General features: G+C 70.9%; 46 protein-coding genes and 1 pseudogene. 13 read left to right on the forward strand and 34 right to left on the reverse strand.

The features are described from left to right. Positions 1-664, reverse strand: a 664-nt coding sequence (locus ACT3T9_RS16140) for a DUF6226 family protein (protein ID WP_444607035.1), incomplete at its 3' end; no start/stop codon positions are given. Between the two features lie 37 nt (positions 665-701). Beyond that, a protein-coding gene (locus tag ACT3T9_RS16145; RefSeq protein WP_270242241.1) for an IS5 family transposase occupies positions 702-1,551 on the reverse strand; the annotation gives its coding sequence in 2 pieces (ribosomal slippage) (positions 702-1,256 and positions 1,258-1,551; 849 coding nt in all). A 147-nt stretch (positions 1,552-1,698) separates the two neighbouring features. Here ACT3T9_RS16145 and ACT3T9_RS16150 point away from each other — a divergent pair. The 5 genes from ACT3T9_RS16150 (at position 1,699) to ACT3T9_RS16170 (ending at position 9,161) form a co-directional block, all read left to right on the forward strand. Continuing rightward, positions 1,699-3,714 (forward strand): beta-galactosidase, encoded by a 2,016-nt coding sequence (locus tag ACT3T9_RS16150; RefSeq protein ID WP_444607036.1) that lies wholly within the window; start codon positions 1,699-1,701, stop codon positions 3,712-3,714. A gap of 89 nt (positions 3,715-3,803) precedes the next feature. Further along, positions 3,804-5,759, forward strand: a complete 1,956-nt coding sequence (locus ACT3T9_RS16155) for a glycoside hydrolase family 35 protein (RefSeq protein ID WP_441445349.1) — start codon at positions 3,804-3,806, stop codon at positions 5,757-5,759. A 181-nt stretch (positions 5,760-5,940) separates the two neighbouring features. Further along, positions 5,941-7,113 (forward strand): Gfo/Idh/MocA family protein, encoded by a 1,173-nt coding sequence (locus ACT3T9_RS16160; protein WP_441445350.1) that lies wholly within the window; start codon positions 5,941-5,943, stop codon positions 7,111-7,113. A gap of 145 nt (positions 7,114-7,258) precedes the next feature. Beyond that, on the forward strand, positions 7,259-8,275 hold the full coding sequence (locus ACT3T9_RS16165) for a GDSL-type esterase/lipase family protein (protein WP_444607037.1): 1,017 nt from the start codon (positions 7,259-7,261) through the stop codon (positions 8,273-8,275). Positions 8,276-8,378: 103 nt separating this feature from the next. Beyond that, on the forward strand, positions 8,379-9,161 hold the full coding sequence (locus tag ACT3T9_RS16170; protein ID WP_444607038.1) for an NAD-dependent epimerase/dehydratase family protein: 783 nt from the start codon (positions 8,379-8,381) through the stop codon (positions 9,159-9,161). A 25-nt stretch (positions 9,162-9,186) separates the two neighbouring features. Here ACT3T9_RS16170 and ACT3T9_RS16175 read toward each other — a convergent pair whose 3' ends face one another. Both ACT3T9_RS16175 and ACT3T9_RS16180 read right to left on the reverse strand, forming a co-directional pair. Further along, positions 9,187-9,459 (reverse strand): type B 50S ribosomal protein L31, encoded by a 273-nt coding sequence (locus ACT3T9_RS16175; RefSeq protein WP_441445353.1) that lies wholly within the window; start codon positions 9,457-9,459, stop codon positions 9,187-9,189. 190 nt (positions 9,460-9,649) lie between these two features. Then, positions 9,650-11,158, reverse strand: a complete 1,509-nt coding sequence (locus tag ACT3T9_RS16180) for an FAD-dependent monooxygenase (protein WP_444607059.1) — start codon at positions 11,156-11,158, stop codon at positions 9,650-9,652. A gap of 240 nt (positions 11,159-11,398) precedes the next feature. Here ACT3T9_RS16180 and ACT3T9_RS16185 point away from each other — a divergent pair, with 240 nt between their 5' ends. Further along, complete coding sequence (locus ACT3T9_RS16185; RefSeq protein WP_441445355.1) at positions 11,399-11,680, forward strand: hypothetical protein; 282 nt, start codon at positions 11,399-11,401, stop codon at positions 11,678-11,680. Between the two features lie 273 nt (positions 11,681-11,953). On the opposite strand, the gene ACT3T9_RS16190 is transcribed toward ACT3T9_RS16185, so the two are convergent. The 3 genes from ACT3T9_RS16190 to ACT3T9_RS16200 form a co-directional block, all read right to left on the reverse strand. Next, positions 11,954-12,199: a hypothetical protein gene (locus tag ACT3T9_RS16190; RefSeq protein ID WP_441445356.1), complete on the reverse strand. Its 246-nt coding sequence runs from the start codon at positions 12,197-12,199 to the stop codon at positions 11,954-11,956. A gap of 459 nt (positions 12,200-12,658) precedes the next feature. Beyond that, positions 12,659-13,525, reverse strand: a complete 867-nt coding sequence (locus ACT3T9_RS16195) for a PrsW family intramembrane metalloprotease (protein ID WP_441445357.1) — start codon at positions 13,523-13,525, stop codon at positions 12,659-12,661. A 165-nt stretch (positions 13,526-13,690) separates the two neighbouring features. Continuing rightward, entirely contained in the window at positions 13,691-14,257 is a 567-nt protein-coding gene (locus tag ACT3T9_RS16200; RefSeq protein WP_441445358.1) for a helix-turn-helix domain-containing protein, read from the reverse strand. A 48-nt stretch (positions 14,258-14,305) separates the two neighbouring features. On the opposite strand from ACT3T9_RS16200, the gene ACT3T9_RS16205 reads away from it, so the two are divergent. Beyond that, on the forward strand, positions 14,306-15,331 hold the full coding sequence (locus ACT3T9_RS16205; RefSeq protein WP_444607039.1) for an NAD(P)/FAD-dependent oxidoreductase: 1,026 nt from the start codon (positions 14,306-14,308) through the stop codon (positions 15,329-15,331). 218 nt (positions 15,332-15,549) lie between these two features. On the opposite strand, the gene ACT3T9_RS16210 is transcribed toward ACT3T9_RS16205, so the two are convergent. Then, on the reverse strand, positions 15,550-16,758 hold the full coding sequence (locus tag ACT3T9_RS16210; RefSeq protein WP_444607040.1) for an MFS transporter: 1,209 nt from the start codon (positions 16,756-16,758) through the stop codon (positions 15,550-15,552). A gap of 61 nt (positions 16,759-16,819) precedes the next feature. Continuing rightward, positions 16,820-17,566 (reverse strand): annotated as a pseudogene (locus ACT3T9_RS16215) (zinc-binding dehydrogenase); the annotation flags it as partial. A 9-nt stretch (positions 17,567-17,575) separates the two neighbouring features. Between ACT3T9_RS16215 and ACT3T9_RS16220 the strand changes: the two are divergent. Then, complete coding sequence (locus ACT3T9_RS16220) at positions 17,576-18,526, forward strand: helix-turn-helix domain-containing protein (RefSeq protein WP_444607041.1); 951 nt, start codon at positions 17,576-17,578, stop codon at positions 18,524-18,526. Positions 18,527-18,632: 106 nt separating this feature from the next. Next, positions 18,633-19,544: a TolB family protein gene (locus ACT3T9_RS16225; protein WP_444607042.1), complete on the forward strand. Its 912-nt coding sequence runs from the start codon at positions 18,633-18,635 to the stop codon at positions 19,542-19,544. A gap of 19 nt (positions 19,545-19,563) precedes the next feature. Here the strand turns inward: ACT3T9_RS16225 and ACT3T9_RS16230 are convergent, their stop codons facing one another. The 3 genes from ACT3T9_RS16230 to sbnA are packed head-to-tail and all read right to left on the reverse strand — an operon-like array spanning position 19,564 to position 24,040. Continuing rightward, positions 19,564-21,045 (reverse strand): Y4yA family PLP-dependent enzyme, encoded by a 1,482-nt coding sequence (locus tag ACT3T9_RS16230; protein WP_444607043.1) that lies wholly within the window; start codon positions 21,043-21,045, stop codon positions 19,564-19,566. Beyond that, positions 21,042-22,934, reverse strand: a complete 1,893-nt coding sequence (locus tag ACT3T9_RS16235; RefSeq protein ID WP_444591951.1) for an FAD/NAD(P)-binding protein — start codon at positions 22,932-22,934, stop codon at positions 21,042-21,044. The genes ACT3T9_RS16230 and ACT3T9_RS16235 overlap by 4 nt, the downstream gene beginning before the upstream one ends. Further along, complete coding sequence (gene sbnA / locus ACT3T9_RS16240; protein ID WP_444607044.1) at positions 22,931-24,040, reverse strand: 2,3-diaminopropionate biosynthesis protein SbnA; 1,110 nt, start codon at positions 24,038-24,040, stop codon at positions 22,931-22,933. Before sbnA ends, ACT3T9_RS16235 begins: the two co-directional genes overlap by 4 nt. A gap of 132 nt (positions 24,041-24,172) precedes the next feature. Between sbnA and ACT3T9_RS16245 the strand changes: the two genes are divergently transcribed. Together ACT3T9_RS16245 and ACT3T9_RS16250 are read left to right on the forward strand one after the other, a co-directional pair. Further along, positions 24,173-24,655 carry a pyridoxamine 5'-phosphate oxidase family protein gene (locus ACT3T9_RS16245; RefSeq protein WP_444601031.1) on the forward strand — a complete coding sequence of 161 codons (483 nt, stop codon included), beginning with the start codon at positions 24,173-24,175 and terminating at the stop codon, positions 24,653-24,655. 11 nt (positions 24,656-24,666) lie between these two features. Beyond that, positions 24,667-25,005, forward strand: a complete 339-nt coding sequence (locus tag ACT3T9_RS16250) for a biopolymer transporter Tol (protein WP_444601030.1) — start codon at positions 24,667-24,669, stop codon at positions 25,003-25,005. Between the two features lie 18 nt (positions 25,006-25,023). Here ACT3T9_RS16250 and ACT3T9_RS16255 read toward each other — a convergent pair whose 3' ends face one another. From ACT3T9_RS16255 to idi, 22 genes are all read right to left on the reverse strand, one after another. Further along, on the reverse strand, positions 25,024-26,016 hold the full coding sequence (locus ACT3T9_RS16255) for a permease prefix domain 1-containing protein (protein WP_444607045.1): 993 nt from the start codon (positions 26,014-26,016) through the stop codon (positions 25,024-25,026). A gap of 1 nt (position 26,017) precedes the next feature. After that, entirely contained in the window at positions 26,018-26,365 is a 348-nt protein-coding gene (locus tag ACT3T9_RS16260; protein ID WP_444607046.1) for a PadR family transcriptional regulator, read from the reverse strand. Positions 26,366-26,416: 51 nt separating this feature from the next. Then, complete coding sequence (locus ACT3T9_RS16265) at positions 26,417-27,223, reverse strand: ABC transporter ATP-binding protein (protein ID WP_444607047.1); 807 nt, start codon at positions 27,221-27,223, stop codon at positions 26,417-26,419. Then, positions 27,199-28,227, reverse strand: a complete 1,029-nt coding sequence (locus ACT3T9_RS16270; RefSeq protein WP_444607048.1) for an ABC transporter substrate-binding protein — start codon at positions 28,225-28,227, stop codon at positions 27,199-27,201. Before ACT3T9_RS16270 ends, ACT3T9_RS16265 begins: the two co-directional genes overlap by 25 nt. Before the next feature lie 44 nt (positions 28,228-28,271). Then, positions 28,272-29,390 (reverse strand): FecCD family ABC transporter permease, encoded by a 1,119-nt coding sequence (locus ACT3T9_RS16275; protein ID WP_444607049.1) that lies wholly within the window; start codon positions 29,388-29,390, stop codon positions 28,272-28,274. Between the two features lie 65 nt (positions 29,391-29,455). Beyond that, positions 29,456-29,887 carry an ArsR/SmtB family transcription factor gene (locus ACT3T9_RS16280; protein ID WP_444607050.1) on the reverse strand — a complete coding sequence of 144 codons (432 nt, stop codon included), beginning with the start codon at positions 29,885-29,887 and terminating at the stop codon, positions 29,456-29,458. A gap of 181 nt (positions 29,888-30,068) precedes the next feature. Further along, entirely contained in the window at positions 30,069-31,184 is a 1,116-nt protein-coding gene (locus ACT3T9_RS16285) for a Gfo/Idh/MocA family protein (RefSeq protein ID WP_444607051.1), read from the reverse strand. Between the two features lie 42 nt (positions 31,185-31,226). Then, a complete protein-coding gene (locus tag ACT3T9_RS16290) occupies positions 31,227-31,964 on the reverse strand; it encodes a sugar phosphate isomerase/epimerase family protein (RefSeq protein ID WP_444607052.1) in 738 nt (245 codons plus the stop codon). 110 nt (positions 31,965-32,074) lie between these two features. Beyond that, a complete protein-coding gene (locus ACT3T9_RS16295; RefSeq protein WP_444501821.1) occupies positions 32,075-32,914 on the reverse strand; it encodes a carbohydrate ABC transporter permease in 840 nt (279 codons plus the stop codon). Then, positions 32,907-33,884 carry a carbohydrate ABC transporter permease gene (locus ACT3T9_RS16300; protein ID WP_444501820.1) on the reverse strand — a complete coding sequence of 326 codons (978 nt, stop codon included), beginning with the start codon at positions 33,882-33,884 and terminating at the stop codon, positions 32,907-32,909. Before ACT3T9_RS16300 ends, ACT3T9_RS16295 begins: the two co-directional genes overlap by 8 nt. A 71-nt stretch (positions 33,885-33,955) precedes the next feature. Beyond that, a complete protein-coding gene (locus tag ACT3T9_RS16305; protein WP_444607053.1) occupies positions 33,956-35,263 on the reverse strand; it encodes an ABC transporter substrate-binding protein in 1,308 nt (435 codons plus the stop codon). 114 nt (positions 35,264-35,377) lie between these two features. Next, positions 35,378-36,418 carry a LacI family DNA-binding transcriptional regulator gene (locus ACT3T9_RS16310; RefSeq protein WP_444607054.1) on the reverse strand — a complete coding sequence of 347 codons (1,041 nt, stop codon included), beginning with the start codon at positions 36,416-36,418 and terminating at the stop codon, positions 35,378-35,380. A gap of 221 nt (positions 36,419-36,639) precedes the next feature. Continuing rightward, a complete protein-coding gene (locus ACT3T9_RS16315) occupies positions 36,640-37,401 on the reverse strand; it encodes an SDR family NAD(P)-dependent oxidoreductase (protein WP_441446224.1) in 762 nt (253 codons plus the stop codon). Between the two features lie 80 nt (positions 37,402-37,481). Beyond that, on the reverse strand, positions 37,482-38,366 hold the full coding sequence (locus tag ACT3T9_RS16320) for a prenyltransferase (protein ID WP_299304083.1): 885 nt from the start codon (positions 38,364-38,366) through the stop codon (positions 37,482-37,484). After that, the gene (locus ACT3T9_RS16325) at positions 38,363-38,671 is read right to left on the reverse strand and encodes a lycopene cyclase domain-containing protein (RefSeq protein WP_441446223.1); all 309 of its coding nucleotides are present in this window, start codon (positions 38,669-38,671) and stop codon (positions 38,363-38,365) included. Before ACT3T9_RS16325 ends, ACT3T9_RS16320 begins: the two co-directional genes overlap by 4 nt. Then, complete coding sequence (locus tag ACT3T9_RS16330; RefSeq protein ID WP_441446222.1) at positions 38,668-39,066, reverse strand: lycopene cyclase domain-containing protein; 399 nt, start codon at positions 39,064-39,066, stop codon at positions 38,668-38,670. The genes ACT3T9_RS16325 and ACT3T9_RS16330 overlap by 4 nt, the downstream gene beginning before the upstream one ends. After that, positions 39,063-40,703 carry a phytoene desaturase family protein gene (gene crtI / locus ACT3T9_RS16335; protein WP_444607055.1) on the reverse strand — a complete coding sequence of 547 codons (1,641 nt, stop codon included), beginning with the start codon at positions 40,701-40,703 and terminating at the stop codon, positions 39,063-39,065. The genes ACT3T9_RS16330 and crtI overlap by 4 nt, the downstream gene beginning before the upstream one ends. Then, complete coding sequence (locus ACT3T9_RS16340; protein WP_444607056.1) at positions 40,700-41,566, reverse strand: phytoene/squalene synthase family protein; 867 nt, start codon at positions 41,564-41,566, stop codon at positions 40,700-40,702. Before ACT3T9_RS16340 ends, crtI begins: the two co-directional genes overlap by 4 nt. Further along, positions 41,563-42,375, reverse strand: coding sequence for a TspO/MBR family protein (locus ACT3T9_RS16345; protein WP_441446219.1), 813 nt, complete (start codon positions 42,373-42,375; stop codon positions 41,563-41,565). Before ACT3T9_RS16345 ends, ACT3T9_RS16340 begins: the two co-directional genes overlap by 4 nt. Next, positions 42,372-43,979, reverse strand: coding sequence for an SDR family oxidoreductase (locus ACT3T9_RS16350; protein ID WP_444607057.1), 1,608 nt, complete (start codon positions 43,977-43,979; stop codon positions 42,372-42,374). Before ACT3T9_RS16350 ends, ACT3T9_RS16345 begins: the two co-directional genes overlap by 4 nt. Further along, positions 43,976-45,112, reverse strand: coding sequence for a polyprenyl synthetase family protein (locus tag ACT3T9_RS16355; protein WP_444607058.1), 1,137 nt, complete (start codon positions 45,110-45,112; stop codon positions 43,976-43,978). The genes ACT3T9_RS16350 and ACT3T9_RS16355 overlap by 4 nt, the downstream gene beginning before the upstream one ends. Continuing rightward, a complete protein-coding gene (idi, locus tag ACT3T9_RS16360; protein WP_441446336.1) occupies positions 45,109-45,708 on the reverse strand; it encodes an isopentenyl-diphosphate Delta-isomerase in 600 nt (199 codons plus the stop codon). The genes ACT3T9_RS16355 and idi overlap by 4 nt, the downstream gene beginning before the upstream one ends. A 52-nt stretch (positions 45,709-45,760) precedes the next feature. Here idi and ACT3T9_RS16365 point away from each other — a divergent pair, with 52 nt between their 5' ends. Together ACT3T9_RS16365 and ACT3T9_RS16370 are read left to right on the forward strand one after the other, a co-directional pair. Continuing rightward, positions 45,761-46,291: a MarR family winged helix-turn-helix transcriptional regulator gene (locus tag ACT3T9_RS16365; RefSeq protein ID WP_441446335.1), complete on the forward strand. Its 531-nt coding sequence runs from the start codon at positions 45,761-45,763 to the stop codon at positions 46,289-46,291. 155 nt (positions 46,292-46,446) lie between these two features. Continuing rightward, positions 46,447-47,592, forward strand: coding sequence for a 50S ribosomal protein L11 methyltransferase (locus ACT3T9_RS16370; protein ID WP_441446334.1), 1,146 nt, complete (start codon positions 46,447-46,449; stop codon positions 47,590-47,592). Positions 47,593-47,730: the final 138 nt, after the last annotated feature.

Consider the following 47,730-nt stretch of genomic DNA (forward strand, 5'->3'; position numbering starts at 1 on the left):
CTAGGCCGTGTTGATCAAGAGGCGGGGCCGGGCGCGGCCAGTGATTCCATCCGACGGGAAGGTCGCGGAGGACGGGCTTGGCGTCTTTGAGGCGCTGGGCAGGAAGATCTTGGGAGCGGGATTTCCCGGAGCTCGCGCCGTCGGGATAGGTGAAGGCGTAATCGACCCAGGGGCGAAGTCCGCGTTCGATCGTCTCTCGGTAGTTGCCGCTGACGGTCGCGAACACTTGCTGCTCGAGTTCATCGGCTTCGGCCTCCCAGTTCGAGTCGCAAGCGTCGCAACCGCAGACTGGGTAGTGGAAGTCGTGCAATAGTCCCGCGTGCATGTAGATCCCCGGATAAGCGGTGAAGACCAACGTCAAGGACGCGCACTTCGGATCATTAGGACGTATCCGCACCGCGCGCACCACATCATGAAACGCGGGACGCAGCAGATTCGCTGCCACCTCAACACCCTCATCGACCTCGACGTCATACGTCTCTCGGAGGTGGGCGATAAGGGCGTCAGCGACAACGTGCAGCGGTGCGAACCGCTCGGGATGCGTGTCGACCGAGTAGGTGTCTTCCGGAGGTGACCCGTGCCACCGACTCCCGTAGTTGATCACCGCGCCGTCAGCATCGCGGAACACCGGCGCTTCGATCAAAGGGCGAACGTAGGAACTCATCCCGTCATCCTGCCGCATCGGCGCGGCGCCGGCCGGCCTATGGCCAGGCCGGACGGGACAGGTCCGTCTTGATCCAGATCAGCGTCGCAGCGAGGCTGATCGCGGCACGATAGTTGCGAGCGAGCTTGTCCGAACGCATCGCGATGCCGCGCCACTGCTTGAGCTTGTTGAAGCAGCGTTCGACGACGTTGCGGCCCTTGTAGCGTTCCTGCTGCTGATCGCCGAAGTCGATCGGTCGGCCTGGCTTCTTGCGGCGGTGCGCGATCTGATCGTCCCTCTCGGGGATCGTGGCCGCGATCCCTCTCGTGCGCAGCCATGCACGGTTCGCCTTCGACGGGTAGCCCTTGTCGGCGAGCACCCGGTCGGGGCGGGTGCGCGGCCGGCCCTTCCCGTCGCGGGGCACGCGGATGTCCTCAAGCACGGCGGGCATCATCGTGGTGTCGTTGACATTCCCACCGGTGATGACCATGCCCAGCGGCCTTCCGCGGCCGTCGCAGACCAGGTGCAGCTTGGTCGTCAGGCCGCCACGGGAGCGTCCGATCCCGTGATCAGGCGGCTCGAACCACGGATTCTTGTGATTCGGCAGGGCCCCCTGTGTCACGCTTCAGTGTCGCGCCGTGCTGATGCACACGCGCAATCGTGGAGTCGATCGAGACGACCCAGTCGATCTTCCCGGCGGCGTCGGCCTGCTTCTGCACCTCGGCCAGCAGCTTCTCCCAGGTGCCGTCCTCGGCCCACCGGTTGAACCGCTTGTAGATCGAGTTCCACTTACCGAACCGCTCCGGCACGTCCCGCCACGGCGCCCCGGTGCGGTACTTCCACGCCATACCCTCGACCGCGAGGCGATGATCCGTCCACGGCCTCGACCTCCCGGTCACCGTCGGCATCAACGGCTCCAGCACGGCCCACACCTCGTCCGAGATCTCCTGCCGCGTCACCGTTCAAGACTCGCCCAGCGGAGAGTGAACCCTCTTGATCAACACGGCCTAGCCTGGTCGCACGCACTTCTGGATCGTTCTCGCAATGGAGGAGACATGACCGCTGCACGCCCCTGGCCGCTCGGAGTCGACGGCATCGCCTACGGCGGGGACTACAACCCCGAGCAGTGGCCCCGGGAGGTCCGGCTCGAGGACATCGAGCTGATGCGCGAGGCCGGCGTGAGTCTGCTCAGCGTCGCGATCTTCTCCTGGGCCATGCTCGAGCCGCGCGAGGGCGAGTACGACTTCGGCTGGCTCGACGAGGTGATGGACGACCTCGCCGACGCCGGGATCAAGGTCGCGCTCGCCACCGCGACCGCCTCCCCGCCGCCGTGGCTCACCCGGAACCACCCCGAGATCCTCCCGGTCACCGAGGACGGCACCGTGCTCGGCCAGGGCGGCCGACAGGCCTACGCCGTCTCCTCGCCTCTGTTCCGCGAGTACGCGCTGCGGATGACCCGCGTGATGGCCGAGCGGTACCGGGAGCATCCCGCGCTCGCGATGTGGCACGTCGACAACGAGCTGGGCTGTCACGTGCCCCATGACTTCTCCGACCACGCCGCCGCAGCCTTCCGTCGCTGGCTGGAGGTGCGCTACGAGAGCATCGAGGCGCTGAACCACGCCTGGGGCACCGCCTTCTGGTCCCAGCGCTACGATTCCTTCGAGGAGATCCTGCCGCCGCGCGCCGCCCCCACCTACGCCAACCCCACCCAGCAGCTGGACTTCGCCCGCTTCTCGAGCGATGAGCTGCTCACCCACTACCGGGCGCTGCGCGAGGTACTGGCCGAGGTCACCCCGCACGTCCCGGCGACCACGAACTTCATGCTCTCCTCCGCCACCAAATGGATGGACTATTTCTCCTGGGCCGGAGACGTGGACGTGGTCGCCAACGACCACTACCTGATCGCGGCCGATCCGCGCGGCCAGATCGAGCTGGCCTTCGCCGCGGACCTCTCCCGTGGCGTCGCCGGCGGTGACCCGTGGATCCTCATGGAGCACTCCACCTCCGCGGTGAACTGGCAGCCCCGCAACCGCACCAAGGGTCGCGGGGAGATGCTGCGCAACTCCCTCTCGCACGTCGCTCGCGGGGCCGACGGGGTGATGTTCTTCCAGTGGCGCCAGTCCCAGGCCGGCGCCGAGAAGTTCCACTCGGCGATGGTCCCGCACGGCGGGCGCGACACCGACGTGTGGCGCGGCACCGTGGCTCTGGGCCGCGCCCTGGAGTCCCTCGCCCCGGTCCATGGCAGCCGTGTGCTGAACCGGGTGGCGCTGGTCATGGACTATCCCTCCTGGTGGGCCAGCGAGCTGGACTCCCACCCCACCCAGGCCCTGCGCTACAGCGAGGAGATGCTGCGCTGGTACACCGCGCTGTGGGACCTCGGCATCGGGGTGGACATCGTCCCCACCAGCGCTGATCTGACGGGCTACGAGCTGGTGATCGCTCCGACCCTCTACACGGTCAGCGCCCAGGAGGCGGAGCGCCTGGACGAGGCCGCCCGTGCCGGAGCGCAGGTCGTGATCACCTTCTTCTCCGGGATCGTGGACGAGAACGAGCACATCTACCTCGGGGGCTACCCGGGCGCATTCCGAGACCTGCTGGGCGTGCGCACCGAGGAGTTCTACGCCCTGCAGGAGGGCGAGATCCTGCACCTGGATGACGGCACCGCCGCGGACATGTGGAGCGAGAAGACGCACCTCGAGGGTGCCGAAGCGATGCGCTCCTGGGCCGATGGTCCGCTGCACGGCTGGCCCGCGATCACCCGCAATGCCGTGGGGGAGGAGGGAGGCGCCGCCTGGTACGTGGCCGCCCATCCGGTGGCGGAGGGGCTCGAGACGCTGGTGGCGGAGGTCGTCGGCGCCGCGGGCGTGGAACCGACTGTGCCCGGCCTGCACCGCGATGTCGAGGCGGTGCGCCGCTTCGCCGAGGACGGCACCACCTATCTCTTCGTGCTCAACCACTCCGATCGCGATCAGGTGGTGCAGGTCAGTGGTCGGGAGCTGCTGCGCGACACCGAGGCGGACGGCGCCCACACCGTGCCCGTCGGCGCTGTCGCGGTGATCCGCGAGAGCTGAGCGACTGCGGGGCGTCGGGGCGTTGCCTGCCCTGCCGCCCGCTCCTGAGACACTGATGGAAGACGTGTGACCCGAGAGGACCTTCGACGATGACTGCCCTGCTCCAGCCCACCCCGGACGGGTTCCTCCGTGACGGGGAGCCGCATGTGGTGGTCTCCGGCGCGATCCACTACTTCCGCGTCCATCCTCAGCAGTGGCGCGACCGGCTGCGCCGCCTGGTCGCGATGGGCTGCAACACAGTGGAGACCTACGTGGCCTGGAACGTGCACCAGCCGGCCCGCGACGTCACCACCTTCGAGGGCTTCGCGGATCTGGGAGGCTTCCTCGACATCGCCGCGGAGGAGGGGCTCGACGCGATCGTGCGCCCCGGCCCGTACATCTGCGCCGAATGGGAGAACGGAGGCTTCCCCGGCTGGATCCTCGCGGACCGCAACCTCCGCCTGCGCAACCGCAACGCCCCCTATCTGGAGCTGGTCGACGCCTGGTTCGATCAGCTGATTCCGGTGATCGCCCACCGACAGGCGGCTCGCGGCGGCAACGTGGTGATGGTGCAGGTGGAGAACGAGTACGGCAGCTTCGGTGACGACACGGTGTACCTCGCGCACCTGCGCGACGGTCTGATCGCGCGCGGCATCGAGGAGCTGCTGGTGACCTCCGACGGGCCGGCACGGATGTGGCTGACCGGTGGCGCGGTCGACGGCGCGCTCGCGACCGTGAACTTCGGCTCCCGTGCTCTGGAGGTGCTGGCGATGGCCGAGGAGGAGCTGCCCGCCCAGCCGCAGATGTGCATGGAGTTCTGGAACGGCTGGTTCGACCACTGGGGCGAGGGGCACCACGAACGGACCGGCGGGGACGCCGCCGGGGAGCTCGCCGACATGCTCGATCACGGCATGAGCGTGAACTTCTACATGGCCCATGGCGGCACCAACTTCGGCCTGCAGGCCGGTGCCAACCACTTCGGCTTCCTCCAGCCCACCACCACCAGCTATGACTACGACGCCCCGATCGCGGAGAACGGTGCGCTGACCGAGAAGTTCCGCGCCTTCCGGGAGGTGATCGCGGAGCATCGTGAGCTGCCCCCGCTCGAGGAGCACCTCGAGCAGCTGGAGCTCGTCGCGCAGCCGGCGACTCTGCCTGCCGGAGACGTGAGGGTCGAGAAGCTCGCCTCGTTGCGCGGCACCGAGCGGTTCACCCGCGCCGCCGAGGTGCATCCCACGCCGCCCGCCTTCGAGGATGTCGGGCTGGAGCGGGGCCTTCTGCGACTCTCCCGGGAGATCGAGATCGCGGCGGTCGAGCGTGAAGGACGCCCCGAGATCTCCCCGCTGAAGCTCTACGACCTGCATGATCGTGCCTGGGTCTATGTGGATGGGGTCTACCTCGGGGCGACCGGCGTGGTCGGCAACGAGGAGAGCGAGATCGACCCGGCCACGATCGAGCTGACCCCGTTCCTCGGGCGGCTGCTGCCCGACGGCGGGCGCCGCACCGTGCGCGTCGAGATCCTGGTGGAGAACCTGGGACGCGTGAACTTCGGACCGAAGCTCGGGGAGCGCAAGGGCATCCTCGGCGGTGTCTGGCAGACCATCCGCTTCCTCAACGGCTGGGAGGCCGATTCCTGGCCGCTTGAGGAGATGGGGGCGGAGCTCGCCGCGCTGCTCGAGGCCGCTCCCTCGCTCACGGCCGGGCCCCACTCGGCGCTCACCGCCGGGGCCGACACTGCAGCATCCGACGCCGCACCACGCGCCACTGCAGCCAACGACGCTGCAGCATCCGATGCCGACGCGCTCCCGGTGCTGGTGGGCGCGTCCTTCGAGGCGGAGAGTCCCGCCGACACCTTCCTCGACGTCTCCGGCGCTGGCCACGGGGTGGCTTACGTGAACGGCTTCTGCGTGGGCCGCTATTGGAACATCGGTCCCCAGCTGACCCTCTACGTCCCCGCACCGCTGGTGCGCGAGGGCCGCAACGAGGTGCTGCTGCTGGATCTCGAGAAGCAGCCCACGCGGCTCGCGCTCGCCGCGGAGCACCGATTCGGGCGCACCGACGACTGAGAGCACGCGCTCCTGCAGAACACTGCAGGCCCGACCGGCTCTGCTTGACAGGGTGCCCCAGATCGGAAATGCTCCCACAATACCTGTAAATCGGTTAACAACAGTTGGGCACTGCGCTCCTCACACGAAGCTGTGACGATGAAGCGGTGCTGTCCCGGCTCCTCTCGAAAGCGGTCCCCTCATGAAAGACCTCCGGATCGGCGTCATCGGCTTCGGATCCCGCCATTACCTGGCCCTGCGTGCCCACCAGCCGGGGGAGGGCTCGGCGATCACCGTCGTCGCCGACCCGAGCGAGCTCGGCAAGGCGAACGCTCGCAAAGCGCTCGGCGAGGAGATCCCGACCGTGGATACCGTCGAGCAGCTGCTGGCCGACCATGAGGTCGACGCGGTCATGATCCTCACCCCTGACTTCGCGCATGCCTCGGTCGCGCTGACCACCCTCGAGGCGGGGATCCCCACCTTCTGCGAGAAGCCCATGGCGATCAGCGTCGAGGACACCGACGCGATGCTCGCGCTCGCGAAGGAGAAGCGGGCTCGGCTGTACATCGGCCACAACATGCGCCACATGCCGGTGGTGCGCCAGATGAAGGCGATCGTCGACTCGGGCCGCATCGGCCGGGTGCGCGCGATCTGGTGCCGGCACTTCGTGGGTGCCGGCGGCGACTTCTACTTCAAGGACTGGCACGCCGAGCGTGCGAAGTCGATGAGCCTGCTGCTGCAGAAGGGCGCCCACGACATCGACGTGATCCACTGGCTCGCCGGCGGCTACACCCGCCGGGTCTCCGGCATCGGTGACCTCGCCGTCTATGGCGACATCACCGATCGGCGCGACAACTCCGACCGCCTGATGCGCGACTGGTACGACGCCGACATCTGGCCACCCACGGCTCAGAAGGAGCTGAACCCCGTCATCGATGTCGAGGACATCTCGATGCTCAACATGACGCTGGACAACGGCGTGCTCGCCTCCTACCAGCAGTGTCACTTCACGCCCGACTACTTCCGCAATTACACGGTGATCGGGGACGCGGGCAGGATCGAGAACATGGGGGACGGCAGCGGGGACCAGATCCATATCTGGGAATCGCGCCGTTCGGGCCCCGGCCGGCCCGACGCCGTCGAGGTCATCGCCCGGGCCGACGGCGGCCACGGCGGCGCCGATCCCAGCCTGGTCGCCGAGTTCCTGCGCTTCGCCCGCTCCGGCGGGACCACCGAGGTCTCCGCCATTGCCGCACGTGAGGCCGTGGCCACCGGGGTGTACGGCGCGGAGTCGATCCGCAGCGGCGGGGTGCCGCTGGACGTGCCGCCGGTCCCGCAGGAACTGCGCGACTACTTCGACGACGGGCAGGTCTGAGCCCGGTCAGGTCCTCCGCGCAGGCGGTCCCGCTCGCTGTTGCTCCGGTCGTCGCGCAGGCGGTCGTGACGGCACCGTGGCTTGTAGCATCGCTGTCGAATCTCAGCCCGCCGCCCACGGCATCGCTGCCGTGCAAGGAGCCCCGATGACCAGTGCCGTCCCCACCACTCGTCGCGTGATGCCGACCGACCTTCCCGAAGCGTGGTCCGGTGCCGCGACCTGGACTCAGACGGCCGCCGGCGCCCAGCCCTGGCGGGTGGCCCCGGCGCAGCTCGAGCGGATCATGAACGCCGAGGTCGAGGAGCTGGCACGGATCCCCAACGGGGTGCGCCTGGCGGTCGACACCGATGCCAGCGCCCTCGAGGTCGAGCTGACCACCACAGAGGCGCATGCGAATTCGGCGCGGTGCCTGGATGTCGTGGTGGACGGTGAGCTGGTGGCGACCCGGGAGGCCGGTGGGAACGTGACCGCTCGCATCGAGCTGCCGGGAAAGCTCGCCCGGGTGGAGCTCCGGCTGCCTCACGCCGCCCCGACCACTGTCCAACAGGTGCTCCTGCACTCCGTCACCCAGCTGGCCCCGGCCCCGCCCCGCGGCCCCCGCTGGGCTGTCCACGGCAGCTCGATCACCCAGTGCAACCAGGCAGACAGCCCCACCGGGACCTGGCCCGCGCTGGTCGCCGCCCAGAACTCCTATGAGCTCACGGCACTGGGCATGTCCGGGCAGTGCCACCTGGACCCGCCGCTGGCCGAGACCATCGGCCGCTCGCGTCCCGATCTCGTCACCCTGTGCCTCGGTGCGAACGTCTACGGCGCGAACACCTTCTCCGAGCGCAGCCTGCCCCCGGCGATGATCGGCTTCGTCGACTGCGTGCGCCGTCTGACCGAGGCGCCGATCGTGGTGATGAGCTCGATCGCCGCCGGTCCCCACCGCGAGGACCAGCCCAACCCCGTCGGTCTCACCCAGCGTCAGATCCGCGACCTGGTCCATCGCAGCGTCGAGGTGCTGCAGCGCCTCGATCCGCTGATCAGCCTGATCGACGGCACCGAGATCCTCGGCTTCGACGAGATGGAGCTCCTCGGCGACCTGCTGCATCCCACTGCGGAGGGCTATCGGGTGATGGCCGAGCGGCTCGCGCCGCGGCTGGCGGGCCTGCTCGACTGAGGCACGCTCCCCGTCGCAACCGTCGCAACCGTCGCAACCGTCGCAACCGTCGCAACCGTCGCAACCGTCAGAACCGTCGGAACCGTCGTGGCACGATGCCCCCATGCGCATCGCACTCATCGGCGGCAAGGGCGGCGTGGGCAGCTCCCTGGTCGCGGCATGGCGGCACCAGCACGAGCTGACCGTCCTGGACCGCAGCACTGAACCTGTCGACGGGGTCCGCGACATCGTCGCGCCGGCTGACGATCCTGTCGCGCTCGCCGAAACGCTCGAGGGGGTCGAGGCGGTGGTCCATCTGGCCGCTCATCTGCCGCGGGGGACCGAAGCCGAGCAGCTGCCCGGCACGGCGGAGGCGATCTCGACCAACGTCGGAGCGGTGCTGCTCGCTCTGCGCATGGCCCGCCGGTCCGGAGCCCGGTCCTTCGTGCACATCAGCTCTCTGTCCGTCTTCTCCCGCTACTGCATCGACCCGGTCCCGGCCGGTGCGGCACCGGACGAGACTCTGCTGTACGGGCTCACCAAGCGCCTCGCCGAGAGCGCACTGCGGATCTCGGCCGAGGGTGAGGCGCCCACTCCGGAGGGGGGGCCGATCGCGGTGACCTCTCTACGGCTGGCGTTCCCGACCACCGCGCAGGACTGGCCGCGTTGGAAGACCCCGGTCGAGCCGGAGAAGGACGCGCAGCTGATGCGCATGGGCGATGGCACGGTGCACGCAGCGATGCATCCCGAGGACCTGGTCGCCGCCGTATGGGCTGCGCTGCACCGGGACCGCGGTGGCCGTTACGAGGCGATCGCCGTGACCTCAGCGCCCCACGCGATCGATGACGACGCGGCGCAGCAGCTGCTCGACTGGCGGCCCCGGCACGTGCTCGGTGCCGGGGCCTGACCAGGTCGCTCTCTGTGCGCGGGCCTCAGGCCGTGGCGCCGTGGGCGGTGACGACCTTGCCCGCGTAGCGGCGGCGGAAGCGCTCGATGCGGCCTGCGGTGTCTACCACGCCACCGCGTCCGGTCCAGAAGGGATGCGAGGCCGAGGAGACCTCGACGTCGACGACCGGGTACTCGCGGCCATCCTCCCAGGTCATGGTGCGCTCGGAGGTGCGAGTCGAGTTCGTGAGGAAGGCGGTCCCGGCGCTCCGGTCACGGAAGACGACGGGGCGGTAGTCGGGGTGGATGTTCTTCTGCATGAGGATCTCCTCCGTTGATGACTGAAAGTTCAACGGTGGGGCGGGGCTGAGTATTCCCGCTCGGGGGAGCACTTTTCCAGCCGACCGGGCCCGGGGCGGTTCGGACCGGTCGTCATGGGGAGGCTGGGCCGTTCAGCGCAGCGGCGGAGTGAGCGGCTCAGCGGATCTCGCAGTGCGCCGTGAGCGCCGCTCAGCGGATCGCGCAGTATGCCGCGAGCGCCGCGTCGACGTCTGCTGTTGCCACCGCTCCGGCATGGACGGGCCAGGACGCGGCGACGTAACCATCCGGTCGCACCAGGTACAGGTGGTCGTCGTGCAGTCGTCCGAGCGAGTCCGGCGGGAAGGTGAGCGGTCCCTCGATCCAGTCTGGCGCGGAGGTGGGCCGGGCCGCCACGATCCCGTAGGTGTGCAGCTGCCAGGCCATTGCGCCCAGGGCTGCCGCGTTCTCCTGCGTCGGCGGCAGTCGCAGGCCGACGGCCCGGTCGCGCGCCCAGCGCGGCGGCGACTGTCCCTTCGGGACCGCGTGGTACCGGATCCGGTACTGGCCGAGCAGCCCCGCGGCGTACGGACCGAACGGGGTGCGCAGCAGCCGCGGCGCGAGCACGGCGAGCACATCCCGGCCTCGTCGGCGCAGGAAGGCTGAGCGCCGGCCCGTCCGGGCGATCGCCCCGAAGGCACGGTCGGTCGCCCGGATCAAGGTGAGTGCGACCGGTCGACGCTCGTCCTCGTAGCGGTCCAGCGCCGCCTCGTCGAGGTGCCCTGCGGTGACATCTGCCAGCAGGTTCGCCAGGTGATGGGCATCCTGCAGGCCGGTGTTCATACCCTGACCGCCCACGGGGGAGTGCACATGGGCCGCGTCCCCGGCGAGGAACACCGGGCCCGTCCGGAACTCCGCGGCGACCCGGTGATGGACCCGGTAGGCAGAGAACCAGTCGACTCGCTCATAGCGGATGCCGAGATCCTCCCGTGCGCCGGCCAGAGCCTCCTCCTGCTCGGGGTGGGCATCGCCGTGCAGCCAGATCAGCCGCGCATGACCGTTCGGCCCCAGCGGGAAGAGGAGCGCGAAACGCTCCTGGCCGAGACGCACCGACAATGCATCGGGCGGGGCGTCCTCGACCCCGCGCAGATCGGCGACGCAGAAAGCCGCATCGTCGGTCACGCCCTCGAAGTCGAGGCCCAGCTGGTGGCGCACCGGCGAGCTCGCCCCGTCGGCTCCGATCAGCCAACGGCAGCGGATCCGCAGCGGGCCGTCCGGCCCCTCGACCAGCGCCTCGACCGGACCCTCGGCATGACCGTCGACGAGCGCCTCGACCGGCCGTTCGGCGGCCCCTTCGACCGGCCCTTCGGCGAGCCCCTCCGGTCTGACAGCGCTCTCTGCGGCCTGCACCTCGAAGGAGATCAGCCGGTGCCCGAACAGCACCGGTCGACCCTCCGTGGCGAGCGTCTCGCCCAGCAGCGCCTCGGTGCGGCTCTGCTCGAAGATCTGGGCGCCGGGGAACGGGGTCCATCCCTGCTGCCGGGCGGCGAACTCGATCCCGGCCGGGTCTCGCCCGCCGCGCAGGCGGAGGCCAGCGGCGCTCTGGCCATCCTGCAGCACAGGCTGGGCAAGTCCCAGCTGATCGAGGATCTCCATGCTCCGGGCTTGGACCACAATCGCCCGCGACTCCCGGGTGGGCCCCGGTTTCGGGTCGATGACCAGGGCGGATACTCAGTGGTGGTTCCGGCGTGCTCATCACGGTGGCACCTCGTCTCGCGGCGGCCCGAGAGCGGGCCATGATGCCACGGTAGACCCCTGCTGTGACGGCGTCACCCTGCTGATCGCCGCTCTCGGCGCCGCGGGCCTGATCCTGTCCGGGCTGCGCCGTCGCGGTGAGATGCGCAAGCACGGGTCGCAGTCGAGCCGGCGAAGGTCTACTGGGCCAAGGCCGCCGCGGGCGTCGTGGTGCTGGGCTTCTTCGCCTACCTGCTGGCGAAGCCCACCGGCGGGCTCCCGATCGTGCTGGCGGTCGCCGCCTGCTTCATCGGCGGCGCCGCGGTCACCGGCGGCGCCGGCAAGATCTCGGGCGCGATGATCGGTGCGCTGATCAGGGGTGTGCTGAACATCGGCATCTCGATCCTGGCCGTGGATCCCTCGTGGCAGATGACCATCAAGGGCCTGGTGCTGCTGGCTGCAGTCGCCTTCGACCTGGTCTCCAAGAAGCGCGGGGCCGCGGCGGCCTGAACCGGCCCCCACAGCACCCTGACTCGGCCCAGGCCCGCCTGAACAGGCGGGCCGGGGCCGATTCGGATGGCCCACGGCGAGCGAGCCGTAGGTTGCTCTCCTCATACGGCTCTATGGGGGACGCAACCTACGGCTCGCTCTTCTGTTCAGGGCTCGGCTCGGGGCTCGGCCCCCTGGGGCCCCGGCTCAGCCGGCCAAGCTCAGCTCAGCCGGTCAGCTCAGCCGGCCAAGCTCAGCCGGCCAAGCTCAGCCGGTCAGCTCAGCCGGCCCGACTCAGGCTGCGGCGCCGGCCAGCTCACGCTGGGGGTGACGCGCCTGCTGGCGCGCCAGGTGCGCCGCGGAGGACAGGTCCACCTCGACGACGGGATAGATGTTCCCGTCCTCCCAGGTGGTGGTGTGCTCCGACGTGCGCGTGGAGCGGGTGAGGTAGCGCAGGCCCGCGCTCTGGTCACGGAAGACGACGAGATGCGGCTGGGGGGACTGCATTCGATGCTCGGGATTCATGGTCTGGTACTGCATGGGACTACTCCTTCGAAGTCGGCCCTGGGCCGACGGATGTCTGGGTCCGGCAGGGTGCCGGGATGCGCGAGGTGCGCAGGATGCGAGCTGTCCGCTGGGGCGGACGTTCGCTGGCCGGGCGCCGCTGGGGCGGGCCGTGGCCGGTGGCGCGCACCGGTCGCGAAGCTCCACGGGAGGCCGCCGAGTCGGCGGGATGGAGGCGGCGCGAGGGCGCAGGCCCTGCGAGGCGAGCTCGGGGTGCGCTGCCGTCATGGCAGTGCGCGAGCTGCGGGGTTCGCAGTGATCGAGTGGACGGGTCTCACGTCCAGGTGGCGGGATTCTCCGCCAGGTGACGACACGTCGTCGGTCCGGCTCACAGGCTCGACCACCCATGAACTCGTAGGACGCTACCAGGGAACAACCGGGAAGCCCAGTGCTTTATTCCCGACGCCATATCCGTGGCGGGATCTGATGTTGCAATCACCCCTGGCGGAGCGATGACTCCTCGCCAGTGGCGCGTCGCACGAAGGCTCGGTGCGCGGCGATGATCAGCCACAGGAGCACCCCGACGCTGATCAGCCCGATGGCGATGTGCAGCACGCCGTTTGTGGTCGCATCCCAGGCGGTGTGGAGGATGATCGCGCCGACGTAGGACACGACCAGGGCGAGCACACCGCGACCCTTGTGGGTGGTCTCGACCAGGTACCACAGCGCCGCGCAGATCGAGCCGGTCCAGGCCACGTGACCGGCCGGCACCAGGATCCCGCGCAGCACCAGCGTCGCATCCAGCGCCCCCAGGCCGCCGTTCTTCGACAGCAGCGCGTTGAAGCCGTATCCCATGGTCTCGAGCACTGCGAAGCCTGTGGCCGAGGCGATGCCGATGACGATCCCGCCGCCGCGGGTGACCCGGTGGGCCAGCGCCAGCACGATCAGCGGCACCACCAGCTTCGCCGACTCCTCGATGATGCCGACCAGCAGGATCGACGCCCTGCCGAGCACGAGTCCGGCGATGGCCTCCTCAAGACCGGCGGCGCAGATCCCGAACAGTCCGCCCAGCACGGCGGTGAGCAGCACGATCCGGGTGGGCACGAGCGCGCCCACCTTGCTGGACTGCGCCAGCAGCAGCACCGTGAGCGGGATCGTCGCCGCGCCCACCAGCAAGATGGTGGGCAGCATGGTCGGGTTCCTGGTCAGGAGCATGATCGTAAAAGTCGCGAGATAGGCGAGGATCCCGATGCCCAGGGTGAGGAGCCACGAGAACCGCAGGTACCAGGGGTATGCGACGGGGGCCGATGGGTGCGGCGCTGTGACGGTGGGCCGTGATGCGTCAATGGGCTGGGTGGACATCGCCAGATCCTTCGTCCAGTTGCGGGAGGCTCTCGCTCACCCGGGGTGAGGCGTCGTCATCGCGGCGGCGTCAAGGCCAGTATGCGCCTGTGGTTCCTGTCCTGAGCGCCTTGTGGCGTGTGAGCCGGGAAACGTGGTGGCGCGAGTCGGGGAGCCCAGGGGGGATCAGGGAGCATCGTCCTCCCGGTGCCCCTTTCGCGCCTCCGGGTCCACGAGCATCAGCACGTCCGCCGGTCCGCCCTCGGCGCCGAAGGCGTGGGGCAGCATCGTGTCGAACTCGGCGGACTGGTTGGTGCCGACCCGGTAGCGACGCTCGCCCAGCAGCAGGGTCAGCGTCCCGGAGAGGACCACCAGCCATTCGTGTCCGGGATGGGCGCGCATCCGGGACAGTTCCGGCGGCGGACCGGTCACTCGCCTGCGCAGGATCACCGAGTCGGGGGAGTGGCGGATGCGCCAGCGGAGCGTGTCCAGGCCGTGGTCGGAGCTCGGGTGGGAGACCACTTCCTCGGTCTGCATCTCGACCAGCTCATCGAGGCCGGTGTCCAGCGCCCGAGCGAGCGTGACCAGCTGATCGAGCGCCAGGCGGCGCTGCCCGTTCTCGATCCTCGACAGCGTGGAGGGGCTGATGTGGGCACGGGCGGCGAGTTCGCCGAGCGAGAGGCCCTGGGCGTGGCGCAGGGCACGCAGCCGCTGGCGCACCAGGCCATCCACACCCTCAGAAGTTTGCGTCATGGGCAAGATGCTATGCAGGCGCGGCAAGGCGTGTCTAGCGTGGCGAGCATGAACGCACCTCACGCTCTCCAGTCCCAGTCCCAGTCCCAGTCCCAGGGTCTGCCCGCCGAGCTCGTCGACCTCGCCGTGATCGGCGGCGGGGCCGCCGGCCTGAACGGCGCGCTGATGCTCGCCCGCTCCCGCCGCAGTGTCGTCGTGATCGACTCCGGCACCCCGCGCAACGCCCCGGCCGAAGGGATCCACGCCCTGCTCGGCAACGAGGGCACCCCTCCGGCCGACTACCTCGCCCGCGGCCGCGCCGAGGTGCGGCAGTACGGCGGGCTCGTCGTCGCCGGGGAGGTCGCCTCCGCACGCGCCGCCGCACCGTCGGCGGAGGGCGACCTGCGGTTCGAGATCGTCCTCGCCGACGGCCGCACCCTCACCGCGCGCCGGCTGCTGGTGGCCAGCGGGATCCGCGACGAGCTGCCCGAGATCCCGGGACTCGCCCAGCACTGGGGGCGCGGACTCGTGCACTGCCCCTTCTGCCACGGCTGGGAGGTGCGCGACCAGGCGATCGGCGTGATCGCCACCCGGCCCGCCTCCCTCCACCAGGCGCTCATGTTCCGCGCCCTCACCGAGGACGTCACCGTGTTCGCGCCCGGGATCGAGATCGACGACGATGCCCGCGAGCGCTGCGAGGCGCTCGGCATCACCGTGCGCGAGTCCCCGATCCAGGAGATCGTCGCGAGCGAGGATGGCGGCATCACCGGGGTGCGGCTCGAGGGCGGCGAGCTGGTGCCGCGCTCCGTGCTCACGGTCGCGACGGTCATGACCCCGCGGCTGGACGGACTCGAGGACCTCGGTCTCGAGATCGAGGAGCTGCCCGGCGGGATGGGCCAGAAGATCGCCACCGGCTTCGCCGGAGCGACCGAGGTGCCCGGGGTGTGGGTCGCGGGCAACGCTGCGGACCCCATGGCGCAGGTCGGGGCCTCGGCCGCGGGCGGTGCGCTCGCCGGCGGGCACATCCAGGGCATGCTCGTGATGGCCGACGCCGACGCGGCGATCGCCGCGCACCGGGCGCGCCGCGCCGCCTGAGCCCGGCGCGCCGCCTGAGCACGCCGCGCCCCGTAGAGCGCTCGCGCGGTCGGTGCGCACGGTCGAACGTTGCAGAGCTGGCGGATTGGAGGACGCGGGACCCATTCCCCCGCCTTTGCAACGGTGGAGCGTGACCGGGTGAACTCAGCGTGACCGGGGTGCTCAGCGTGACCGGGTGAACTCAGCGTGACCGGGGTGCTCAGCGTGACCGGGGGAGCTCAGCGCACCCGGCGCAGGCCCCGCTCACGCGGCACCAGCAGGCCCAGGGGCACCAGGACCAGCGCGGCGCCCACGACACCGACCAGCAGCGGCCCCTGCACCCCGAGCCCGCTGCCGAGAGCCGTCCCCGCCAGTCCGGTGCCGATCGCCGTGCCGAGGTTGAACATCGCCGTCGGCATCGAGGTGGCGAGCGTCGAGGCCTCGCCGCCGTAGCGGTTCGCGAGCCCTACCAGCACCGGGTTCGCCGAGAGGCTCACCAGCCCCAGCAGCACGAACAGGAGGAGCATCAGCGCCGGCTGCGCGGGGAGCAGCAGCAGGGCCAGGGCGATCACGAGCGTCGCTGCCGCGGTGAGCACGGGGGTGGCGAACGGACGGGTGTCGCCCATCCAGCCGGCGAGGATCGAGCCGACCAGTGCCGCGAGGCCGAAGCCCATCAGTGCGACCGGCACCCCCAGCTCGGGGATCCCGGCGGCGTCGGTGAGGATCGGGGAGATGAAGCTGTAGATCGACAACGCTCCGCCGGTGACCATCGCGCAGGTCGCCAGCACCAGCCACAGCCTTCCCGAGCGCAGGGACGCGAGCTCGGCCCGCACCGAGGGGAGGGCCCCGGACCTGCTCGCGGCCGGCACCATCCGGGCCACTGCCGCGGCGAGCACGGCAGCGAGCACGGCGAGCAGCCAGAAGGTGCCGCGCCAGCCGATGAACTGCCCGACGAGCGCCCCGAGCGGCACTCCGAGCACGTTGGCGAGCATGCCGCCGCCCAGCATGATGCCGAGCGCGCGGGAGCGGATCCGAGGTCCGGTGGCGTCGACGGCGGCGACCGAGGCGACCGCCCAGAACGCTCCGGTGGCCACGGCGGTGACGAAGCGGGTGCCCAGCAGCACGCCGAAGCTGCCGGTGAGCGCACCGACGGCGTGGCCGGCGGAGAAGATCACGAGCGCTGCGGTGAGGGTGACGCGACGGGGCACGCGCAGGGTGGCCAGCGCCATCGTCGGCGCGCCGAGGATCATCCCGACCGCGAAGACGGTGATCGCGAGGCCCGCCCGGGCGACGGTCACCGAGAAGTCCCCGGCGACCGAGGTGAGCAGGCCGGCGAAGACGAACTCGGTGGTGGCCATGAGGAAGGTCCCGGCGGTCAGCACGTAGATCACCGGGGGCAGGGCGGTCGGTGCGGCAGAGGTCGAGGCGGGCGGGAGCGTCGCGGTCAAGGAGGTGCCTTTCGGGGGCGGAGAGAGTCCGAGGGCGGAGAGAGCAGGAATGGGCGGAAGGTCAGAGGGTGAGCAGCACCTTGGTGGCACGCCGCTCGTCCATCGCCCGGTAGCCCTCGGCGGCATCGGCCAGCGGCAGCGTGAGGTCGAAGACCTTGCCCGGGTCGATCTTCCGGTCCCAGACCAGCTGGATCAGCTCGGGCAGGTAGCGCACCGGAGCCGGCCCGCCATGGAGATGGACGGCGGAGAAGAACAGCTCACCGCCCGGCAGCTGGACATCATGCGAGACGCCCACGAAGCCCACGGAGCCGCCGGGGCGTGTCGAGCGGATCGCCTGCATCATCGACTCCTGGGTGCCGACGGCCTCGATCGTGGAGTGCGCGCCGAGCCCGCCGGTGAGCTCTTTCAGCCGGGTCACGCCCTCGTCACCGCGCTCGGTGATGATGTCGGTCGCACCGTGCTCGCGGGCCAGCGCCTTCCGGTCCGGGTGGCGGCTGAAGATGATGATGCGCTCGGCGCCCATCTGCTGCGCGGCCAGCACTCCCATCAGGCCCACGGCGCCGTCACCGACCACGGCGACGATCCTTCCGGGGCCGGCCTGGGCGGCGTCGGCCGCGAACCATCCGGTGCCCAGCACGTCGGAGGTGGCCAGCAGTGAGGGGATGAGGTCCGCGTCGGGCCGGCCGGGGGTGGCGACCAGGGTGCCGTCGGCGAAGGGGATCCGGGCCTTCTCGGCCTGGGTGCCGATCGCGCCGTCCACGAAGATGGCGTTCACACAGCGGGAGGGGTGGCCCTCGAGGCAGATCTCGAGTTCCTCATGACCCGCCGCGCGAAGGTCACCCCGCAGCAGGCGGGACTGCCCGCAGGCGGCAACCGGCGCGTGGCGGGCCTGCGCCGCAGCGAGGTCGCGATGCTCGCCGGGGTCAGCGTGGAGTACTACGCGAAGCTCGAGCGCGGCGCGATCGCCGGCGCCTCGGCCTCCGTGCTGGACGCCGTCTCCACGGCCCTGCAGCTCGATGAGACCGAGAGCATCCACCTGCTGGATCTGGCACGTGCGGCCGACGGGATCCCCACCTCCGGCAGGCCTCGACGGCGCAGCGCCGCGACGCCCGCCCCGGTGCGGCCCGGCCTGCAATGGGCACTGGACTCCCTCACCGACGGCGTCGCCTTCGTGCGGGACCAGTACCAGAACCTGCTCGCGACCAACGAGCTGGGACGCGCCTTCTACGCTCCGCTGATCGGGGACGGCGAGGGCGGGCGCTCCCCGAACCTCGCCCGCTCCCAGTTCCTCGATCCGGCATCGAGGGACTTCTACCCGGACTGGGACCGGTTCGCTGAGATGTGCGTGAGCAGCATGCGGGTCGAAGCGGGCAAGATCCCGCATGACGCGACCTTGCAGGACCTCGTCGGAGAGCTCTCCACCTGCAGCGATACCTTCCGTCGACTGTGGGGCGCACATGACGTGCGCACTCACGGCTCCGGCCTCAAGCGGTTCGAGCGTCCGGTGGTCGGCGAGCTGACCGTCACCTATGAGGAGCTCGCCATCACGGCGGAGCCCGGCCGTGCCGTGATCGTCTACTCCACCGAGCCCGGCTCGCAGTCCGCGCAGCGCATGCGGCTGCTCGCGAGCTGGGCCGCGACCCAGCGCGCTGAGCGCGCGGACGCCGCGGCGGCGCCACCGGCGGCCTCCGGCCCCTCCGGCACCCCCAGCGCCGGTGCGACTCCCGGGTCGCCTCCGGGCAGTCGAGGGGTTCCGACGGTCGGATAGGGTGCTGTGCCTGGGCCCAGCGATGCCGCAGCCGGGTGCCGGAGCCGGACCGGGGGGGGCGATGGAAGCCCAGCCCCCGCGCGGATCGTCGACGACAAGGACTCCCATGCCACGCGCCCTCGCCCCCGGACAGCGCTCACGGATCCACGTGCTCGACGTGGAGACCGGGGAGGACCAGATCCTTCACGAGTCCGAGGCGGTGCTGTACGAGGCACCGAACTGGACGCTGGACGGCGCCGCGCTGATCCTCAACGGCGACGGCCACCTGTTCCGCCTCGACCTGGACGGCGGTGGGGACCTGGACCGCCCGGACCGGACCGGCGGTGCACCGCAGCGGATCCCGCTCGAGGGCATGGCACCCCTGAACAACGACCACGTGCTCGATCCCGACGGGGAGCACGTGTTCGTCTCCGCCGACGACAGCCACATCTACCGAGCCCTGCTCACCGGTGGCCCCGCCGAGCAGATCACCCTCGGGGACGGGCTCCTGCACTACCTGCATGGCGTCAGTCCCGACGGTGCCACGCTCGCATACACCGGCGTCCAGCGGCGCTCTGACGGGTCCTGGGTGCCTCCGAACCTGTTCACGATCCGCGCTGAGGGCGGGGAGAGCACCCAGCTCACCGACAACGAGTTCCCCGACGACGGCCCGGAGTACTCCCCGGACGGGGCCTGGATCTACCTCAACTCCGAGCGGTCCCGCACCGTGGCCGGGCACGCCCAGCTCTTCCGCATGCGCCCCGACGGCACCGGGATGGAGCAGCTCACCGATGATGAGCGCGTGAACTGGTTCCCGCACCTCTCCCCGGACGGTGCCCGCCTCGCCTACGTCAGCTTCCCGCCCGGCACCGAAGGGCACCCGGCGGATCGCGAGGTGATCCTGCGCCTGGCCGCGGCCGACGGCAACGGGATCCGTGATCTGACCGCCGTGTTCGGTGGGCAGGGCACCATGAACGTGAACAGCTGGGCCCCGGACTCCCGCCGGATCGCCTACGTGGACTATCCGCTGCAGGGCTGATCCCTGACCCGGCGACCGGTCAGTCGCGCGGTGCGTCCGTCCACGGGCGCTGCGGCGCGACGGCATCGATGCGGTCCCGCCGTATCCCGTCCGGGCCGCGGACGACGTTCGAGGCGAGCGGAATCTGGTGCGAGGCGCTCTCGAGGATATGCATGAGATAACCGGCGGTGTTCGGCAGCGCCACCACGTCGCCGATCGCCACCCCGCCCGGGAAGCTCAGGCGCCGGCGCAGGATCAGCTCGGCCTCGATGCAGTAGGCGCCGACGAGGAACGCTTCCACCGGGGCCGACGGCTCCCCGCCGGTCCTCACCAGGATCGGGTCGACCAGGAAGTCGTCGGAGGTGGAACGGCACTGGGTGCGGTTCATCTCCAGCCCGATCAGCGGGATCCCGTCGCTGGTGGTGGTGCGCTGCACGGTGCGGGCGAGGGTCATCCCGCAGCCGTCGAGCATCGACCGACCGGGCTCGCAGCGCAGTTCCAGCTCCCGCTCCCGCAGCGCGTCGGCGGCGCGGACTCCGGGCTGCACCTCCGCTCCGAGGAGAGTGCGCAGCCACTGACCGCGCACCACCTGCTGGTGGTAGGGATAGACCTGCCGCAGCGGCTCCCCGCGCCAGGTCAGAGAATCCGTCGGATCGTCGCTCTGCTGGTCGTGGGCCTCCCAGAACGCCGCCCACTGCTCGGCATCATCGAGGTAGGACATAGGGATCCCGCCGCCGATGTCGATGAAGCTCACGGGGTGTCCGCTCGACCGCAGCGAGTCGACCAGGCCGAGGGCCTCGCCGAGGGCGTGAGCCCGAGCGAGAGGGTCGTAGCCGTGCAGGTGGAAGTGGATCCCCTGGATCTGGAGTCCGCCGCGGGAGACCTCCCGGGACCCGGCCCAGCCCTGCCAGGTGGAGGCGGATTCGCCGAAGCGGGTGGGACCCACGACGTCGCTCGGCGTCGGTGCGAGACGCAGCGCGACGGGCCGCGGCGGGGCGAGCGGCTCGCGGGCGATCTCTGCCTCGACGGCGGCGGCCTCGTCGAGGTTGTCGAGCACGAGCATCGCTCCGGAATCCAGCGCGAAGCGCAGCAGCGGGGCCGGCTTGATGGCGGCGGTGACGACCACGTCGCCGGCGGGCACGCCGAGGTCGAGGACCTGGGAGAGCTCGCGATGGCTGCCCACGTCGAGTCCCAGCCCGGCCGCGTGCGCGGCGCGGACCAGCCCGAGCGTCTTGTTGGCCTTGCGGGCCACGAAGATCCGCAGGGCGACGCCTTCGGATTCGGCGACGTCTGACAGCTCGGCCGCGTTGCGCGCGAGCGCGCTGAAGTCGTGCACGTTCAGCGGGCTGCCGTGCTCCTCGAGCAGCGCCGCGCACGCCGTGGGATCCGCGAGCAGCTCCTGCATCCACGGCTCGAGCCGTGCCGACAGGGACGGGATGCCCTGGCACCCCGTGCGCAGGTCGTCCCCCTCATGCAGGGCGTCGTTCGTCGGGAGGCCATCTGTGCGCGGTGCGGTCGTCATTCCCTGGTCTCCCGGTGCGTTCCGGCGGCGACCTTCGCCGCGGTGGCGTATGCAGTGGATTCTCCCGGCACACCGGCCTCGGCCGCAGGTTCGCCCACGGGTGAGACGAGGGTGCGTGCGAGGCGAGCGGCCCAGTGCCGGATCTCGGTGTGCAGGTGCCGGTTGAGGGTGTCGTGGCCGATCACGTGGTCCTCCGTCGGGCGGCCGAGCAGCGCGAGCCCCTCCGCGCGGCTCCCGTCGGCCCGGCGCGCGGTGGCGTCGGGATCGACGACCGCCCCGCGTCGTCCCGGGCGGACGCTCACGAGACCCGATCGGAGCAGGTTCTCCGTGAGCTCGTCGGTGATCCCGAGGACCCCGGGCGGGGACAGCACCGCATCTACCACGAGGTCCGCGGCCCCGGCACCCTGCGGGATCCCCTGGAGACCGCGGGTATCGATCGCGGTGCCTGCATCGAGCCAGGACAGGTCCACCGCACCGGAATCGAGCATGGCCAGCAGTTTGCGGGCATTGACCAGCGGCGGACCGAAGGCGAAACGCTCCAGCACCTGGGCGGTGCGGCGAAACGCTTCCCATTCGCCCGCAGTCATGTCGCTGCCGCGGAGGCCGGCGGTGAGCAGCGGGTAGAGCGCGGACCAGGTGCGGCCCAGCGCCCAGGCGGGGCCCGGCGCACGGGCCCCCTCCGCCACGGCCACGCTGCGGCGCAGGGCGCGCTCGGCGCGGCCCGGGCCGGAGGGAAGATCGGGCTCGGCACCGGTGGCGAGGGTGTGCTCGACCGCGCGGTACCGCTCGGCGGCGGAGGCGCCCGCTCCCCGGATCATGGCGGTCGCGGCATCGAGCACCACATCGAGCACCACATCCGGGGCGATCTCCCCCTGGGAGCTGGTCGCTGCCCGGAGACGCCGCTTCCCGTCCTCGATCACGGCGGCGCCTGCGGGAGGCAGCGGCGTGCCGGGATCGGGTTTCGCGTCCAGCAGCAGGCCGTGGCGCGCGGTCGGGAGGATCGTGGCTGGCTCCTCCGCTCCCCGGAGGTGGACGATCGTCCTCTCATGACGGGGATGCGGGTCGAACCTGCCACCCCGCCCTTCGGTGAGGGCGAGCGCGGCGTCGAGGAAGGTCAGGGCCGCGCCTCGGACCGCCACCCGGGAACCGGGCGGGACCTGCTCGGGGCCGAGCATGGCCTCCACCGGCAGCACGGCAGGTCGGAGGGGGAGCGGGCCGGTCCACGACCTCGCGAGCGCGCCGAGGTGGCGGGCAGCGTGGCCGGTGGCCAGGAGCACCTCGTCGAACCGATCGAGCAGGGTGGGCGCCGCGCGCCCGGGCGACGAACCGTCGGCCGTGGCGTCCCATGACTCCGCGCCGTCGGCCGTGGCGGGCTGCTCGATCCCGACCCGCCACCGTCCAGCATGGGGCTCCACCGAGACGACCTGGCAGCGGTGGTGGCGCAGGGTGCCGACCCGGGACAGAGAGGCCTCCATCCATGCCCACCGCTGTGTGAGATAGGCGCCGACGACGGCCCGCGGCGGGTACGGATCCTCGGCGAGCCCGGGGTGCTCTCGGCGCACCCAGGAGGGGAACGACGTCCCCGTCCCGGTGGCGGGCGCATCGAGGATTCCCGCGGTGACGTTCAGGCGGAGGTAGGGCGGTTGGTCGAGGGCGTAGGCGGCGCCGGTCCCGGGAAGCCCGGCGGGGTCCAGCACGGTCACGTCCACGATGGCGGCGCCGGGGGTCTCGGTGCTGACGGCCCCGGTGCCGGCGGCGAGGTCTGCGGTGAGGTGCGCCGCGAGTGCTTCGAGGGCGAACAGCGCCTTCGGTCCCGCTCCCACCACGGCCAGCCGTCGCCGCGGGCCGGTCGCGTCGGGGCCGGTCCCCGGCGTGTCCTGGGTGCTCATGGACGCCCTGGTCCTCCACGTCGCGCGGTGGCCTGCCGGGATGCCGTGGCCTGCAATGATGCGGTGGCGTCGGTCAGGGCGTCGGCGTCGGCCCCGAGGGTCCGCTCGACCCAGTCGTCGTCGTAGACCGTGCTGAGATAGGGCACGCCGCCGTCGTGGACGATGAACGCCACCCGCGAGCCGGGTGCCAGCTCGGGAACCAGGGAGCCCAGCGTGTGGACGATGCCGCCGGTGGAGGCGCCGGCGAGGATGCCCTCGCGGCGGGCCAGCAGGCGCGCCCCGACCACGCAGTCCAGCCCGCTGACGCGCACCACGCGATCCGGATCGACCGTGCGGGAGATGTCGGTGACCACGCCCGCGCCCAATCCGGGCAGCGGGCGCGGTGCGGCCGTGCCCCCGAACAGGACGCTGCCCTCGGCGTCGACCGCGACCGTGCGGGTGTCCATGGAGTTCTCGCGGAGGTACGCGGTGCACCCGGCGATCGTGCCGGTGGTGCTCACCGCCGCCATCAGCACGTCCAGGCGGTGATCGGTGGCCTCGGCGATCTCGGCCATGGTGCCGGCCGCGTGCGCGCCGGGGTTCGCGGGATTGCCGTACTGGTAGAGGTTCACCGCACCCGGGATCTGCTCGAGCAGCTGCTCGACGCGATGCAGGCGGGCGGTGAGCAGGTCCCCGGTCTCCGGATCGGGCTCCGTGACCATCTCGACCTGCCCGCCGAGCGCCCGGATGGTGGCCACCGTGGTGGCATTGGTGCGGGAGTCGACCACGCACACGAAGTGCACCCCGTGCGTGGAGCACACCCGGGCCAGGGCGACCCCGAGGTTGCCGGAGCTCGACTCGACCACCGTGCCCCCTGCCTCGAGGTGCCCGCGCGCGAAGGCATCGCGCACCATCGCCAGGGCCGGACGGTCCTTGGTGCTGCCGCCGGGATTGACGGACTCGAGCTTGGCGAGGATCTCGATCCCGGAGTCCGGGAACAGGCGGTCGAGACGGATCAGGGGGGTGCGGCCGACGGCGGCGGAGATGCCGACGGTGATGCCGAGGGCGACGGCGCCGGATGCGCCAAGGCGGGGCTCCGGGGCTGGCTGCGCGAAGTCTGTGGTCACTTTTGTCAAAGTACGGCATCGCGGGTCTCACGACGAGGGGTGATCGGTACCGAACGGTCGGTTACGCACCCGGGGCAGGAGCAGGCTTGTACCGTCGGAGGGGACAGCACCGGCAACGCGGGAGGATCCCTGATGACCGACGACACCCTGGCCCTGGAGGACGTCGTGGACACGCTCCGCGACGCCGACATCGTCATGCTCACCACCGCACTTCCCAACGGCAAGCTCCTGTCCCACCCCCTGTCCATCCAGGGCGTGACCGATGACGCGGACGTCTGGTTCTTCGTCGGACTGCAGGGTGGCCAGGCCGAGGCGCTGCGCAGCGGCCCGCAGGTGAATCTCTCGATCTCGCAGGCAGGGTCGTGGCTGTCGGTGGCCGGGAGCGCGGAGTTCATCGAGGACCGTGCCCTGGTCGAGCAGCTGTGGACCAAGGGGGCGGAAGCCTACTTCCCCGGCGGTCCGGAGGACCCGAGCCTGGGACTGCTGCGGGTCAGCGGCGAATCCGCGCAGTTCTGGGGCCTGCCCGGCGGCAAGGCCGCCGGGCTCGCGCAGATCCTCAAGGCGAAGGTGGCCGGGGAGCGCCCACCCGGCGGCACCGCCACGACCGAGCTCTGACCACGGACGCCATGGGCGACCCGGGTGCCGGCGAGGGGCCGGAGCGGACCGCCGACGGTCGATACATCGTGGTGCGCGGCCGCCGGTGGCGGGCCACCGACCCCGATCTCCCCGAGGAGATCACCGGCCCCCTGCGCTCCGAGCTGGGACGGGCCCGCTCCGCGATCGGCAGGTCCCAGGACCCCAGCGAGGTGCGGGCCTGGCGCGACCGGGTCCAGCTCGCCAAGGAGGGCCTGGGGGAGCGCGGTGAGGCCTGGTGGGAGTTGACGGAGGACGACCGCGCGGAGCGCGCCGGCGAACGCCTGGATCGCCTGCGCTCCACGGACGTCACGGGGTCCTCCGCTCCGTGAGGATCGCGGGGCGAGAGATCAGACGGGCAGGCCGGTCCCGAGGGGCGTCGCCCGATGCTTCGCCTCGCGACCGGCCTTGCGCCAGCCGTCGATGATGTCCCACGCAGCGACCCCGAGGATGCTCAGCACGAACAGGACCACGACTACGCGAGCTGTGTCCGGCCCGCCCCCGTCGCTGGGGAGGACGAGGCCCATGAACTCGGGATTCACCAGGAGCCCGTTGCCCAACAGGGTCAGGATCACGCTGACCCATACGACTGCGAGAGCGGTGTTGGCGACAGCCAGGCCCGTGGACCAGCCGCGGCGCAGATGGACGAGGACGGCGAGCCCGACCTCGAGCAGGAGGAGCGCGAGCATGCCGAGCAGTGCCCAGGGCCACAGCTGCGGGTGGAGGATCTGGATGTCGCGGGCGTGGCCGTCGATCTGCACGAATCCGCGGAAGCGGTCCCAGAGCACCGCGCCGATCATCAGTCCGGCGAACACCACCGAGGCGACCACCTCGGAGCGGCCCGCCCCCGTGGGGCGCGGCTCCGGCAGCTGGTCGAGGTCCCAGTCGTGACCGGTGTCCGCCCCGGTGCGCTCCAGGATGACGAACATCAGCGTCACCCAGAAGAACAGGTGCACGGTGGCGGAGATCCCCACGCTGATCGCCTGCCCGATGACCTCCCCGACCGGGGCGCCGATGATGACCTGGACGAGGGCGACACCGCCGACGGCGGAGGCGGGAACGATCGCCAGCAGGAGCTTGAGCAGCCGCCACCAGGCCAGATAGTAGCGCGGTCCCAGCAGGTGCAGCGGCCGGTCGGTGTAGCTCGCGGCGAGGGCGACCGGGTCACCGAGATCGGTGAGCACGGCGCGCTCGGCCTCGGCAGGGTCCTCGCCCTGCTCGAGACGCGACTCGATGGCGTCGGCGATGGAGGCCTCGAGCTCCGCGCGCACGTCGCTCTGGGTCTCGAGCGGGAGGGAGTCGGTCGTGGCGCTGATGTAGCGCTCGGTCAGGGTGGTGGTCATGTCAGTTCTCCTCGGGCGTGCCCGGGTCGTCGGTGAGGGAGGCGATGGACCGGGTGAGATCGACCCAGTCCTGGCTGAGGGTGTCGGCCAGGCTGGAGCCGTCGGCCGAGGTGACGTAGAACTTCCGGGGTCTGGAGTCCTCGGTGTTCCACTCGCTGGTCAGGAATCCCTGCTTCTCGAGACGCCGAAGCAGCGGGTAGAGGGTGTTGGCATCGGTGGTGAAGCCGCGTGACTCGAGCTGCTCGAGCAGGCTGTATCCGTACCCGGGGGTGCGCAGCAGTCGCAGGCAGGCCAGCACGACGGTGCCGCGCCGAAGCTCCTGCAGGTGGGGGTCGAAGGACTCGCTCATGTTCCACACCATAGTGTGTGTGACACACCATCGTCAAGGGGACGGTGTTGTCTAGTCGGTGCCCTCGGGAGATGGCCCGCGGCCGCGGAACAGGAGCTGCGCAGTGCCGTCCTCGGCCGTGGCGCGTTCGGCTGCGACGTCGTACGTGGCGCTGACCAGCCCGGCTGCGAGCGCCTCGCGGGGAGGGCCGTCGGCCAGCACGATGCCGTCCGCCAGGACGATCACGCGGTCGCAGTAGCGGGCGGCGAGGTTGAGGTCGTGCAGCACCACGAGCGTGGCCAGGCCCCTCTCGCGCACGATCTGCAGGACCTGGTGCTGTGAACCGATGTCGAGATGGTTGGTGGGTTCGTCCATGAGGAGCGCCCGTGGTTGCTGGGCCAGGGCCCGGGCGATCAGCACGCGCTGCTTCTCTCCGCCGGAGAGGAGGGCGAACTCGCGGCGCGCCAGGTGCAGGGCGCCGGAGCTGTCGAGCGCCTCGGTGGCGATCCGCAGGTCGGTGTCGGTGGTGGAGCCGATGGCGCTTGAATGCGGGACGCGTCCCAGCAGCGCCACGTCGGCCACGGTCAGCGGCACCTCGCCGGCGATCTCCTGTGCCATCACGGCGATCCGGCGAGCACGCTCCCGGCCCCGGTAGCTGGCCAGATCTCGTCCGTCGAGCAGCACCTGGCCGGCGTCGGGCACGAGAGCATGGTGGAGCAGGCGCAGAGCGGTGGTCTTGCCGCTGCCGTTGGGGCCGACGAGACCCACCACCTCGCCCTCAGCCACCGAGACGTCGATGCCGCGCAGCACCGGCGTCGCCCCGAAACGATGGTGCAGAGCGCGAGCCTCGAGGATCAGCCCTCCCGTTCGAGCAGCCACTCGTGAATCCTCTCCAGTCCGTCCACGACCAGCGGGGACGCGGGCTCGGCGAAGTTGAACAGCAGCGGGAGCACCGCCTCCTGCGTCACCGCCTGCAGACCGGACAGCTGGTCCTGCGTGACCATCTCATCACGCACCTCGCTGCCATCCCCGTCGCCCTGGTACAGCATGATGAGCACGTCCGGATCCGCGGCCAGCAGCGGCTCGGAGCCGATCTCGGACACCCGCTCGGCGGTGTCCGCGAAGACGTTCTCGATGCCCAGGGCGTCCAGCTGGGCGGTGACCATGCTGCCGGCGCCGTAGGTGTACAGCGGGCCGCCACCGAGCGAGGGGTACAGCACCGCCGCGGTCGCGGTGCGCAGATCCGCCGCGGAGTCCGAGACGGCCGCGACGCGTTCCTCCAGTGTGCTGATCAGAGCGTCCGCCTGCTCGTGGCGATCGAAGATGCGGCCGTAGGTGGCGATCGTCGAGGAGAGGGTCTCGAAGCTCGCGCGCTCCCCGGCGGCGGCGCAGAAGACGTCCTGGACCACGACCTCCGCGCCGGCGTCCCGCATCGCCTCCCGGGTGAGGCCGTTGGGGAGTCCGAACACGATGTCCGGGCTGTGGGCGATCACCACCTCCTGGGAGATCTGCAAGTGGCCGGCGGTGTCGATGTCCTCGGACAGAGCAGGTATCGCCTCGATCCGAGCGGTCAGCTCCGCGTCGTAGTACCCGCGCGGGAACGCGCCGGCCCGGGCGACGACCGCATCCAGCACCCCGAGCCCGTCCAGCGTGGTCACGGGTGCGGATTCCAGCAGCACGATCCGCTGCGGCGCGGCGTCGAAATGCAGCGTCGCCTCGCAATTGGCCAGGTCCAGGGGGAAGTCGTCCGCCCCGCCGCCTGCCTGGCCCGCGCCCGGATCCCCGGAGCTGGAGCTGCAGGCCGCGGCGGTGAGGGCGAGGAGCCCGGCAAGAGCACTGCGCCGACCGATGCGGCCGACGGGGCGGGAGGAGGGATGGTCCATGGTGAGCCTTCGATCGGGCGGCGAATATCGGGCGGGCAACGAAGTCAGGACTGGCGTGCGTGCAGCCGGCGCACCAGGATCAGCAGGAACGGGGCGCCGATCGCCGCGGTGATCACGCCGATGGGCAGCTCGCGAGGCTGCATCACGATGCGGGCGACGGCGTCGGCCCACAGCAGGAACAGGGAGCCGAGCAGGGCGCTGGCCGGGATCAGCACGCGGTGGCGGGCCCCCACCAGGCGGCGGGCGAGGTGCGGGATCACCAGGCCCACGAACCCGATCGACCCCGCGCCCGCGACCGCTGCGGCGGTGCACAGCGAGACCACGAACAGGAAGCCGATGCGGGCGCGGTCCGGGGAGATGCCCAGGCCGTGGGCGATCTCGTCGCCGGTGCTCAGCGCGTCGAGCGTGCGGGCGCCGAGCGTCATCACGACCACCCCGATCCCCGCGGCGAGCACCGCGATCAGCAGGAACGCGTTCCAGCGGGCCAGGGACAGGGAGCCCAGCATCCAGAACATCACCGAACGTGATCCCTCCGCCGAGTCCGAGGAGAAGATCAGCAGGTTGGTCACGGCCGTGAGCGCATACCCGACAGCCACGCCTGACAGCAGCAGTCGCAGCGAGGTCACCCGGCCGCCGGTGCGGGCGATGGCGAACACCAGCAGCGCGGCACCGAGCGCCCCGACGAAGGCGAACACGGACTGCGCGTACTCACCCATCGCCGCTCCCAGCCCGAACAGGATCGCGCCGGCCGCACCGGTCGAGGCGCCACCGGAGACCCCGAGGATGTACGGATCGGCCAGCATGTTGCGCACCATCGCCTGCAGCGCGGCCCCGCAGATCGCCAGGCCCGCGCCGACGGCGGCGCCCATCAGCACTCGAGGCAGGCGCACGGTCCAGACGATCGCCTCCGTGGCCGGATCCACAGCGACGGCCGACGGTATTCCGAGATGGCGGGCGATCACCTGCACCGTGGTCCCGGCAGGGATCGGCACCGGTCCGATGCCCAGGCAGATCAGGGTGCTGACCAGGGTGAGGATGGCGAGCACGGCGAGGACGCCAGCGGAGCGGCGGGCACGGGAGCGCACGCCGAGGAGATCGGGTGTGCGCGCGCGGCGGGTGCCGCGGGACGCCTGCACGTCAGAGGTGCGCAGCGGCGCCGCCATAGGGCGTCCTTCCGGAGATTACTTGAAGCACTGTACAAGTGTTCTCCGGGTGTCGTCAGGACGCATCAGGTCGCGGTGTCGGTGCTCCGCAGGGTCGGAGCGGGCGGGTGCTCGTGGTGTTCGATGCCGGGCAGGTGATCCGAGCCCAGGTCATGCAGCAGATCGTGCACGAAGCGGTCGGCCAGCTCGTAGCGCACCTCGCGGCCCGTGCGCTCGGCCCGCACCCATTTCGCGGCGCGCAGCAGGGCGAGGGCGTGCGAGGTGGTGGACTCGCTCGCGTCGATCGTGCGGGCGATGTCGGAGCTGCGCACACCGGGGTGAGCATGGATGCAGAACAGGATCCGCAGGCGGCGCTGATCGGAGAGCAGGGCCATGCGCTCGGCCATCTGCGCGAAGCCGTCGACCGAGGCCAACAGCCGCGTGAGCTCTTCGACGAGGAGATCATCCGCCCGGGCGGCATCGTCGGCCTGAACATGCACGGGCTGCTCAGGATCCATGGCGACCAACCTACCCGGGCCGCCGAGCTGCGGCGCCTCGAGCGGCTCGGAACGGTGATCCGGTTGTGACGTTCGGGGTGATTCCGGCGAGCTGAGGGGTTCTGAACGTCCCACTGGGTGGCGGGGCGGGGGCTGGCGGGCGGCGCAACTGCCCCGGCCCGCACCCCCGCCCCCGCCTCGCTCAGAGGGTCGCGGCGAAGGCGTCGAAGTCGGCGGGCATGGGCTCGACCTCGGTGAAGGTGGAGCTCACCTCCACGATCGAGCCCTCGGCGATGGCGGTCTCGATGCCCACCATGACGTCCAGCACGTGCGCCGCGATCTCGCCCTGGGCGCGGTGGGAGACGCCGGCGCGCAGGGCGCGGGCCATCTCCAGCACGCCCAGGCCGCGCCCGGTGGTGGCACCGGTGGCGGGCACCGGGGTCGGCGCCTCGCCGCGGTACTCGGTGAGCGCCGAGTCGCCGTCGAACACGTTGGGATCCGGGAAGGCGAGGGTCGCGTCGGTGCCGTAGACCTCCACGAAGCCGGTGCGGGTGTGGGGGGAGTCGAAGCTCAGCAGCACGGTCGCGTTCTGGCCCGAGGCGAAGCGCAGCAGCGCCGCAACCTGCGTGGGTACGGTGACGTCGAAGACCTCGCCGGCCTTGGGGCCCGAGCCGATGGTGCGCTGCTCCTGGGCGCGCGAGCCGACGGCGCTCACCGAGACGACCGGGCCCAGAGCGAGCACCAGGGTGGTGGCGTAGTACGGGGCGATGTCGTACAGCGGCCCCGCGCCCTCCTGGAACAGGAAGGCAGGGTTCGGGTGCCACGACTCCGGGCCGGGGGACTGGAACAGGGTCAGGGCGCTGGTGGGAGTTCCGATCGACCCGTCGCGCAGCGTGCGCAGCGCGGTCTGGATACCGGCGCCGAGCACGGTGTCCGGGGCGCCGCCGATCCGCACGCCGGCCTGCTCGGCGGCTGCGAGCAGGGCCTTCGCGTCGGCCGGGGTGGTGGTGATCGGCTTCTCGGTCCACACGTGCTTGCCGGCGGCGATGATCGCCTGAGACACCGCGGCGTGGGCGGTGGGGATCGTCAGGTTGATGACGATCTCGACCTCCGGATGGTCCAGCACGTCCTGCGTGCTGCCGGAGGTGGGGACGCCGAACTCCGCGGCGCGCGCCGCGGCGGCCTCGGGGAACAGGTCGCCGATGATGTGCACGGTCACGTCCGGGAAGGAGGTGAGGTTCTTGAGGTACTCGGCGGAGATGGTGCCGGCGCCGATGAGGCCGACGCCGACGGGTCCGGTGGCGTGCTGAGCGGTCATGAATGGGTTCCTTCGGGGTGCGGGGTGCGGGGTCGGGTGGCGTCAGGAGGCGTGGGAATTCAAGTACGCCACGGAGGTGGCGATGCCCTCGAACATGTCTCCGGCGTACGCATCGAACTCGATCACGCCGTAGGCGACGTGCGCGGAGGCTTCCAGAGTCTGGGCCAGCGGCATCTTCCCTTCGCCGAGGGGGAGCTGCGCGGCCGGGTCCGTGGAGAGGTCGCCGTCCTTGAGGTGCACGAGCTGCACGCGCTCGCCGAGGGTGCCGAGCAGGGTCGGGATGTCCGCACCGCCGACGGCCGCCCAGTAGGTGTCGATCTCGAGGATGACCTGCGGGTCCAGCTCGCTCGCGAAGAGCTCCAGGGCGCTGCGCCCCTCCAGCTGCGAGACCAGCTCGAAATGATGGTTGTGGTAGCCGACGCGGATCTCGGCGTCCGCGGCGGCCGCGGCGCGCTGGTTGAGCGTGGCCGCGAGGGCGCGCACCTTGCCGGCGTCGGTCCAGTCCTCAGGGTTCCAGTGCGGATCCACGAGGTACTTCACCCCCACGGCCTGCGCCGCCTCGAGCACCTCGGCGAAGTCCACCTCGCCGAGGAAGGACTGGTGGGCGCTGGGGAAGTCGATCGCGTGCTGCGTGCGGGACTGCACCAGCTCGTCCCGGAACTCGACGAGGTGGTACGGCTCGGCATGGGTGAGGCCGAGCTCGACCAGGCGCGCGACGGTGCCCTGGAAATCGGCGGCGAGGGCCTCGCGCACGCTGTACATCTGGACGGAGATCTGCATGGGGTTCCTTCGATGGATCGAGGTCGGTCGAGCGAGTCGAGTGAGCGGAGCTGGTCGAGCTGGTGGAGCGAGCTGGGCGGTGCGGGCCGGAGAGGGCCCGCACCACCGGGTCACTTCACGGCGCCGGCGGTGAGCCCGGCGACGAAGTTCTTCTGCATCATCAGGAAGCCGACGACCACCGGGATCGACACCGCGAGCGAGGCGGCGAGGACCTGGTTCCAGTAGACATTGGTCTGGGTGGCATATTGCCGCAGGCCCACTGCCAGGGTGCGCGTGTCCTCCGTGGTCAGCACCGAGGCGAACAGCACTTCCCCCCACGCTGTCATGAAGGCGTAGATCCCGACGGCCACGATGCCCGGGCGGGCCGCGGGCAGGATGATGCGCAGCAGGATCGTGAGGTTGCTGGCGCCGTCCATCTTCCCGGCCTGGTCGAGCTCCCGCGGGATGCCGTCGAAGTAGCCCACCAGCATCCAGATCGCGAACGGCAGCGAGAACGTCAGGTAGGTGATGATCAGCCCGATGCGGGTGCCCACCAGCGGAATCCCGAAGGTCGCGTCGATGTTCACGAAGATCAGGTACAGCGGCAGCAGGAACAGCACCCCGGGGAACATCTGGGTGGACAGCACCGTGGTCATGAACGGGCCCCGGCCACGGAAGCGCCAGCGGGAGACCGCGTAGGCGGCGAGGGTCGCCACGGCCACGCTGAACAGGGTCGCGACCGAGGTGACGATCAGCGAGTTCACGAAGTACTTCGCCAGCGGCACCGTCGACCACATCTCGATGAACGGCTCGAAGGTGATGGTGGTGGGGAACCAGGAGAACCCGGACTGCACATCACCGAGCGGCTTCATCGACGTGGTGACCATGACCCACAGCGGCACCGCGACGAACACGGTCAGCCCCACCAGCACGATGACGCGGAAGATCCTCTCTCCGACGGTCTCACGCATTGCTCTTCTCCTTCTTCCACTGGGTGAAGTAGAGGTACACCAGCGACACCGCCAGCAGGAACAGCAGCAGGAGCACGCTCATCGCGCTGCCCACGCCGAAGTCCCAGGACAGGAACGAGGCGTTGTAGATGTGGAAGCTGATGAGGTCACCGGCCGGCGGCTGCGCCGTCCCGAACAGCATGTACGGGGTGTTGAAGTCGTTGAACACCCAGAGGAACATCACCAGCAGCAGGGTCTGGTTGACCGGAGCCAGCATCGGCAGGGTGACCGAACGCCACTGCCGCAGCGGGCTCGCGCCGTCCATCGCGGAGGCCTCGTACAGCTCCTCGGGGACGGACTGCAGCCCGGCCATGAACATCAGGAACGCGAAGGGCCACATGCGCCAGATCGCGACCACCACCACGGAGAGGAAGGCGTTGTCGCCGATCAGCCAGAACGGGGCGCTGTCCAGCAGCCCCAGCTGGTCCACCAGGATGTGGTTCACGGCGCCGGTGTCTCGCTGGAGCATGAAGTTCCAGGTGATCACCGAGGCGTACAGCGGCAGGGCGTAGGGGATCAGGAACAGGGTGCGGAAGATGCTGCGGCCGCGGAAGGGTCGCTGGAGGGCGACGGCTGCGGCCATCCCCAGGCCCCAGCTGAGGCCCACCACGAGTGCCGTGAACGCGAGCGTCACCAGGAAGGAGTTCAGCAGCTCCTGGCCGACGGGGGTGTTCAGATCCACCGCGATCCGGTAGTTCTCCAACCCGGCGAACGGGGCTTCCGTCCAGCGGCGGATGAAGAACTTGGTCAGCTCGATGAAGCTCATCCAGAACCCGGTCGCCATCGGGATGATGTGGATCAGCAGCTCGAGCAGCATCGCGGGCGCGATGATCAGGTACGGGAACAGGTGATGGCGGCGACGCCGCGGGGCCGGCCGGTCGGGACGCTCCGGCGGCGACTTCGTACCCTTCGGGGCGGTCAGGCTGGTCATGGGACTCTTCTCGTCGAGGGGGCGGGCGCGGCGGCCGACGGGGCGGTGCACCCCGTGGGCCGCTCGGAGCCTCAGGCGCGGATCGAGTCCTGCGCGGTCTGCATGGCGGTGAGAACGTCCTCGCGGCTGACGGAGCCGCCGGTGGCGATGGTGGCGAACATGTTGTTCATCGCCTGGCCCACGGAGGTCTCGAACTGGTCCTCCCACGGCACCAGCGGCAGCGGCTCCGCGCGCTCGCCGTAGATCTCCATGAACATGTCCGCCTGCTCGGTGTTCTCGGTGAAGGTGGGCTTTCCGTCCACCAGCACGGGCAGGGAGGCGAAGGGCTTGCCCAGCTCCGCCTGCGTTTCCTCGGAGGTCATGAAGGCGAGGAACTTCAGAGCGCCCTCCTCGTTGCTGGTGTCCTTCATGATCGCGAGGTTGATGCCGGCCAGGTGCGAGGCGCAGTCGCTGGGAGCATCGGCCGGGGCGGGGAAGGGGACCGCCGCGAACTGCTCCGGGGTCATCCCGTTGGACTCGATGGTGGCGTTGGCGTTGTTCTGGTTGATGATCAGCGCGGCCTCGCCGTTGGCGAAGGCGGTGACGGACATGGTGCCGTTGTCGAACTGCGCATTGGAGGGGTTGACGACCTTGTGCTCCTGCATCAGGTCCAGGTAGCGCATGATGCCGTCGACCACGCCGTCCTCGGTGAAGGACGGCTTGCCGTCCGCAGTGTTCAGCGCGGCGCCGTTCTGGGTGGCGTTGATGAAGGCGAAGTGGTTGTTCTCCGTATAGGAGCCCGCGGCGAGGGACATGCCGTACACGCCGGCCTCCTCATCGGTCAGGGCCTTCGCGGCCTCGACCATCTCCTCCCAGGTGGTGGGCGGTTCGATGCCGGCATCCTCGAACATCTGCACGTTGTAGTACATGCCGTAGGCCAGGCCGTACAGCGGGATCGAGGTGGGATCGGTGCCTTCCGCGCCGCCGGTGGCCAGCGCCGCGGGGACATAGCGCTCGCGGCCGCCGAGCGCCTCGAACTGCTCATCGCCGAGATCGAGCAGACCGCCGGTGGCCTGGAGGCTCACGCCCCAGGTGTTGCCGATGTTGACCACGTCGGGGCCCTGGCCGGAGGTGATGGCGGTCTGGATGCGGGTCTGGAGATCGGCCCAGCCGATCATCTCGAGATCCACGGCGATGCCGGTCTCCTCGGTGAACTTCTCAAGGACCGGGGTGAGCACCTCCTTGTCGTTCTCGACGCTGGTGCCCTGGTTGGAGGCCCAATAGGTGAGCGTGTCCGGACTGTCGTCCGAGCCGCCGCCGGAGTCGGAGCTGCAGGCTGCGAGGCCTGCGGCGGTCACGGCGGCGAGCGGGGCTGCGGACAGAAGTGTGCGTCGTCGCATCGGAGTTCTCCTTGACGGAGGGTCACCGAATCGATTCAGTGCTTAATCGATTCGGTAAGTATGGGCACGAGATGCCGGGGCTGTCAACGGATGCCAGGCCTGTCGGCCGCGGGCTCAGCCGCCGGTGGAGGCGCGGGGGTTCAGCGTCGCCTCGGCGACCTGCAGCACCGTCCCGACGTCGCTCTGCCCTTCGCTCCGGCGCCCTTCGATCCGGCGCACCAGCAGGTCCCCGACGCTGTGCCCCATCTCGAAGGGGCGACGAGACAGGGCCGTGATCGCGGGGGAGATGACTTCGACGATCAGCGAGTCGTCCCAGCTGATCACACCCAGCTGGCGCGGCACGTCGATCCCGGCCTCCTGTGCGCTCCGCAGCGCACCGATCGCCAGCAGATCGCTCGAGGCGATGATGGCCGGTCGGGAGCTCACCGAGCCGTCCACCTGCGCGAAAGCCGAGCGTCCGCCCTCGATCGAGTAGCGGCCGGCGGCCCAGGTGTGCGGGAGCCCGTGCTCGAGGCACAGCTCCTGGATGAGGTCGCGGCGGCGCATCTCGTGGGCGTACTCGGCCGGGCCGGAGAGCTGGATGCAGCCGTTGTAGCCGCGTTCGAGGAGGTGAGCGACGACGGTGCGGGCGTCGGCGTCCTCGGCGGATTCCACCTTCACGAAGTCCTCGGGGCCCTGATAGTGGCCCAGCAGGCCGAACTCGAGGTTCAGGGACTCCAGCAGGGCCGGGCGGGCATCGTCCTGGGCGAGGTCCAGCAGCACCACGCCGTCCACCCGGCGCTGGCGAGCCCAGGTGCGGAACACCTCCGCCTCCTGGTCACCGCCGCCCGGCACGAAACGGACCATCAGCTCATAGCCGTGGGCCGAGGTCGCAGATTCGATGCCCGCGGTGACCGCGGCGTAGAACGGCTCGCGAGAGACCTCCTTCGCGTCCCTGATCAGCACCAGTCCGATGTTTCCGCTGCGACCGCGGCGGAGCGCTTGGGCGCCGGAGTGCGGGGTCCAGCCGACGGTGCGGGCGTGCTCGAGAACCCGCTCGCGCAGCGCCGTGCTGACCCCCGCCTTGCCGTTGAGCGCATAGCTCACCGTGGCGGCAGAGATGCCGAGGTCACCGGCGATGGTGGCGACGGTCGGACGAGTGGACTTCCGCGACATAGGGGTGCTTCCAGATCTGGCGGCGGGGGCCGGGTCGGAGGGGACCACCAGCGCGGGGGGTGCCACAGGCGGCAGGGTCGCTGGATCCGCACATGATAGATCCCAGATCTGCGCGGCCGGTGAGGGCGGCAGGAGTGTCGAGCTCCGGCCGGGCCCCTGGTCCGATCACCGGAGGCCGGATGCCGGATGCCGGATGCCGGATGCCGGTGATGACTGATGGCTCAGGTGCGCAGGTGCGAGGCGCCGTTGAGATCGAGGATCGTGCCGGAGGCCCACTGCGCGGCAGGGGAGGTGAGGTAGAGGATCGCGGCGGCGACCTCCTCGGCTGTGCCCACCCGTCCGAACGGGCTCTGCGCCCTCAGGGCGTCCCCGCCATCGCCCTCGAGCTTCGGTCGCTGGCGCTCGGTGCCGATGAATCCCGGGGCGACCGACGCGACGGCGATGCCGTGCGGCGCGAGGGCGAGGGAAAGGGACTGACCCAGGGCGTGCAGCCCGGCCTTCGCCGCGGCGTAGCCGGGGGCGTCCCTCTCGCCGCGGAACGCGCCGCGGGAACCGACGTTCACGATCACTCCGGGTGCCTCGCGAGAGATCAGCGAGCGGGCGACCAGGTAGGACAGGTTCGCGGGCGCGGTGAGATCGACGTCGAGCATCCGGGTGAAGCGCTGCTGCCAGGTGGCGTAGTCGATCTCCGCCACGCGGTGGTCGGTGCCCGTGCCGGGGGCGATCCCGGCGTTGTTGACCAGGATGTCGATCTGCCCCAGCGCGCCCTCGGACTCCTGGACCACCCGCTGTGCGGTCGCCGGATCGGAGAGATCCCCGCCCACCAGTGCGTGGCCTGTGCCGTGGAGCAGCGCGAGGGTCTCCTCCGCCGCCTCCCGATCCGTGCCGTAGTGCACGGCCACTCGTTCCCCGCGCTCGCTCAGAGTGATCGCGGTGGCCCGGCCGATCCCTCGGGAGGCTCCGGTGACCAGTGCACATCTCATCTCGGCTCCTGTTCTCGCGGCGGCGCCCCGGCCGGGGCACAGTGCCATCATCGGGCATCGTCGCGCTCGTGCGGGCGCGGTCAGCGGGTGAGCGCGATCCCGATCAGCAGCTGGGTGAGCAGGAACCCGGTGACCAGGTTCAACCATAAGAACCGGCGCCAGCCCCGGTTCGCCTGCTCGGCCTGCTCGTCCGGCAGCGAGCGGAAGGGCCAGGTGCTGAGGAGATAGGGGAGCACGAGCAGCCCCGCGAGCATGGCCGGCCAGCCGGCAAGCAGCATCGTCACCCCGGCTGCGGCGTACAGCCCGATCGAGAGCCGCACCGTCGCCGCCGCCCCGATCACGGTCGCGATCGAGCCGATGCCTGCGGCCCGATCGGGCTGGACGTCCTGGACCGCGCCGAAGGCGTGGGAGGCCATGCCCCACAGGAAGAATGCTGCGAGGCTCGCCGCAGCGGTCAGTCCCACCGGTGCCCCGGTCAGCGCCAGTCCGAACGCTGCAGGACCCATGAAATGGAGGGAGGAGGTGATCGAGTCCAGCACCGGCCGCTCCTTCAGCCGCAGCCCCGGCGCGGAATAGCCGACCACCGCCGCCACCACTATCACCAGCACCACCGCAGACGCCAGCCCGCCCCACAACAGCAGCGCCACCACGAACGGCAGCGCGAGCAGCCCCGCCGACCAGAGCGTCACCGCGTGCCAGCGGCGGTCCAGGACGATGCCCTCGATCCCGCCCTTGCGGGGGTTTCGGAGGTCCGACTCGTGGTCGAACACATCGTTCACGCCGTACATCAGCAGGTTGTAGGGCACCAGGAAGAACAACGTGCCGACCACCAGGGGGAGATCCACACCGCCGCCGGCCAGGAGGTACGCGGCCGCGAAGGGATAGGCGGTGTTGACCCAGCTCAGAGGGCGTGAGGAGGCCAGCAGCTGGCGCGCAGCACCGGGCGCGGAGGCCACGGCGCTCATCGTTCGCGCTCCGGGGTCAGCAGCAGCCACAGCGAGGGAAGCAGCAGCCCGGCCGCGAGGGGCCAGGCGAGGTCCTCCACCGGGGCCAGCCCGATCCTCCAGCCCAGCAGCAGCGACTCCTCGAAGCGGAACAGATCGACCGCGATCATCAGCGAATCGAACAGCACCGTCATCACCAGGAGCACAGCGATGGTCCCGCCCGTGAGCAGCCACCAGCGGCGGCCGGGACGACGGAGCATCAGCGCCAGGGCGGTGGTGAGCACGGGGCCGATCAGGAACAGGCCGGCGAGGGCCGCGTAGCTCATCGCTCCTCCTCGAGGGTCGTGGCCGACGGGGCCGACGGGGCCGAGCGCCGGGCGGAGTCGCGGGGGCCGCGGGGGCCGCGGGGGCCGCTGCCCAGCCTCGCCAGGAGTCCCCACATGACGAGGGTGAAGTAGCACAGGAAGGTGACGAACACGAGCTCCTCGAGCGGCAGCTCGGGGGCGAGCATGATCCCGGTCATCAGCGTGCTCTGTCCCATCCCGTAGTGTCCGGCCGCGATCGCGGCGAGGTCCCACAGCAGGAAATATCCGATGCCCAGGGCGAGCACCAGGAGGGTGCGGCGCGGCGCGCGCCAGAGGGCCAGCCCGAAGCGTCGGTCCAGCAGCCCCATGCAGACGGCCGGGATCAGCAGGCCGATCAGGTACACCGATGAGGTCATGCGACGATTTCCTCAGCAGACGCAGAACCAGACGCGGACGCGGGCTCGGGCAACGGGGAGGCGGAGCGGTCGCCGCGCAGCCGCTTGGCGACCAGCTCTGCGCTGATCAGGCACATCGGCAGTCCGATGCCCGGGATCGTGCTGGAGCCGGCGTAGAGCAGCGAGCCGACCTTCCGCGAGACGTTGCCGGCGCGGAAGAAGGCGCTCTGACGCAGCGTGTGCGCGGGGCCGAGCATGCTGCCCTGCCAGGCGCCGAGATCCTCGGAGAACTCGGCGGGGCCCACGGTGCGGCGCACCACGATCCGGGAGGCCAGATCCGGGATCCCGGCCTGCTCGGCGAGCATTGTGATGGCCTCGTCGGCCACCCGCTCGACCGCCGCGCTGCCGGCGCCGTCCAGCCCGCCGCGGCCGAGCCCGGGATCAGCGGGAACGGGCACCAGCACGAAGAGGTTCTCGTGCCCGGCAGGGGCGACCGACGGATCGGTGGCCGAGGGGCGGCACACATAGGTCGAGGCGGGGGAGGGCACACGCCCCTCGCGCAGGGCGCCGAAGTTCTCGCGCCAGTCGCGGGTGAACAGCAGGGTGTGGTGCGCCAGTTGCGGCAGCTCGCCCTCCACCCCGAGCATCACCAGCACCGCGCCGGGCCCGGGGGTGCGGCGCCGCCACCAGGAGTCGGGGAAGGTCTGCAGGTGCCGCGGCAGCAGGGTGGTCTCCACCCGGTGCAGGTCGGCGGTCGCGACCACCACGTCGGCGGGCAGCGTGCGGGTGGTCCCGTCGGGCCCCTGCACCTGGACGCCGCTCGCCCGCGGCCGGCCCCGACCGCCGGGCCGCGCGGCATCAGGGGTGGTGAGGATCCGGGTGGCGCGCGTCGAGGTGTGCACGCGCACGCCCTGCTGAACGGCCAGAGCGGTGATCGCTTCGATCAGATGGGTGAAACCGCCCTGCGGATACATCACCCCGCCGGTGAGGTCCAGGGCGCTCATCAGGTGGTACATGCTCGGGGTGCGGTCCGGGGAGGAGCCCAGGAACACCGCCGGGTAGCCGAGCACCTGACGCAGCCGCGGGTCTCGGAACCTGCGCGCGACGAAGCGCTCGAGCGGCTCGGCGAGCAGCTGCAGCAGTCGCGGCGCCTGCAGCGCGACCCGCGCGGAGAGGAAGGGTCGCAGCGAGGTGAACGAGCTGTAGAGGAAGCGTTCGAGGGCCACGTCGTAGGTGCGGGCGGCCGAGTCGAGATACTTCGCCAGCTGCAGGCCCGCACCCGGTTCGACCTCCTCGAAGGCATCGGCGTTGCGCGCGGCGGAGGCGCGGATGTCCAGTGGATCCTCATGCCCCTCGAAGAACACCCGGTAGCCGGGATCCAGCCCCTGCAGGTCGAGCTGCTCGGCGGCGGAGGTCCCCAGCAGGCGGAAGAAGTGGTCGAAGACCTCGGGCATCAGATACCAGGAAGGCCCGGTGTCGAAGCGGAACCCGTCCTGTTCCCAGCTGCCGGCGCGGCCGCCGACCTGCTCGCGTGCCTCGACGAGGTCCACCGAGAAGCCGTCACGGGCCAGCAGGGCGGCGGTGGCCAGACCCGAGATGCCGCCGCCGATCACCACGGCGGTCCGGCTCGTCCCGGGTGCGGCGGTGCAGGCGCTCATCGGCGGGCCCCGAGCAGCGCGCGAGCGACGATCACTGCCTTCTCATGGTCGGGGACGCGCACGCGGGTGCGTCGGATCTGCTGCGCCGGGGTGGCGCGCAGCCGGCGCGAGAGGGCGCTGTAGAAGCCGTGGGCGGCGGTCACCGCGCGGCGGCTCGAGGTGGGCAGATGGGGGATGGCGTCGGCCGCCTGGGCGAGGTCGGTGTCGATGTCGTCGAGCAGGCGGTCCCGCTCGGCGTCGCCGAATTCCTCGATCTCCAGGCCCGGGAAGTAGGTGCGGCCCAGCTCGTCGTGGTCCTCGGCGAGGTCGCGCAGGAAGTTCACCTTCTGAAAGGCGGCACCGAGAGCGCTCGCCGCTGGGGCGAGCCGTGCAAAGGCGGCATCGTCCCCGCCCAGGAACACGCGCAGGCACATCAGCCCCACCACCTCGGCGGAGCCGTGCACGTACTCCGCGAGGCTCGCCTCGTCATGACGGGAGACGGCGAGATCCGCGCGCATCGACGCGAAGAAGGGGTCGAGGAGCTCGGGGCCGATCCCGCAGCGCCGCGCCGTGAGGGCGTAGGCCTGCACCACGAGGTTGGTGGAGCGGGCGCCGGCCACCGCGCGTGCCGCCTCCGCGGCGAGGTCCTCCAGCAGCCGGGACCGCTCCGCGACCGGGAAGGTGGGATCCGGGTCGTCGACCGTCTCGTCGGCGATGCGGACCAGGGCGTAGATGCTGCGCACGTGGGTGCGCACCGGCTCATCCAGCATCCGGGTCGCCCAGCCGAAGGAGGTTGAGTACCCGGTGATCACGCAGTCGGCGCTGCGCTGGGCGACGCGGTCGTAGCGACTCGTCGGGATCTCGGCGGTCGTGCGCGGGCTCATCGGTCGTCCCGACCGGCGAGCGCGGTCTCTCGGGGCTGCGGGCGGCGCGGTGTGCGGAGCCACTGCGCGACGGCCGCGAGAGCGATCACGGTCGCGACCACCGCGGCGGCGATCGCCACGGCAGGGGCATGCGGCTCATCCGTCGCCCGGCCGACGGCGATCCACGCCAGGCCCCAGATCATCGCCAGCGGGGCGGCGATCGGACGGTGACCGGCAACGATTAGGCCCACCCCGATCAGGGCGACGACCGCGAGCACCAGGACGGCCAGCACGGAGGGGATGCCGAAGCCGGTGAACCCGGCGCCCTTGAGTGCGGCGGCGATATTGGCGCAGGTCGCGACGCTCACCCACCCGAGGTACAGGCCGAAGGTGCCGTCCACGGCGATCCGCTCGAGCATCCCGCCGGGGCCTCGGGCGGCGGTGCGACGGAACATATCGGCGAGGACCGCCAGCAGCAGCGCGATCACGACCACGCTGACCGCCACCCAACCTGCCTGGATGGTGAGGATCCACGCGGCATTCAGCAGCATCGAGGCGATGGCGTGAGGGGCGATGCCGCGCGCATCCTCACGGTCCCGCCACTGCCACAGCGTGTAGGCGCCGAGACCTGCGTAGATCACGGACCAGATCATGAAGGCGGAGCTCGCGGGTGCGAGGTGGGTGGAGTCGGCGGCGAGCAGCCCGCCGGCGGCCTCGGCGATCTGATCACCTCCGAAGGCGCCGACGCCGATCGCGGTGCCGACCATCGCGAGCAGGAAGCTCACGGTCACGGCGAGTTGGCGAGCGAGCGGACGCGCGGGGCGGGTCATGCTGTCTCCTCGGTGTCGGTGTCGGTGTCGGTGTCGGTGTCGGTGTCGGTGTCGGTGTCGGTGTCGTAACCGGTTCCGGTGCCCGAGCCGGCACCGGCGACGGCGCTGCGGCGGTCGGACGGGACGTCCTCCGCGGCGCGCGCGATGTTGCGCTGCATACCGCCGAACACGATCCCGTGGAAGGGCCACACGGCCCACCAGTACAGGTCGCCGAGCAGCCCGTGCGGGTGGTAGATCGCGCGCTGGTAGAGGATCGCGCCGCCGCCCTCGGCCTCCTGGACGCCGAGCTCCAGCCAGGCCTGTCCCGGCACCCTCATCTCGGCGCGCAGGCGCAGCAGGCGGCCCCGTTCGAGCCGCTCGACCCGCCACCAGTCCAGGGCGTCACCGACGGCGAGCCGGTCGGGGTGGCGGCGACCGCGGCGCAGCCCGGGGCCGCCGACGACGCGGTCCATCAGCCCGCGCGAGATCCACCCCAGGCGCCAGGAGTACCAGCCGCGGCGGCCGCCGATGCCCTCGATCACCGCCCACAGGGTCTCGGGGGAGGCGTCGACGTGGCGCTGGCGCTCGTCTCCGCGCACGATGCCGCCGGACCACTCGGGGTCTTCGGGCAACGGGGAGGACGGGGCGCCGGCGGGCGTGGCGGAGTGCCAGGCGGTGGCGACGTCGAGCTCCCGGATGCGGGCCAGTGCCAGCTCGATCGCGCGATCCACGCCGGTCAGGCCTCCCTCGGGATCGGGGACCAGGCCGCGCAGATCCGTCTCGGCGGCGACCGATTCGTGGATGAGCGATTCGACCAGCGGGCGGGCGATGCCGGTGGGCACCGGGGTGACCAGACCGATCCAGTGGCTGGCCAGGCGCGGGGTCAGCACCGGCACCGTGAGGATCCGCCGCTGCGGCAGTCCGGCGGCACGGGCGTAGGCCTGGAGGAGCTCGGCGAAGGTCAGCACGTCGGGCCCGCCGATGTCGAAGGTGCGGTTCGGGGCGCCCTCGAGACGAGCCGCGCCGACCAGATAGTGCAGCACGTCCCGCACGGCGAGCGGCTGTATCCGATTGCGCAGCCACTGCGGGGCGATCATCACCGGCAGGCGCTCGGAGAGGTGGCGCATGATCTCGAAGGAGGCGCTGCCGGAGCCGAGGATCACCGCCGCTCGCAGCACGACGGCCGGGACCGCGCCGGCGAGCAGGATGTCCCCGACCTCCTTGCGCGAGGCCATGTGCGCCGAGAGCTCCACACCCTCGGGATGGATTCCGCCGAGGTAGACGATGCGCTCCACGTCGGCCTGTGCGGCCGCCTCGGCGAAGGAGCGGGCGCCCTGCCTGTCGCGGTCGGCGAAGCTGCGACCGCCGCCCATCGCATGGATCAGGTAGTAGGCGACGTCGACCCCGTCGAGCGCGGCCTGCAGGCTCGCCGGGTCTCCGACGTCGGCCTCCACCACCTCGACCTGCCCGCGCCAGGGTCGGTCCTCGAGCCGGTCGGCGTGCCGCGCCATCGCGCGCACTCGGAACCCGGCCTCCAGCAGCGCGGGGACCAGGCGGCCGCCGATGTATCCGCTGGCACCGGTGACCAGGGTGAGCGGGGCGTCGTGGGGATCGGGGGCGTTCATGCGGGGAGCTCCTCTTCTGCCCGGGGGCGGGAGTCGCGGGACGACGGGCGGTGCTCGGAGGTGGGGGTGGGGAGCGTGAGCTCTGCCGCTCGGAGGATCTCGGTGGTCGCGAGGTCGAGGGAGGTGACGAGGCCGGGCGGCAGGTCGTGGCGCATGGCCGCCTCGGCAGCGCTGTTCACGTGCCATCTCGCGAGGTCCTCGACCCAGGCGCGGGAGCCACCGGCGGTCAGCAGGGACCGCGCGCGGCGCGCCTCGTCCTCGCCGAGATCCTCGCGGCCCAGCAGGGGCTGCAGCGCGGGCCAGATATCCGTGGTCGAGGCATGGGCGATCAGCGCGGTGCGCTTGCCCTCCCGCAGGTCGCCGAGCGCGCTCTTGCCGGTGCGCTGCTCGTCGCCGAACATGCCGAGCAGGTCGTCGAACAGCTGGAATCCGATGCCGAGCAGGCTGCCGATCTCGTCGAGGGCAGTGAGCACCTCGGGGGAGGCGTCGGCGAGGATCGCACCGGCGCGCAGCGGCAGCTGGAAGGAGTACAGCGCCGTCTTCAGCTCGGCGACCGCGAGCGCCTCGCGGAGCACGACCGCACCCTCCGCGGGGCCCAGCTGGAGACGTACATCGGCGAGCTCGCCGGCGGCTGAGGCGTGCAGGGTGCTCTCGAACAGGTCCAGCAGACGGTCGACCACAGGCGCGGGCGCATCGCAGCAGGCGATCGCGCGCAGTGCGGCGATGAGGCCGAGGTCGCCCGCGAGGATGCCGGCCGCCTCCCCGAGCCGTCGCGCCTCGGACGGCCCGACACCCTGCCGCCGCGCGTCGGCGGCGATCCCGCCGGGCAGGCTCGGCGCCCCCCGGCGCACCTGGTCCCCGTCGATCACGTCGTCCTGCACCACGAAGGCCGTGTGCATCAGTTCGAGCGCGGCGGCGGCCTGGACGGCAGCAGGCTCTCGAGCGCCGCCGAGCGCCTGGTGGGTCGCCAGCAGCAGGTGCGGTCTGAACCGCTTCCCGCCGCCCGTGGCGCGGGAGAAGGCGGCCCAGAGGTCGTGGTGATCGGGCAGCGGCAGCGTGCCGGCTCTGGCGGCTCCGCGGCTCAGCAGACGCTGGATCTCCTGCTCGACGGCCTGGCGGTTCGCTTCGATCATGAGGTGCTCGCGGGGAGGCGATCCAGGACCTCGCGGAGCTGCGGGACCTGGGCTGTCGTCCACGGGCTGAGGGTCCACGGCGACAGCTCCACGAGAGCGGCGAGCTCCGCGGGGTCGACCCATCGCAGATCCATCACCTCCGCGGGATGGGGCACCGGCTCGCTCCCGGCTGCAGCGACGAAGACCGGGCAGATCTCGTTCTCGACGATGCCGGAGGCGTCCACGGCCCGGTAGCGGAAGTCGGGCAGGACCTCCCGGGGAGGGCCGACCTCCATGCCCAGCTCGTGCATGGCATGCCGCGCGATCGCCTCGGCGAAGGTTTCGCCCTGGCGGGGGTGGCCGCAGAAGGAGTTCGTCCATACCCCCGGCCAGGTGCGCTTGGTCAGTGCGCGCCGGGTGAGCAGGACCCGTCCGTCGGGCCGCACCACATAGCAGGAGAAGGCCAGGTGCAGGGGAGTGGCGGTGGAGTGGACCGTGGCGCGCGGAGCCAGCCCTCGAGGAGTTCCGTCCTCCTCCATGAGGATCACGTGGTCCTCTGCGGTCGCCTGATCCTGTGCGGTGGTGCCTGGGTGGGTGCTCTGTCGTGCGCTCACCATGCCTCCATCCTCTAGTTAGCCGGGCTATCTAATTTCACTGTAGCATCCACGTATGACCGACACGCCAAGGAACCCCGACGAGGGGCGGAGCAACCGCTACTGGTACGACGGGAATGACTCCCCCGTCGCCCTCCTCAGTGCCTTGCGCGCCTTCCGTGTGGCGGATCAGGAGCTGCGCCGTCGGATGAGCGAGGGAATGGACATGAACACCACCGATCTCGCTGCCCTGAGATTCGTGATCGCCAATGAGCTCTCGGCAGAACCGGTGACACCCCTGCGACTGGCGGCGAACCTGCGCATCTCCGGCCCGTCCACCTCGAAGCTGATCGACCGGCTGACCGCTTCGGGTCACCTGCGGCGCGTGCCCCACCCCGAGGATGGCCGGTCGAGGATCGTGATCGCGACGGACCATGCCCACTCCCAGGTGCGGGAGCGCCTGGGGCACATGCACGAGCGGATGCTCGAGATCGCACAGCAGGTGCCGGCCCCGGCGAGGGCGGCCGCCATCGCATTCCTGCAGGCGATGGCGGAGCAGCTCGACGCCGAAGCGGCACCGCCGGAGCTGACGCAGCGCGGGACCTGAGGGTCCGAGCTCTGCGGCGGCACCCGAGGCGGGTCGGTGAGGCCAGGTGGGATACTGGGGTTCCGACGAGAGGGCCTCGTCGCGAGGACCCACCCCGTGCTCCGACACCGATGTGATGCCGGTTCCTCGTGACGTCGACGTCCAGGGAGCATCCGATGTCCACGATCAGCTGGACCGAGAACAGCACACCGCGCACCGCACGATGGCATTCCGAGAACGGCGCTCCGCCGCCCGAACGGCTCGAGATCGTCGACGACACTGTCACCGCGAACGCCGCCCTGCGCAGCATCCGCGCCGGCGCCGGCCTGCTCTGGCGCGGTGACTACCACAACGCCCGCCAGCTGCTCACAGCCATCGGGCGCCGGGCAGATCGGCGCGCGCTGCCCAAGAACCTCGACGTCGCACGACTGTTCCAGGCGCACCGAGCAGCGCGGGCGGAGCGCGCCAGGCTGCTGGGCGGGGTGGTGGTGATGCTCGAGCCGGGGCACCGCCTCGCTCTGCGCCGAGCCCCGGACGTCGCCGCGGCCTGCCAGCAGGCATACGGAGAGCTCACAGAACCGATGCTCATCTCCCTCTCGGAGCTGCTCGGAGTGCTCAGCGCCCGCCAGTGGCAGGAGAAGGGCGTGCCGATCTCAGCCCTCGAGGCCCAGATCCATCCCCGCCACAGCGTGTTCTCCCCGGTGCGCTCGGAGTACGTGGACCTCGTGGCGCAGGCACCCATGCCCGAGGTCGAGGGAGGGGCAGAAGCCTTCGACCTCGGCACAGGAACCGGCGTGCTGGCAGCAGTGCTCGCGCGACGGGGTGCGGCACGTGTGGTCGCCACCGACATCAATCCCCGCGCAGTCGACAACGCCCGGGAGAACATCCAGCGCCTGGGCCTCGAGGACCGCGTCGAGGTGCTCGAAGCGAACCTGTTCCCGCCCGGGCAGGCGGACCTGGTGGTCTGCAATCCGCCCTGGCTCCCCGGGACGGCGACCTCGGCCCTCGAGCTGGGGATCTATGACGAGGACTCGAGCATGCTCCGAGGAGTGCTCGACGGCCTCAGCGCCCATCTGCGACCCGGAGGGGAGGGGTGGCTGATCCTCTCCGACCTCGCCGAGCACCTGAAGCTGCGCAGTCGTGACGAGCTCCTGAGACTGATCGACACGGCCGGCCTGGAGGTCATCGGCAAGGTCTCCACCTCTCCTCGTCACCCCCGCTCTCAGGATCCGCACGATCTGCTGCACGCCGCCCGCTCTCAGGAGGTCACGACCCTGTGGCGCCTGCGCCCGGTGGCCGACCCAGATCCGGTGGCCGGCTGAGGCGGGAAGCCTGAGGGCGCTCAGGCGGGCCGGAAACCTACCGTCAAGTAGCCAGGCGCTGACCTCGACAGATGCGCAGAAAGTCGGTGTGGTCGAGGCCACTTCGGAAATGGTCGTTCTGGCTTGACGGGGGTGCGT

This window comes from Brachybacterium sp. AOP29-B2-41 (genome assembly GCF_052378395.1).
GTDB lineage: Bacteria > Actinomycetota > Actinomycetes > Actinomycetales > Dermabacteraceae > Brachybacterium.

Coding starts and splice junctions, on each gene's coding strand:
- ACT3T9_RS16150 (WP_444607036.1), top strand. CDS start 1,699: ATGACCGCTGCACGCCCCTGGCCGCTCGGAGTCGACGGCATCGCCTAC.
- ACT3T9_RS16155 (WP_441445349.1), top strand. CDS start 3,804: ATGACTGCCCTGCTCCAGCCCACCCCGGACGGGTTCCTCCGTGACGGG.
- ACT3T9_RS16160 (WP_441445350.1), top strand. CDS start 5,941: ATGAAAGACCTCCGGATCGGCGTCATCGGCTTCGGATCCCGCCATTAC.
- ACT3T9_RS16165 (WP_444607037.1), top strand. CDS start 7,259: ATGACCAGTGCCGTCCCCACCACTCGTCGCGTGATGCCGACCGACCTT.
- ACT3T9_RS16170 (WP_444607038.1), top strand. CDS start 8,379: ATGCGCATCGCACTCATCGGCGGCAAGGGCGGCGTGGGCAGCTCCCTG.
- ACT3T9_RS16175 (WP_441445353.1), bottom strand. CDS start 9,459: ATGCAGAAGAACATCCACCCCGACTACCGCCCCGTCGTCTTCCGTGAC.
- ACT3T9_RS16190 (WP_441445356.1), bottom strand. CDS start 12,199: ATGCAGTACCAGACCATGAATCCCGAGCATCGAATGCAGTCCCCCCAG.
- ACT3T9_RS16195 (WP_441445357.1), bottom strand. CDS start 13,525: ATGTCCACCCAGCCCATTGACGCATCACGGCCCACCGTCACAGCGCCG.
- ACT3T9_RS16200 (WP_441445358.1), bottom strand. CDS start 14,257: ATGACGCAAACTTCTGAGGGTGTGGATGGCCTGGTGCGCCAGCGGCTG.
- ACT3T9_RS16205 (WP_444607039.1), top strand. CDS start 14,306: ATGAACGCACCTCACGCTCTCCAGTCCCAGTCCCAGTCCCAGTCCCAG.
- ACT3T9_RS16220 (WP_444607041.1), top strand. CDS start 17,576: ATGACCCGCCGCGCGAAGGTCACCCCGCAGCAGGCGGGACTGCCCGCA.
- ACT3T9_RS16225 (WP_444607042.1), top strand. CDS start 18,633: ATGCCACGCGCCCTCGCCCCCGGACAGCGCTCACGGATCCACGTGCTC.
- ACT3T9_RS16230 (WP_444607043.1), bottom strand. CDS start 21,045: ATGACGACCGCACCGCGCACAGATGGCCTCCCGACGAACGACGCCCTG.
- ACT3T9_RS16235 (WP_444591951.1), bottom strand. CDS start 22,934: ATGAGCACCCAGGACACGCCGGGGACCGGCCCCGACGCGACCGGCCCG.
- ACT3T9_RS16245 (WP_444601031.1), top strand. CDS start 24,173: ATGACCGACGACACCCTGGCCCTGGAGGACGTCGTGGACACGCTCCGC.
- ACT3T9_RS16250 (WP_444601030.1), top strand. CDS start 24,667: ATGGGCGACCCGGGTGCCGGCGAGGGGCCGGAGCGGACCGCCGACGGT.
- ACT3T9_RS16255 (WP_444607045.1), bottom strand. CDS start 26,016: ATGACCACCACCCTGACCGAGCGCTACATCAGCGCCACGACCGACTCC.
- ACT3T9_RS16260 (WP_444607046.1), bottom strand. CDS start 26,365: ATGAGCGAGTCCTTCGACCCCCACCTGCAGGAGCTTCGGCGCGGCACC.
- ACT3T9_RS16270 (WP_444607048.1), bottom strand. CDS start 28,227: ATGGACCATCCCTCCTCCCGCCCCGTCGGCCGCATCGGTCGGCGCAGT.
- ACT3T9_RS16275 (WP_444607049.1), bottom strand. CDS start 29,390: ATGGCGGCGCCGCTGCGCACCTCTGACGTGCAGGCGTCCCGCGGCACC.
- ACT3T9_RS16280 (WP_444607050.1), bottom strand. CDS start 29,887: ATGGATCCTGAGCAGCCCGTGCATGTTCAGGCCGACGATGCCGCCCGG.
- ACT3T9_RS16285 (WP_444607051.1), bottom strand. CDS start 31,184: ATGACCGCTCAGCACGCCACCGGACCCGTCGGCGTCGGCCTCATCGGC.
- ACT3T9_RS16290 (WP_444607052.1), bottom strand. CDS start 31,964: ATGCAGATCTCCGTCCAGATGTACAGCGTGCGCGAGGCCCTCGCCGCC.
- ACT3T9_RS16295 (WP_444501821.1), bottom strand. CDS start 32,914: ATGCGTGAGACCGTCGGAGAGAGGATCTTCCGCGTCATCGTGCTGGTG.
- ACT3T9_RS16300 (WP_444501820.1), bottom strand. CDS start 33,884: ATGACCAGCCTGACCGCCCCGAAGGGTACGAAGTCGCCGCCGGAGCGT.
- ACT3T9_RS16305 (WP_444607053.1), bottom strand. CDS start 35,263: ATGCGACGACGCACACTTCTGTCCGCAGCCCCGCTCGCCGCCGTGACC.
- ACT3T9_RS16310 (WP_444607054.1), bottom strand. CDS start 36,418: ATGTCGCGGAAGTCCACTCGTCCGACCGTCGCCACCATCGCCGGTGAC.
- ACT3T9_RS16315 (WP_441446224.1), bottom strand. CDS start 37,401: ATGAGATGTGCACTGGTCACCGGAGCCTCCCGAGGGATCGGCCGGGCC.
- ACT3T9_RS16320 (WP_299304083.1), bottom strand. CDS start 38,366: ATGAGCGCCGTGGCCTCCGCGCCCGGTGCTGCGCGCCAGCTGCTGGCC.
- ACT3T9_RS16325 (WP_441446223.1), bottom strand. CDS start 38,671: ATGAGCTACGCGGCCCTCGCCGGCCTGTTCCTGATCGGCCCCGTGCTC.
- ACT3T9_RS16330 (WP_441446222.1), bottom strand. CDS start 39,066: ATGACCTCATCGGTGTACCTGATCGGCCTGCTGATCCCGGCCGTCTGC.
- crtI (WP_444607055.1), bottom strand. CDS start 40,703: ATGAGCGCCTGCACCGCCGCACCCGGGACGAGCCGGACCGCCGTGGTG.
- ACT3T9_RS16340 (WP_444607056.1), bottom strand. CDS start 41,566: ATGAGCCCGCGCACGACCGCCGAGATCCCGACGAGTCGCTACGACCGC.
- ACT3T9_RS16345 (WP_441446219.1), bottom strand. CDS start 42,375: ATGACCCGCCCCGCGCGTCCGCTCGCTCGCCAACTCGCCGTGACCGTG.
- ACT3T9_RS16350 (WP_444607057.1), bottom strand. CDS start 43,979: ATGAACGCCCCCGATCCCCACGACGCCCCGCTCACCCTGGTCACCGGT.
- ACT3T9_RS16355 (WP_444607058.1), bottom strand. CDS start 45,112: ATGATCGAAGCGAACCGCCAGGCCGTCGAGCAGGAGATCCAGCGTCTG.
- idi (WP_441446336.1), bottom strand. CDS start 45,708: ATGGTGAGCGCACGACAGAGCACCCACCCAGGCACCACCGCACAGGAT.
- ACT3T9_RS16365 (WP_441446335.1), top strand. CDS start 45,761: ATGACCGACACGCCAAGGAACCCCGACGAGGGGCGGAGCAACCGCTAC.
- ACT3T9_RS16370 (WP_441446334.1), top strand. CDS start 46,447: ATGTCCACGATCAGCTGGACCGAGAACAGCACACCGCGCACCGCACGA.